The organism is Salinicola aestuarinus (assembly GCF_003206645.1).
In the GTDB taxonomy this organism is placed as follows: Bacteria; Pseudomonadota; Gammaproteobacteria; order Pseudomonadales; family Halomonadaceae; genus Salinicola; species Salinicola aestuarinus.
The window spans coordinates 287,704-330,694 of record NZ_PZJP01000006.1; the positions used below are offsets into that span (position 1 = coordinate 287,704).

Below are 42,991 nucleotides of genomic sequence, written 5' to 3' on the forward strand. Positions count from 1 at the left end.
GGGGGTATCGCTGGGGGTGTCGTTGGAGCTATCGATAAGGGCGTGCTGCAGCGCGAGAATGCGTGCCGCCATACCCAGGTCTTCGGGACGGGTGATCTTGAGGTTGTCGCGGCTGCCCTGCACCAGCCGGGGCGCCAGCCCCATCGCCTCGATCGCGGAGGCTTCGTCGGTTACCGCCGTGCCAGTAGCGAGAGCGGCATCCAGCGCCTGACGCAGCAGATCGAAACGAAAAGCCTGCGGCGTCAGCGCGTGCCAGAGCCCTTCGCGGGGCTCGGTATGGCTGACGCGACCGCGCGCATCGGCGCGTTTCATGGTGTCGGCAGCGGGGACGGCAAGCAGCGCACCGATCGCTTCGTGCTCCAGCGCTTCGCGCAGAGCCGCTAGATCCTCGAGGGGAACGCAGGGACGCGCGGCATCGTGAACCAGCACCCAGTCATCGTCGACGGCCTCCTCGGCCAACGACGAAAGCCCCCGGCGCACGCTGTCGGCCCGCTCGCCGCCGCCATCCACACGCTGCCAGCGAGTGAAGGGGACGTCATCAGGCGCGAAATGCGCATCTTCCGGGTCGAGACACAGCCGGAGTGTCGCCTCGGGAAAGGCGAGATGAAGGCGTTCGAGGGTGCGGGCGAGCACGCTGCGCCCCTCGAGCGAGAGATACTGTTTGGGACGGTCGGCTTGCATGCGAGTGCCACGACCGGCGGCGGGAACGATCAGCCAGAGCGTCATGGCTGCACCACGCCGGTCCGGGCGGCCGGGCCGGCATCGACATCGACGTCCGGCACCCAGTAAAAATGCTCATCCTGACGCACCATGCCAAGATCGCTGCGGGCGCGCTCTTCGATCGCGTCGAGACCGTTTTTCAGGTCCACCACTTCCGCCGCGAGACGGTCATTGCGCGCCTTGAGCGTGTCGGTGGCACTTTCGAGCGTGTCGGCCCGGGCCTGAATGTCGTTGAATTCACGAACACCGCCCTCGCCGCCCCACAGCCGGTACTGCATCAGCCCCAGCATGACGGCCAGAACCAGAATGACCCATTTACCCATTGCACCCCATCCCGATCGACGATAATCCGTGAACTCACCTGCGACGGCGCCGGACGGCGCGGTCAGCGGGGGGCCACATTATGCCATCATCGTGACAGGCGGCCCACCGCCGGCCGCCGGACGCGGTCATCGGACAGTCGCGTCAGGCCGAACCGAAATAGCGCTCGCGCTCTTCGGCACCGATGCGGCTGAGATGGAGCTCGAAGGCATCGCGGCGGCGATCATCGAAGAAGTGCTTGAGCGTTCGCTCGATGGTGGGAAAGGCGAGCTCGTCCCAGGGGATCTCGCTCTCGGTGAAGAGTTCGACCTCCAGGCTCTCGGGGCCAGCGGCGTAGTCGCCTTCAAGCTCCCCGCGAAAGATCATGTAGACCTGATTGATGTGCGGCAAACTGATCAGCGTGTAGAGTGACGGCTCGATGACCGCTGCTCGGGCTTCCTCGCGGGTTTCACGCAGCGCGGCCTCTTCGACGGTCTCGCCGTTCTCCATGTAACCCGCCGGCAGCGTCCAGAAGCCCTTGCGCGGCGAGATGGCCCGACGACAGAGCAGAACCCGCTCGCCCGCGACCGGCAAGGTCCCGGCGACGATGCGCGGGTTCTGATAATGGATGGTGCCGCAGGCATCGCAGAGAAAGCGTGGACGGTCATCGTCCTCGGGAACGGCAAAACGCACGGCACTGCCGCAGTGGCTACAGTAATTCATCGGCGCCTCTTGAGTTCGGTGATGCCTTGCAAAGCCTGCCAGGCACCCATCGGAGGGGCCAGCCAAACAGGGGCAGCAACGCATGTTAGAGAATCTTCGCGAACGCCTGCAAGCGCATCGCCCCGCAAGACTCGACGACGCCTTCACCCAGGCCGCCGTGCTGCTGCCCATCGTCGACCGCCCCGTACCGACGCTGCTGTTCACCCGCCGCACCGCGCATCTCACACAGCATGCCGGCCAGGTGGCTTTCCCCGGTGGCAAACGCGAGGCGCAAGATACGGATCTACTGGCGACGGCGCTGCGCGAATCCCGTGAAGAGATCGCCCTGCAGGCGGCCAGCGTGGAGGTCATTGGTCGGCTGAGCGATGTCATGTCGCTACACGGCCTGCGAGTGACACCCTTCGTCGGCATCGTACCGCCGGATCTCCCGCTCGTCGCCGAGCCCGGGGAGATCGCTGCCCTATTCGAAGTGCCACTGACGCACTTCTTCGAGGATCGACGCACCCACACCGACGTGATCCCGATGGACGATGCGGATGTCTATGTTCCCAGCTACCGTGTCGATGATCACGTCATCTGGGGGCTTTCGGCGATGATGCTGGTAGAGCTGCTGGCCGTCGGCTTCGCCCAGCCCATCTCGATGACACATCCGCCAGCGCAGGGTGAACTGCACTATCATCCCCGCCGCCGGCGTGCTACCGCGCCCCTCTCGTCATCATCGCCACCGCACTGAGCCATTGCCCGACCCTCTCTGGAGCCGTTGCCATGACCGATACCGCCGATCGTCCGACTGCCGCCAACCCGGCGCCACCCACCGCGCTCTCGGCCTGCGACGTCAACCGGCTCCCGGCGTTGATCGACGGTCTGGTCGAGCACGGTTTCCACGTCGGCGAGCGGTTCGTCGACGCCGGCCTCTGTCAATCGCTGTTCAGCGAAATCGAGGCGCTCGAGGCGAACGATGCGCTGCAGGCGGCGGGCATCGGCCGCGGCGAGACGCATACGCTGCGTCGTGACATCCGCGGCGACGCCATTCGCTGGCTCGACCGAGAGAGCCTGGCGCAGCGGCGCTATCTCGAGCTGATGGGCGAGCTTCAGCGCGAGATCAACGCAGCGCTCTATCTGGGGCTGTTCGAGTTCGAGGCGCACTTCGCGCACTATCCCCCCGGCGCGTTCTACCGCAAGCATTTCGACAGCTTTCGCGGACGGGCCAACCGGGTCATCTCGACGGTGCTCTATCTGAACTCGGGATGGCCGGCAGACGCAGGCGGCGAGATGGCCCTGTTCGACGAGCATGACACCGAGCGCGAAGTGGGCCGCGTCATCCCCGAGGCAGGCACTTTCGTCTGCTTCCTGTCAGACCGCATTCCCCACGAGGTACTGCCCACCCAACGTTCGCGCACCAGCATCGCCGGCTGGTTTCGGCGCAACGCCTCGCTCAACAACACTCTCGATCCTGCGCGTTAGGCGCCCCGTCCCCTTTTGATCAGCTTGCGCTGGAGGGCGTCGCCGAGTCTGGCATCGCCGTTTCAACTTCCGGCACGACCTGCGACAGGTCTTCCTTGTGCTCGTGCTCAATCGCGCCCTGGACGAGCGCTTCGGTGACCATCAGCTCCGCCCCCATGACAGACTGTGGCGGATTGGAGTTGAACGGGGCGACAGGCGTCGGCGCCGGGCGCTGGCTACGTCGCCAGACAAAAAAGCTGCCCAGCCCGATCCCGAGTGAAGCCAGGCCAAGAAAGAACCCCGCATCGCCCACAAGGGCGATCAACGGCGTGATCAGCGGCGGACTCAAGGTCGCGCCCAGGGCGTTGATCAGCAGCAGCCCCTGACTCATGCGCACCAGCGCCCCTGCCGGTGCACGGTCAGCGGCGTGACTCACCGCCACCGGATAGATGGCAAAGACGCCCCCACCGAGCAAAAACAGGGCTACCGGTAGCAAGCCGGCCACCGCCGGCAGCAGCGCGATCGCCGCACAGATGGCGGTCATCGTCGCCGAAATGATGATCAGCACGATCTGGCGGTCATGACGGTCCGACCAGCGGCCAATGGGATACTGCAACAGCATGCCGCCGAGAATCAGCACCGCCATCATCTCGCCGATGTTCTGGACGTCGAGCCCACTCCGCTGCAGATAGAGGGGCAGCAGGCTGTAGACCGCAGAAATCACCAGCCCCGAGCCAAAGCAGCCCATCACCCCGGTCGGCGTCAGCGTGATCAGCCGCCAGGGTGACAGCGGTTCGGAGTGCTCCATCAGCGGTGAGACTCGCGGGATCATCCCCAGCGGCAGCACCGACAACGACGCCAGGATCGCCACGATCATGAACGGCTGACTGACGCCGGCGCCATCGGCAACGCCGAGTAGCAGCTGACCGACGACACCGGCGCCGTAAAGCGAAATCATGTAGAGCGCGAGCAGCCGGCCGCGAACGCGGGCATCGGCGGCGGTGAGCAGCCAGCTCTCGATGACCAGATAGACACCCAGCGTCGCCCACCCGCCGACCAGACGCAGCGTGAACCAGAGCCCCGCGTTGAGCCACAGCCCCTGCAGCAGCACCGTGACCGCGACGAGAGACGCGAAGCAGGCGTAGGCGCGGATGTGCCCGATGCGCAGTAGCAGCCGGTCATTGACCAGGGCTCCCACCGCCAGACCGATGTAGTACGCCGCCGAGACCCAGCCGATGGTGGTGGCCGACTCGCCCGCGGCGTCGAGCCGCAGCGTGATTAGCGAGGCGAGGAAACCGTTGCCGATCCCCAGAATGAACAAGCCAAGAAGCGGTGCCAGCGCCAGAGAGAGCAGCTGCCGAGACATAGGGCCGACGAACCTCGAATGGAGCCGCAGCGCCAGGGTCGCGGCGATGAAGCAAGACTAAGGAAGGGAACGCTCACCCGTTCGCGGATGAAAGCGAGCGTACTATACGGCCGCGCCTGATCGACAAGAAGAGGAATAACGGTGCAAAACGGCGCCATACCCGGGCTGATACGAGCGCCTCCCCATCGGCGGTGTCGTGTCAAGACGGCGCCTCTCCCGGCACAGGGACCCGGACTACCTCCAGTGCAGACTGTCGCTCCACGCGCTCTCCCCGCCCCGTCGATCCCGCCTCGGCGGTTTTTGCCGTCACAAGCGCGTATGCTTTAGCGGTTAGCAGGCTAGTTTTCAATCCCGAACCGCAGGCGCCATGAGCCAGACCATCGACAAGTCGTCCCAACCCTCCCCCTCCGATCGCCCAGCCACCGAGGCATCCGCCGAGACGGACGCGTTGCGGTCGGCTGACGTCGACAACGTGCCGGTCTATCGCCAGCCCGGCTTTGGCCCCTTCCTCGTCGCGCGCCTCGCGGCGGTCTTCGCCATGCAGATTCAGGCGATCGTTGTCGCCTGGCAGGTCTACGATCTCACCCGAGATCCGCTGACGCTCGGCTATGTCGGCCTCGCTCAGTTCCTGCCCATGGTGGTGCTGCTACTGCCCGCCGGCGATGTGGTCGACCGCTTCGATCGCAAGCGCATCCTGCAGCTGAGCTGGTTGGCCCAGGGACTCTGCAGTGCGGCGCTGATTGGACTGTCGCTCGCCTCTCCAACCAGCGCGCTGCCTTTCTACGCGGTGCTGGTGCTCTTCGGCGCCGCCCGTGCCTTCACCGGGCCGACGCTGCAGAGCCTGCTGCCGCAGATCGTTCCCAGGGCGCGCCTGGGCGAGGCGATCGCGCTCAACTCTTCGATCATGAAGATCGGGGTGATCGGCGGCCCCCTGCTGGGCGGGCTTCTCTATGCCCTCGGACCGGCGACGACCTACGGCGTGGTGCTCGGCTGTTTCCTGCTCGCCCAGCTCACCCTGTTCGGGGTGCCGGTACGCTACGCCTTCACACGAACCCACTCCGATGACACCGCCTGGCAGCGCTTCACCGCCGGCATTCATTACATTCGCACGCGCCCGGTGATTCTCGGTGTGATCTCGCTGGATCTGTTCGCCGTGCTCTTCGGCGGCATCATCGCCCTGCTGCCGGTGTATGCCCACGAGATCCTTCACGTCGGCCCGGAAGGGCTTGGCGCGCTGAGAAGCGCCGTCGCGATTGGCGCGCTGTTGATGGGCCTCTACCTGGGCGTTCGCGCCATCAAACGCCACGCCGGACTGGTCATGTTCGCCGCGGTCGCCGTGTTCGGGCTCGCCAATCTCGTCTTCGCCCTGTCGCACTGGTTCTGGCTATCGTTCGGCGCGTTACTGATCGCAGGCGCCGCGGACATGATCAGCGTCTACGTCCGGTTGACACTTCTGCAGCTCGCCACGCCCGACGAAATGCGGGGCCGGGTCAACGCCGTGAACATGCTGTTCATCGGCGCCTCGAACGAGCTCGGCGAGTTCGAATCCGGCGTTACCGCCGCCTGGTTCGGCACCGTGCCGGCGGCGGTGCTCGGTGCGGTAGGCACCCTCGGCGTGGTCGGGCTCTGGATGTGGGCCTTCCCGGTGCTGCGCCGCGCCGACCGGCTCGACGACGTCGAAGAAGCCTCGGTTCGCTGAGCGATCAACGCCGGCAAACCGGGCGGCACGAGCCGCCGTCTGGGCCGGGGCGTCATGCTTGCGCCCCAGGCCAGGCTCATCCTGCGTAGCAAAAGAACCATTCTTGTCCCCAGCGCCGCGGAGCGCCGAAGCTAGTCGGGTCATCGTGAGGCCGCCGAGTGCAGAAGACGGCCCGCGTTGCCTTTCGGCTCCATTGCTTTTGGCTCTCACCCTATCGGCCTTCGCTGTTACGGCCCTCTACGCAGACAAGCCCCATGATCCGATCCGCAGTCTCGTTCCCCAACGGCGACGGCGCGACGCGTCCCGACGCCCTGGATAGCGACGCCACCCGTGTCGCCGACGCCCCGGCCAACGATGGCGAACCCGCCTCGCCGCTGGCGTCACTCTACTGGCAGCGCTTTGACGTGGCGTTCGACTACCCGGTGGCCTTCACCCGCGAGCTGCTGGCGACGGACAACTCGCTGCTCGTCGATGTCATCGCGCGTCGCGAGCCCGCCCGACGTCACCGCTGCCTGATCTACATCGACGCCAACGTCGCCCTGACCTGGCCCGACCTCAATGCGCGGCTGGTCGCCTACTTCGCCGCCCACGCGGAGCGTCTGCAGCTGCTCGGCTCGCCGGTGGTGCTGCCCGGCGGCGAGGTGATCAAACGCGACATCAATGTCGTCCAGCGCGTACTCGACGATGTGCAGCGCCACGGCGTCGACCGCCAATCCTTCGTCATCGCCATCGGCGGCGGCGCCCTTCTTGACGCCGTGGGGCTTGCTGCAGGTGTCGCCCACCGCGGGGTGCGCCTGGTCCGTCTGCCCACCACGGTGCTGTCGCAGAACGACAGCGGCGTCGGGGTCAAGAACGCGATCAACTTTCGCAACAGCAAGAACTTCATCGGCACCTTCGCTCCCCCTTGGGCAGTACTCAACGACTTCGACTTCCTGAGCACGCTACCGCGCCGCGATCGACTGGCGGGGCTCTCGGAAGCGATCAAGGTCGCGCTGATCCGCGATGCATCGTTTTTCGACTGGCTCGAAGTCCACGCCGACCGCCTGGCCATCTTCGATGCCGAGGCGGAGGAGGCGATGATCCGGCGTAGCGCCGCGCTGCACCTGCAGCAGATCGGACGCGGAGGCGACCCCTTCGAACTCGGCTCGGCGCGACCGCTGGACTACGGCCACTGGTCGGCGCACAAGCTCGAAACACTCACCCACAACGCCGTCAGTCACGGTGATGCGGTGGCGATCGGCATCGCCCTCGATGCCCGCTATGCCGTACTCGCCGGGTTACTCCCCGCGGGTGTCGAGTGCCGGCTCGTCTGGCTACTCAAGCGGCTCGGCCTGCCGCTCTTCCATCCCCAGCTGCTCGAACTCGACGACGACGGTCGCCCTGCCCTGCTGAAGGGGCTTCGCGAATTCCGCGAACATCTCGGCGGGGACATGAGCGTGACGATGCTGGCGGCCGTTGGCCGCGGGGTCGAGGTCGATCACGTCGATGAGGCCCTGGTCATCGATGCCATCGAATGGCTGCAACAGGAGGCCCGCTGTCATGCACCTCGGTAACGATCTGGGTCAACTGACCTACTGTCTCAACATTCACCCCACGCAGACCTGGGGAGCGGTGCGCGAGGCGCTGCTCGGCCCGCTCAAGCGAGTGCATCAGGCCGTCGCCCCGGAGGCCCCTTTTGGCGTTGGCCTGCGCCTCTCGGCACAGGCCCTGGAGGAGCTTCGCGATCCCGACGCGCGAGCCGAACTGAAGGCCATCATGACGCGCGAGAACTACCGCCTCGTCAGCATGAACGGCTTCCCCTTCGGCCCCTTTCACGGCGTGCCGGTCAAGCAGGCGGTCTATCAGCCGGACTGGAAACGGCGGGCGCGACTCGACTACACCTGCTGGCTGGCGGATCTGATGGTCGAGCTCGCCGCCCCGGGAGACACGCTGAGCCTGAGCACCGTCCCCGGCACCTTTCGCCCCCTCGGCGTGGGCAGTGAAGCCCCGATGGCGGAGAACCTTATCAAGGCAGTGGCACACTGCGTGTGGCTCGCCCACGAAACCGACGTCGTCATCGCGCTTGCGCTGGAGCCGGAACCGCACTGTTTTCTGGAGACGATCGAGGACACGCTCGCGTTCTTCAAGACCTACCTTTTTAGCGACCAAGCCGCCGAGACACTCGCCGCGCTCACCGGACTCTCCGTTTTCGAGGCCACCGCGGCACTGCCACGACATCTGGGCCTCTGCTACGACGTCTGCCACGCCGCCGTGGAATATGAAGACCCCGCCGGCTCGCTCGTCGCCCTGCAGGAGGCCGGCATCCCCATTCACAAACTGCAGCTGAGCACAGCGCTGCGGGTGCCCTCGTTGGACGCTGCCGCCCGAGAGCGCCTCGCCGAGTTCTGCGAACCGACCTACCTGCACCAAGTGGTCGCGAAGACGCCAAACGGGCTTGCACGCTACGCCGATCTGCCCGAGGCGCTCGAGGACCCCGAACGCCAGGACGGCGAGGAGTGGCGAGTGCACTTCCATGTGCCGATCTTCGTCGCTGAGATTCCGCCGTTCGGGACCACCCGTGATTTTCTCAGCGAGATTCTGGCGCTGCACCGTGCCCGACCGATCTCGCAACACCTGGAAGTGGAGACCTATACATGGCAGGCACTACCGGAGAGGCTGCGCGACACCTCAGTGGAGATGGCAGTGGCACGAGAGCTGAACTGGGTGCGCAAGCAGCTCGGCGTTCACGCCGGCGAAGCCCTCGCGTCTGGCTAACGCTGGGGCGCGTCTCCAATCTGCCCACGGTCTGGAGTAACGTCCTCGTAGGCGGGGTTCTGGCCGGCGGTGGCCTCGCCGTGCCGACGCCTGGATCGACTGTCGCGCTGGCGACCGCTCTGGCCGCGCTCACGCTCTTCTATCTTGGCGGCATGTATCTCAACGATGCCTGCGACGCGATCATCGACGCCCGCGAGCGTACCGACCGTCCGATCCCCCGCGGCGAGGTGTCGCGGCGCACGGTCACCCAGCTCGCGATACTGATGCTCAGCCTCGGCGCAGCGCTGCTCTTCGCCATATCCCTCCCGGCGGGTCTGGCGGGGCTCGCGCTCGTCGCCACCGTGGTGGCTTACGATCTCTGGCACAAGCGCATCACATGGGCGCCGCTGCTGATGGGTGGCTGCCGCCTGCTCACTTATGTTGCCGCCGCCCTGGCACTGACCGTCGGGGTACTGGGGCACGAGTCGGCGCTGCTGGGCTGGGGCGCCCTGGGGCTGTTCTGCCACGTGGTCGGACTCACCTACGCTGCGCGTCAGGAAGCTTACGACCGGTTAGGTGCTGCCTGGCCGCTGCTGGTGCTGGCGGTGCCTGCGGTCGTCGGGCTCGCCTTCGTACTGGCATCACCGGAAACGTCACCCCTGGCACTGGGGCTCTGGCTCGGGTATCTCGTCTGGGGCGGGCGTTGTCTGCTCTGGCTTCGCCGCCGAGCGAGCGGTGACGTCCCGCGAGCGGTAGTGGGTCTGATCGCGGCGATCTCGCTTTATGATGCCACGCTCATGGCCGCGCTCGGTGCGCCCGTCATGGCACTGCTGGCACTGCTCGCCTTTGGCGCGACGCTCGCGCTGCAACGCCTCGCCGCGGGCACCTGAACCACCGACGCCGTGAACGCCAGGCGCCTGGCGTTCGACTCAGCGTGATGTGGCCGATGAGTCCTCTGCACCGCGCGCCTCGGCGGTGGCACGACGTGACGCGGTTGCGCTGCCACCCTGGCCATCGCCGGCGTCGCCTTGAAAGATGTGCGCGAGCACCAGCGCCTTGAAATCGGTCGCTGCGATGGCTCCCTCGGGTAACAGATCCGCCTGAGACGAGATCACCAGCGGCCCCGCTTCGGGGTCGTCGGTGACGCGACCGTGGGCGCCTTTCACCAACGACGTGTCTTTGAGCGAGATGACATCGAGCAGCTGACGCATGCCCAGCTTGCGCTTGGCGAGCCGCCAGCCCGCCGACAGTCTGGGTGATCTCAGCGCCGGGTCAAAGAAGAGCTCCACCGGGTCGTAACCGGGCTTGCGATGAATGTCGACGGTACGGGCATAGTCCGGCGCCCGCGCGTCGTCGAGCCAGTAGTAGTAGCTGAACCAGCGATCCGCCGCGCTGATCGCCACCAGCTCTCCGGCATTGGCGTGGTCGAGGCCGTGGGCACGTTTCTCTGCCTCTCCCCAGACCGACTCGACCCCGTCGAGCCCCTCGAGCAGCGCGCGCACGCTCGACACGTCTGCGGGGTCGCGCACGTAGACATGGGCGACTTGGTGGTCGGCGACCGCGAAAGCGCGCGAGGCCCCCGGATCGAGCTGTTCGCGGCCGCGCTCATCGCGCACCGCGACCAGATTGGCCTCGCGCAGGGCACGATTGATAGGCACCGCGTCCTTCACCGGGGTGATGCCGTACTCGGAGACAACGATCACACGGCGCCCGTCGCGCTCGGCACCGCCGATCAGCTCGCCGCAGAGCGCGTCGACGTCGCGCAGGTCGCGCTGCAGTGCGGGGTGGTCCGTGTCCGGCCCCAGCCGTTGCAGGTTGTAGTCCAGATGCGGCAGATAGGTGAGTGTCAGCGTCGGATCGCGCGTCGTCATGACGTGCCGGGTCGCATCGCTGATCCAGCGGCTGGAGTCGATGCTGGCCATCGGCCCCCAGAAACTGAACAGCGGGAACGTGCCGAGCTCGGCGTCGAGTTCATCGTGGAGTTCGGGCGGGTGGGTGTAGTGATCCGGCAGCTTGCGCCCGTCGGCGGGGTACATCGGGCGCGGCGTGGCACTCCAGTCGGCGCTGGCGTACATGTTGTACCACCAGAAGAGCTTGGCGCAGGTGAAGTCCGGATTGCGCTGTCTCCCCGTCTCCCAAATCTTTTCGCCGGCAATCAACCGGTTGGACTGCCGCCAGAGCCAGATTTCGCTGAGATCGCGGAAATACCAGCCATTGGCAACGGCGCCGTGCTCGCCCGGGGCGAGCCCTGTGAGAAGCGTCATCTGGGCGCTGCAGGTGACCGCCGGCGTGACCGTCTGAAGGGGGCGCATGGCACCTCGTTCGGCCAGACGCCGGAGATTCGGCGTGTGCTCGCCGACCAGTGACGGCGTGAGCCCCACCACGAGAATGACCAGGGTATTGTGCATAGCGAGCGTGCCCGGTGAAGAGAGTTCCCCATCGCCATGGCGCACCGGTCGTCGAAGCGTGATGCGTTGGCTAGGCCTTATCACTGCTGAGTAACAGGGGGAGGGGGCGGAGGCAATCGCGGTCGCTTTTCGCCCTCGAATTTCAGTCGGTTCAATGACGGCGCTCAGCGTTGTCTGCAGGCGCAGCGTGAAAAAGATGGTCGCCACCGTGCCGCACGAGGACAAAACTGCCCCAACATTTCGTCAGGCAATTCATCTTGGGCGCGTCACTACCGCTCGCTACAGTGAGATTCAGTCAATCCACGAAGGTGGCGTGCCCCCAATGGATACCCCCCTGACATTACTGCGCACCTGGGTCGTCCGTCAGGCCGGCGATCAGGCAGCGTGGTTCGAGTCTCAGGTCGACGCCTTGAGCGCCATCGACGACACGCAGCAGCTACATCGGTTTCTCGGCCTGGCGCCGCGGCGCCTCGGCCGAGCGGATCTGGCACTGTCCCTGGACGACGTGGTCCTGGCGCAGGCGGCCCACGCCGGCTGGAATCCGCGAGGCTGGAGCCTCGACGGTGCCGCACGGGTCGCCGCGCTGATCGCCTTCGATGCCGGCAACCCGGAGCGTGGGGTGGCCTTCCAGACACGCTTCCACGACTTGGTCCGCACGGCGGATGCCCGCGAGCTGGTCGCGCTCTATCGCGGCCTGGCGCTCTATCCCAATCCGGACTCACTCGACGCCGACGTCGGCGAGGGCCTTCGATCCAACATGCGGGCGGTGTTCGAATCGATCGTGCACGCCAACCCCTATCCCTACGCGCACTTCGATACGCACCGTTTCAACCACATGGTGCTCAAGGCGCTGTTCGTCGGCAGCACGCTGGCGCCGATCGTCGGCTTTGACGAGCGCACCAATCCCGAGCTCGCCGGCATTCTGCTCGACTACGCCGATGAACGCCGCGCGGCGGGGCGACCGATATCGCCGGAGCTATGGCGCGGCATCGCCCCGTTTATTGACGTACTCGACGCCTATCCGGCGCTGGCGCGGGTACTCAAGGGCTCGCCCCGCGAACGCGCGGCAGCGACCCTTGCACTGCGACAGATCGACAGCCCGGACGCCCGCCGGCTGCTGACGTCGGTACCGGAGCTGGCCGACCTGGCCGCTGTCGGCGCGCTCCACTGGAACAACCTGCACCGTTATGAGGCCGCTTGAGATGTACATCGATCCCCATGCTCACATGGTCTCCCGGACCACCGACGACTACGAAGCGATGGCCGCCTCCGGCGTCGTGGCACTTGTCGAACCGGCGTTCTGGGTCGGCCAGCCACGCACCTTCGTCGGCACCTACGTCGATTACCTGTCGTCGCTGGTGGGATGGGAGCGGTTTCGTGCCGGCCAGTTCGGCATTCGCCACTACTGCACCGTGGGCCTCAACTCGAAGGAAGCCAACAACGAAGCGCTGGCCGAGGGCGTCATGGAGTGGCTACCCCGCTTCGCCATGAAGGAGGGCGTCGTCGCCATCGGCGAGATCGGTTACGACGAGCAGACCCCGCTGGAGGACAAGTACTTTCGCGCCCAGCTCGCCCTCGCCGTGGAACTCTCGCTGCCGGTCATGGTGCACACGCCGCATCGGGACAAGAAACGGGGCACTTCACGGTCGATGGACGTCTGCGAGGAGATGGGACTCGATCCTTCCTGGGTGGTGATTGACCACAACAATGAGGAGACCGTGCGCGAGACGCTCGATCGCGGCTACTACGCCGGATTCTCGATCTACCCGTCGACCAAGATGGGCAACGCGCGGATGGTCGAGCTACTCGCCCAGTACGGCGGCGAGCGCATCATCGTCGACAGTGCCTGCGACTGGGGCATCTCGGACTGCCTGGGCGTCGCCAAGACGGCACACCTCGCGCTGGCCCGGGGAATCGATCCGGAGGTCGTGCGCCAGGTGACCTACGCCAATGCGCTCGCCGTCTACGGCAAGAGCGGTCAGATGAACGAGGCCGACTGGCTGGATCCACCGGCGGTGGATCAGCGCACGCTGTTCGCCGGCAACTCGATCCTCCGCGGTGGGCGAGAACCCCGGATCGACGCCGCCCCTGCGCGTCGCGACGATCTCATCATCGAGTGACATCCAGGCCCTGAAACCGCCCTCTCACACCGCCCATCGGCGCTTCTCGCTCCGGTCCGGGCTGGCACGCGACGGCCTGCGACGGCAGAATGCAGGCAGCGATCGATAGACCGACGAGAGGAACCGATGTCATCACACGCCGACGAGCAGGCGACGCCCGACGACGCCACGTTCAGCCGTCACCGCGTCGCCGAGTCCAACACTCAGGCCCGACAGCCCGACACCACGCTGGCGCTGATCGTCTATGCCCTGCTGCTGGGCGTCTTCATCACCGGCATCACACCGGTAATCGGTGCGGTCATCGCCTATGTCTACCGCGGGAATGGACCGCGCTGGCTGGACGAACATTACCGGTATCATATCCGCACGTTCTGGATTGGCCTGCTCTACGCCGTCATTAGCTGGGTACTGGCCTTTGTACTGGTCGGCTTCCTACTGATGGCACTGCAGGCGGTGTGGCTCATCGTGCGCTGCGTCAAAGGGTTCAAGGCGCTCAACGAGCGGCGTGCACCGGACAACGTCGACAGCTGGCTATGGTAATGCTCCCCCTGTCGCTTGCCGGCGCCGCCCGGCCCGTTTCCTTCACTCGCCAAAACGCGAGACCGGCATGACTCAAGCCTTTCAAGCCCGTGCCATTCACGCGCTCTGGCGTGTTCTCGCCCGTTGCCGTCCGGCCACGACGTGGAAGCTGGCCGGCCTGCTCGGTCGGGGGCTCTATGCCTTTTCCCAACGAGAGCGCCACGTCACGCGTCGCAATCTCGAGGTCGCCTTCCCCGAGGACGACGACGATCGCCGGCGTCAGCGGGTGAAGAGCAGCCTTCGCCACTCCACGGCAACGATGCTCGAGCTCGGCTTTGCCTGGATTGGCGACCCCAGACGCGTCGAGGCGTCGATCGTCGAGGTCCATGGCCGCGAACTACTCGACGACGCCCGAGCGCAGAACCGGGGTGTGATCGTGCTGGCACCGCACTTCGGTAACTGGGAAGTGCTCAACTTCTGGCTCTCGAGCCACTTCCCGTTCACCGCCATGTACGAGCCGCCCAAGATGGCGCCTCTCGACCCCGTCATCCGCACGGGGCGAGAACGCATGGGCGCCGAACTGGTGCCGACCAACGCCCGTGGCGTCGCCGCACTGCTCAAGGCACTCAAGCGCGCCGAGGCCGTGGGCATCCTGCCGGACCAGGAACCGGACTGGGGCAGCGGCGTATTCGCCGACTTCTTCGGCCGCCCTGCCTACACCGCGACCCTGCTCCCCAAGCTGGTGGCCCGAACCCAGGCCCGTGTGGTCACCGGCGTGGCCAAGCGCCGTCCCGGCGGCGACGGCTTCGAGATTCACTTCCTCGCCGCCGACGAACGGGTCTATGCCGGCGACGAGACCGATTCCGCCGCGGGCGTCAACGCCTGCGTGGAGTCCGCTGTCGCGCTCGATCCGGTGCAGTATCAGTGGGAGTACAAACGCTGGAAGAAAACCGAGCAGGAAGCCCGCAAGGAGCCCGGCTACCGCCAGTATCGGCTCTACACCAAGCGCTGATCGGCCGAGCATCGGTCGAGGAGAGAGGGCGCGGCGTCCGGCCTCTGGCGACGCGTACCCATGGTGTCCTCGGCCGCTGACGCCCCCGGCCCGACGGCCGCACAGCACAACGAAAGACCGTGACCACGCTCGATTATGCATCGACGGGCATCACGGTTACCCCAAGGATCTACGTCAACGCCTCCCAAGCTTTTCCGGAAACGTCATGCTGGACACATTGAAAGACCTCTTTCGCCCGCGCTTTCTCTCGGGCCACACACTGGACCGAGATCGCTACTGGCTCGCCTGCTATCTGCTCATCAGCATTCAGATACTGAACGCGGTGATCAATCAGCAGCATCAACTGCTCTGGCAACAGGCGAACTTCCACATCGCGGACAGCGCCATCGTGCCCTGGCTTTTCTATTTCAGTGCCGGTTTTTCGATCGACGTGCTCCTGCTGGCGCTGCACGTCACGACGGGGATGAATGCCTTTGGCCGGCCTAAGGGCGCCATTGCCGGCGTGGGCACCTACTCGCTCGGTGCGGCGCTCGGCGTCGGTCAGCGAATGACCGATGACTATTATTCGATGAGCTTCATGAGCATCGTGCCGTTTGTGCTTCTTGCACTGATTGGCGTAATCGCCCTGTTCGCGGCGGCAAAACTGGCCACGCTTCATCAACGCGAACCGACGCACTCGCTCCTGCGTCGTCGCGAAGATCGTCCAGCGCACGAGCAACTCGATTGTCTCGGCTTCTTCTATCGCTATCTCAGCCTCGCGTTCAAGCTGTCGCTGGCGACCGGCGTCGTTGCCGGTATCATGCTTTGGAAGCTCGAGTCGATGGATCGGATCAGCATGTTTTCTTACCGCGAGGCGGAATCGATCATGCAGATCGGCGGGTTCATTCTCGTCATCGTGTCCCTGGTCGGTTTGGTTTGCATGTGGAAACTGGTCAGCCTGCGGCTTCGCTCGATCCACGAGAGCGACAGAGCGCTTCCGGTCGCGGCCATTGCCACGGTTGTCATCACCGGAGCAACGGTCTTTTTCGCCTGGGGCGGCTTTTACGGCTCGGCATGGATCTTTCTCGTCGTCAAAACGCTCTTCTTACTGATGCTGATGGCGGGCGGCGTCGCACAGGTTTATCTCGTGACCGCCCCGTCGCGCCTGACTACGGCTACCCCAGCGCACGCTGCGGAACCCACCGCTGAGACGAGCGCACAAGGCGCTTGACGTCGGCGCGCCGTCCCGGGAGACGACTAGTGTGACAGAGCGGGCGACGACTCTCCGTCGTCCGCTCTTCATGCTCACCCCGTGTCGATTGCCGTTCTCTGTCGGCGTCTGTCAGGCTCGCAAGCGACGACGGATCGAGCGCTAGGCATCTAGCCCGCCGAAGCGCCCTGCTTGATAGTCGGCGATCGCCTCACCGATCTCTTCCCGGGTATTCATGACGAAGGGGCCGTGGGACGCCACCGGCTCGCCGATGACATCGCCATGGCCAAACAGCAGCCGGGCATCGCGCGTCGCGGTGAGCTCGACGCGATCAGCGTCGCGATCGAGCTCGACGAGATGCCGGGCGGCAGCGGTATCGCCCGCCACGTCGATCTCACCCGAGACGACATAGAGGAAGACCTGACGTCCCGATGCGACCGGCAGCGTGATTTGACTGCCAGCGGCGAGCTCGAGCGTCGACATGAAAAGCCCCGTCGAGGAGGTGATCGGCCCGGTCTCGCCTTCGAACTCCCCGGCGATCAGGGCCAGCTCGGCGCCCTCATCCAGCGCCAAACGAGGGATCGATTCGCGCTGCAGGCCAACGTAGCGCGGCTCGCTCATCTTCAGGCTCGCCGGCAGATTGACCCACAGCTGCAGAATCTCCAGTGGCCCCCCGTCGCGCAGGAACTCGGGTGGCGAGACCTCGGCATGGACGATGCCGCGGCCAGCGGTCATCCACTGCACGCCACCTTCGTGGATCACGCTCTGGTGATCGGCACTGTCGGCGTGGGCGAGCGAGCCCTCCAGAATGAAGGTGACCGTCTCGAATCCGCGGTGGGGATGCGGGCCGAAAGGCAGCCCGCGATTGCCGGCCGGGTAGGTCTGCGGACCGTGGTGGTTGAGAAACAGAAACGGATCGAGCTGATCCAGCCCGGGGCCGGGCAGCGGGCGCCGGGTGGTGAGATCGCCGATGTCGTCGCGATGCGCCGCGTGCTGGGCGACAACACGCCGTGAGGTCGGTGTCGGCATGGTCTTATCCTTTAGCCACATGAACGGTGCTGCCAGTCTAGGGCAACTCATCAGCGATAAAAGCGAACGAATTGCGCCGATCCATTGCAGTCAGTCGATTTATCGATAGCGCTAGGCGCTCGACGAGGCGGCGGATGGGGGATTATCGCCAGTCGTTGCCAGAATGGCCTCTTCGATCAGCGCCACCAGCGGCGACTGCGCCGGTGAGAGCCGGGAAATTAGCACCAGCTCGCGATAGAAGGTTCGCTCGCCAAGGCTCAGCACGCGAACCGCGGACGACTGTCGCTGCCACATACCGGTCAACGGAATCAGCGCCACGCCGAGCCCCGACTCCACGACTCGGGCGATGGCATCGATTTCGTCGAGCTCGAGGCGGACCCTAGGCTCGAGGCGCGCCCGCTCGAGAAAGCGCACCACCTGGCGACCACCGAAGGAACCGCGGTCATAGCGCACCAGCGGGTGAGCGGCGAGCAGTGCCTCGACGCTCTCCTCGTCGGTATCCGGTGGCGCGATCATGACGAAGGGCTCGCGGGCAATGATCCGCGTATGCAGATTCGGCGGCAGCGCGAACGGCGGCTGCACGATCAGCGCCATGTCCAGATCGCCCTTGTCGACCTGATCGAGCAGCGACAGCGAGACCCCGGGGACGACCCGTGTCATGACGTCGGGGGCATTCTGGTCGAGGGCATGAAGAATCATGGGCAACATGCCGCTCTGAACGCTGGCGATGGCGCCGAGATGCCACTCGCCGGAGAGCTGGGGAGACTCCGGGCGACGGATACGCTCCGCAAGCTCCTGCATCTCCCGCGCCTGCGGCAATAGACGACGCCCGGCGGCATTGAGCCGAACCGCGCGGCCGGTCCGCTCGAACAGCGACTCTCCCAGCTCGCTCTCCAGATTGCGGATCTGCGCACTGACCGCCGACTGGGTCAGGCCCACCGCTTCCCCGGCCGCGGAGAAGGTGCCGTGCTGTACGACGGCGAGGAATATTCTAAGTGCACGGAGCATGACAAGAGCCTTCGGCGATGAATCCACTTTTTTCGATGTCAGACAGCAAAAATCAGCGTTTCCCATCGAATTAATTCGCCATCAGAATACGCTAACACGCTCAACGTCGAGGAGACATTCATGGCACTTTCACCATTTCACCTGGCCATTCCGGTTCACGATCTGCCCGCCGCCCGCCGATTCTACGGCGAGACGTTCGGTCTGAGCGAAGGCCGCTCCAGCGAACAATGGGTCGACTTCGATTTCTACGGTCATCAGCTGGTGATCCACGAGCACCCCAAGACCCCGGCACAAGAGAATGCGCACACCAACTCCGTGGATGGTCATGACGTACCGGTCCCGCATTTCGGTATCGTGCTGAGCTGGCCGGAGTGGGAAGCGCTCGCCGAGCGCCTGCGGGGCTTTGACACGGAATTCGTGATCGAGCCCTATGTCCGCTTCAAGGGTGAGCCCGGTGAGCAGGCCACGATGTTCCTGCTCGACCCCTGCGGCAATGCGCTGGAGTTCAAGGCGTTCAAAGACATGGGCCAGCTCTTCGCGAAGTAAGAAAGAGAAGCGAGGGCTGACGGGGTGGCCATGACCCGGCGTTAAGGCCCCGCCAACGCGAGAGCCGCCGATCTTCGGATCGGCGGCTTTCTTGTGCCAGGCGCCTGCCCTTGGTTAGCCAAGACGCCGCAGATGCAGTCCGCCTATCGCCAGCGCCAGCAGCAGCAGGCCGGCGATGAAACCCGCCACACCGTTCCAGCCGGCCCAGTACCAGAAGGCACCGCCGAGCGTGCCGGCGACGCTCGAGCCCAGGTAGTAGCTGAACAGATAGAGCGACGATGCCTGGCCTCGCGCCTGCGTGGCCCGCTGCCCGACCCAGCCGCTGGCCAGCGAGTGGGCGGCGAAGAAGCCGAAGGTGAAGATCAGGATGCCGATCATGATCAGGCCGATCGGCGAGAACAGCGTAATGGCCAGGCCCACCAGCATCATCACCACGAACAGCCAGAAGATACGTTCGCGCCCGAGCCGGTCCGCCAGCGAACCCGCCCAGGCCGAGCTGTAGGTGCCGGAGAGATAAGCGATGGACAAAACGCCCACCACCGCCTGGCTGACATTGTAGGGCTCGGCCAGCAACCGATAGGCGATGTAGTTGTAGAGCGTGACGAATCCCCCCATCAGCAGAAACGCCTCGAGGAAAAGGAAAGGCAGGCCGCGATCGCGAAAATGCAGGGTGAAGCCGGCGAAGACGTTGCGCCAGTTGAGCGGGCGCGGGGTGAAGTGGCGTGACGGCGGCAGCCAGCGCATGAACAGAAACGCCGCGAGCAGCGAGACCACCCCGATCGTCGCCAGCGTCCAGCGCCAGGGGACGAAGTCGACCATCACCCCACTGATCAGCCGGCCGCTCATGCCGCCGATGGAGCTGCCGCTGATGTAGAGCCCCATCGAGAACCCGATAAAGCGCGGATGAATCTCCTCGTTGAGATAGGTCATCGCCACGGCGCAGAGTCCGGAAAGCGAGAGCCCGACCAGTGCTCGCATGATCAGGATACCGGTCCAGCTCGACATGACGGCCGCCAGTAGACTGAAGACGGCCGCGGCGAGCAGTGCCACGGTCATCACCGACTTGCGCCCCAGCGCATCGGAAATCGGCCCGGTCACCAGCAGGCCCAGCGCCAGCATCCCGGTCGCCACCGAGAGCGACAGACTGCTGGTGGCGGCATCGATGTCGAACGCCTCGGAGAGGATCGGCATGATCGGCTGCACGCAGTAGAGCAGCACGAAGGTCGAGAAGGCACCGAGAAAGAGCGCCAGCATGGTCGGCACATAGCCCGGCTTTCCGCGCTCGATGTAGCGCGTGTCGGTATCGCCGGTGCCGGTGTTGGCCTTGGCTGGCGGGGGCGAATGGCCAGTCGCGACGGCGCGCGCGCCTGGCGGCAAGGTATTGGACGATGTCGTACGACGGGGCAACCCAATTCTCCCGGTGACAGGAGACGGCGAACGCAAAGGGCGCGCCATCTCGGGGCAGAGTCTCTTGAAGCGGTGCCGGATAGGGTACGCAGGAAGAATGCACGCTTCTAATATATTATTCGTCGCTATTGATAGCTTTGGCGACTCGATTCATGGAACTACGTTACCTGCGCTACTTCGTGGCCGTGGCAGAAGAGCTGCACTTCGGCCGTGCCGCCCAGCGCCTCGGCATCTCGCAGCCCCCGCTCAGCCAGCAGATCCGAGCGCTGGAGGCGGAGCTGGGAACGCCGCTGTTTCTGCGCACCAACCGTCGCGTCGAGCTGACCGACGCGGGCCGACTCTTTCTGGGCGAAGCGCGAGAGATCCTGGCCCGCACCGAGCGGGCGTCGCGCCGCGTCTCCCGACTGGGTCGCGGCGAGACCGGCCAATTGCGGATCGGCTTTACCACCTCCGTGCCATTGACCGCGACGCTGCCGCGAGCGCTGATGCGCTATCGCCAGCGGTTTCCCGAGGTCGAGCTGCGCATGCACGAGCTCAACAGCCAGCGCCAGATCGCCCCGCTGCTGGAGAACGAGCTGGATATCGGCATCATGCGGCCGGCGACACTGCCCGAGTCGCTGGAGGCCTTTACGCTCATTCGCGAGCCGCTGGTTGCTGTGGTCAATGCGCAGGACCCGCTCGGCCAGGACGACACCCCGTTGACGCTGGCCGCGCTCGCCGACCAGCCCTTCGTCTACTTCTCCCCGGCGGCGGGGACCGGGCTGCTGGAGCAGTTCCAGGTACTGTTCGCCAGCCGCGGGCTGACGCCTCAAGTCGTGCAGGAGGTCGGCGGCCCCAACACCATCATCAGCCTCGTCGCCAGCGGCCTTGGCGTCTCGCTGTTGCCGGCCTCCTTCCGCCATATTCAGATCGACAACGTGCGCTATCGGCCGATCAGCGATACCGATGCGGTGTCAGAGGTGTGGCTGACGCATGCGCGACGCCAGCTTTCGCCCCAGGCCACGCATTTCATCGACGAGGTCAAGGCCGTCATCGCCGGCAGCGATACGCTTCACGCTCGTCCCTGAAACGGCTTGACCCGCCCCGGGACCGTGGCAAACACTGACTGCGGCAATTGATTGCCAGCTTGACGGGGTGCCGGTGATATCCGGCTGAGATGACGCAGGGCGAACCCTACAGGGAAGGCCGAGCGTGGATCCCGCCGAACCTGATCCGGCTAATGCGCTGCTCTACCAAGACAGCGCGGGTACCGGCGTAGGGATCAAGCGATGGCCCCGGCTGATGCTCACGCCGCCCTGGTGCGCCATTTCTTCGCTCTTCTCGCCTGCCTCCGGATCGCCAACCCGCGGAGGCTTTATGGGCTACTGCTTTACCGATCTCACCCACGCCTGCCAGAAAGACTGGCGCGCCTACATCCAGCACGATTTCGTCCGCCAGCTGGGCAACGCCACGCTGCCGGAGGCGTCGTTTCGTCACTACCTGAAGCAGGACTATCTGTTTCTGATTCATTTTGCCCGGGCCTTCGCGCTCGCCGCCTACAAGAGTCCGACGCTTGCCGACCTGCGCCAGGCCCACGAAGGCATGAAAGCCATCGTCGACGTGGAGCTGGGGCTGCACGTGGGCTTCTGTCGCGAGTGGGGAATCACGGAGGCTGACCTCGCCGAGCTTCCCGAAGCCCGGGCGACGATGGCCTACACGCGCTACGTGCTGGATACCGGTAGCCGGGGGGATCTACTGGACCTGCACGTCGCGCTCGCTCCCTGCCTCGTCGGCTACGGCGAGATCGCCAACTGGCTGAACGCGCAGTCGTTCACGCAACGCGGTGCGGACAATCCGTTCGAGGCGTGGATCGGCATGTACGAAAGTGACGAATTTCAGGCGGCCATGCACGCCGAGCTCGAGTGGCTCAACGCTCGCCTGGCCGAGGTTACCCCGAGGCGCTTCACGGAACTGGCCGGAATATTTCGCGATGCCACCCGTCTGGAGATCGACTTCTGGCAGATGGGGCTGAACCTGAGCGAGTGATTCACCCACGGCGACCAACCGACAGCGAGTTGAAAGTCGCGGCGGCGCGTCACCGACCCGGGCGACGCGCCTTGCGGATTAGAGCTCGCCCAGGGCTTCCATCCGATGAAGCTCCTGAAGCGGTGGGATGGTGTCGAACATCTGCTGGTCGAGCAGCTCCCAGACGATACCCACGGTCGGCTTGTGCGGCGCGCTGACCTCGAGCGTACGGGTCGGCGTAAAGATCACGTCCGACACCGTATCGAACACTTCCGGACGCAACGTCTCAACCAGCACCTGACAGTCGTGAACCAGTGCCGCGGAGGGCGTATCGACGTCGATGTTGCCAATGCGAAAGAGCATTCCCCATTCGGCATCGAAGAAACCGTGTCCCTTGCCGAAGCGAATGCCCGCCTCGTTGATGGCGCCCGTGCCGGTGACCATGAAATCGGTTTTCGGCATCTGGCGAATCTCGGCCAGGGTCACCGCCCGGCCCATGCGCTCCATGCCATCCAGCGTGGCGGCGTAGAGGTACATATCCTCGGGAATCTCGGCAGGATCGAGCAGCCAGAAACCGCGTTTGATCGAGTAGGTGGTCATCAGCACCCGCTTGCCATCCTGCAGCGCCCGGTGACGCAGCTCTTCCAGACAGTTGTCCGGCGTGATGAAAATGATCTCCGCGGTCTGGTAGAAGCGATGGGCGACCAGTCGCTCGGTCGCCGCCTCACGCTGCTGAAAGTCGGCGATGAACTCCCCGAAATCGAAATGAAACCGGCTGTCGGGGAAAGCGACCTTGCGCAGGTCGCTGAACACGCGCTGACGCACGTCGGATTTGTGACTCATGGCAACCTCGAGTTCAATCAATTAGGCCCTGACGGCAGTCACGCCGCCGGGGCCATCCAATAAGAAAAAGCGGGATTCAGGAGCAGTCGGATAGGTCGAATTATCGCGCCGGCGCCATGGCATAGCGCTTCAGCACCCAACGCTCGACGAACGTCACCGCCAGGTAGAGCAACACCGACACCAGGACTGCGGCCACGACCACCGCCCAGACCAGGCCGAAGTCGAGCGACCCGCGCGCCACATTGAGCAGGTTGCCGACGCCGGTACCGGTCGCCAGCCACTCGGCGATCATCACGCCGAGAAACGCTCTGGGCGCCACCAGGCGCGCCGCGGCGCAGAGATACGGCAGACTCCAGGGCAGCGATACCAGGCGAATCTCGCGCCAGCGCGAGCCACCGAGCACGCGCACGCCATCGCGGACTGCCGATGGCACCAGCGCTATGCCTTTTGCCAAGGTGACGTAAGCCGGAAAGAAGGTGACGGAGATGGTAATCGCGAGGATCGTCGCGCCATCACGGCCGAAGATCAGCACGATCAGCGGCGTCAGTGCGACCAGCGGCATGGATTGCGTCACCAGCGATAGCGGCATCAATACCCGCCCGAGCATCGGGCTCAGCGTCCCGGCAATCGCCAGCAGCAGCGCAAAGGCGAGCCCCACCAGCATGCCGACAAGACACCAGGGTACGGTCTGGGCGAGCGCACTCCCGACAACGACGATCAGACTCTCGGGGCGCATCGTCGAGAACAGCTCGGCGACCAGTTCCGGTGGTGAGCGCAGCACGAAGGACGAGACGCCGACGCGTTCAAGGCCCCATACCGCGACCCACCACAGCAGCACCGGCAGCAGCATCGAGATCACCAGGCAAAGTACCCGACTCCCGCGCGACATCGAGACGTTATCGCCACCACCAACGCTCTCCTGCACCGGCGCCTGTCGCCCGACCCAGAGCCTTGCGAGCAGCAGAATCGCCAGGTAGAAGCCGGCGCTGATCGCCGTTGCCATCAGTCCGATGCCCCATAGCCGCTGCGGATCGCCGCGACCGAGCGAGCCGATCAGGTAATGACCGAGCCCGGCCCCGGAACCGCTGCCGAACTCTGCCAGCAATGACCCCAGCACGGCGTTGGGGGCGGCAATCTGCAGTCCGGCGAGCAGCGTCGGCACCGCATGACGTAGACGCACCGAGCGAAGTGTCGCCAGGCGCCCGCCGCCGTATAGGCGGACCAGATCCAGCAGACGTGAATCGACCCGGGTCAGGCCGAGCACGGTTGCGACCATCGTCGGGTAATAGGTCGACAGGGCCGCCAGTACGATACGCGGGGCGTCACCGTCGAAGGCGATCACCAGAATCGGCGTCAGGGCAATCGGCGGCATCGCGAACAGCGTCACGTTGACCCCGCTTAACAGTCGCTCCGCCGGTCGCCAGCTGGCCATCAATAGCCCGGCCATCACGGCGACGACGTTACCGATCACAAAGCCGATCAGTGACGTGCGGACCGTCGCCCAGATATGGGCCGGATAGTCGGACCAGTCGATGATGAGCTGACCGATGATGCCGCTCAGGCTGGGCAGCGCACCGCCGGCGACCCACTGCTGGCGACCGGCGACTTCCCATAGCGCCAGCAGCGCCAACCAGGCAAGCCCCACCCTGACCTGCTTGGCATGACGCGCTGATGGCCAACGTCTCCCGGGCAAGTGGCTCGACGCCGCCCGGCTCGGTTCACGCTCAGCCATCACTGCGTGCGCCTCCGACCCGCGAAGCGGTCTGGCCGGACGTGGCACCGTCGAACATCAGCGCCAGCATCTCCGCTTCCAGTTCCCGGCACTCGGCACTGGCCAGCAGCGACAGCGGTCGTTCCCGCGGGAAGGGAATATCGACCACGCGTGCGATGCGGCCCGGCCGGCCACTCATGACCACCACCTTGTCCGCCAGGAATATCGCCTCGTCGACGCTGTGGGTCACCATCGCGGTCGTCACCGGGCGTTGCAGCCAAAGTCGCTGCAACTCCTCGTTCATGCTCCGCCGCAGAATCTGGTCAAGCGCACCGAAGGGCTCGTCGAGCAGCAGGAGCTGTGGCTGACTCACCAGTGCCCGCGCGATCGCCACGCGCTGGCGCATGCCCCCGGAGAGCTGCGACGGTAGCGCTTGCTCGAAGCCCTCGAGCCCTACCAGAGCAATCATCTCCTGCACGCGGTCACGATCTGCGGGCGTGATGTGACCGATCACATCGAACGGAAAGCGCACATTCGACTCGACGCTTCGCCAGGGCAGTAGCGACGCTTCCTGAAAGGCGATCCCCAGCGCACCTCGTCGCTGCAGCGTCTGCGGGGACTCACCCCCGACGCGGAGTTCCCCGCTGCTGGGCTGATCGAGTCCCGCCAGCATCCTCAGCAGGGTCGACTTGCCGCAGCCCGAGGGGCCGATCAGTGCGATGAAACTGCCCGCAGGCACATCGAGAGAGATATCGTCGAGCGCCAGTAGCGAGCGCCCTTCGACATCGAAACGACGGCTGACGTGATCGATCTGCAGACCGCCGGATGTCACGACTCGAGCTCCGCCAGCAGCGACGTGTCAAAGTGCTCGCTCGAGGCGTCGATCCCGATGCGGCCGAGCGCCTCGACGCAGCGCGCGATATCGTCATCGGCCATCGAGAAGATGCCGTTGGGCGACTCGATCAGCGGCTGCTGCGCCTGGTTGAAGAAGATTTCATTGTCGATGGCGCGACCGTTACCGGCAAAGAAGCTGTCGGCGAACAGCGGCGGATAATGGGTCGGATCCCGGAAGTTCTCTTCCCATCCGCGACGGCTGGCGCGCAGCCAGGCCAGCAGATCTTCCCGCCGGGTTTCCAGCATCTGGCGAGTGACGACGAGCGTGTCGTTGAACACCGGAAAGCCATGATCGTGGAGCAGGAAGCTGACCGCCTGCTCGCCATGCATCTGGATCGTGTAGGGCACATTGGTGACGAAATCGAGCGAAGCATCGATCTCGCCCTTCAGCAACGGCGTGGGGTCATAGGCATAAGGAACGATGCGCACGTCGTCGGTGGACATGTCGTTGGCCTCCAGCATGGCCTCCACGGCCAGACGGTTGACCGGCGGCACCGCCAGCACCTTGCCCGCGAGATCCTCGGGCTTCTGGATCGGATTGCTCGCCAGACTGACGATGCCGGCGGGACTCTTCTGGTACTGGGCACCAATGATCACCAGCGGCGCACCCTGCTGCGTCACCGCCTTGAGCGTGCTCTCGACGGTGGTCAGCGCGACAGCCGCGCGATTGGAGAGCAGTGCTCCCTCCGGGATCACGTCCGGGCCCCCGGGACGATAATCCAGCGCCAGCCCCGCGTCGGCATAATAGCCGTTGCGCTGCGCCACGAAGTAACCGCTGAACTCGGCATCGTTGACCCAGGATGCCTGCATGGCGAACGGTGTGCCCTGCCCGTCCTGACCCATCGACAGGGCCGGCCAGCCCAGCGCGCCGGCCATGACGCCGGAACCCGTCATCTGTAGGAAACGCCGTCTGCTGAGCGTCATCGTTGGATCCTCACTGATTGTTTCTTGGTATTAACGCCAGAGCGTTCGGAAGAATGGGGTTACGCCAACCCCAGTGCCCGCTGCCATTCGCGCAGAGGCGGCATGGCATCGATGCGAGCCTGATCCAGGCGTCGCCAGTCAATGCGTAAGGGGCGGGGCGTTTCGCGGACGATCTCGAGTGTGCGCGTCTGCGTCGCGATGGCATCCAGCACGACATCGCGTTCGCTGGGAAAAAGCTCTTCCTCGACCACCTGCACGTCATGCACCAGCGTCCAGATGGGCGTGGCATCGTCGACGAGCCCCAGCTCGGCGAACAGCAACCACTCGAGGTCGAGGAAGCCATGGCCGCGGCCGAAACGCACGCCTTGTGTGGTCACCGCGGAGGCGCCGGTCACGATGGCGTCGAAGCGCCCCATCGCGCTCAGCGCTTCCAACGTCAACGGCTGACCGAAGTGTTCGAGGCCATCCAGCCAGGCCGCGAAACGTGCCTCGGATCGCGGCACCGACCCCGGCTTGATCCAGAAAAAGCCACGGGACATGCCGTGGGTCGAGACCACGACACTGACATCGGTCTCGATCAGGTGCTGGCGCAGCTTGCAAAGGCTGTTATCGGGCGTGACGAAGACGTGCCGGGCGCCCGCGAAGCTCGTGTCATCGAGACAACGCTGCGTGGCGACATCCGACCCGATGAAGTCGGGAATGAACTCCGCAAAGCGCATGTGAAAACGAGAGTCGGGAATCGCCACGGCCTGAAGTTGGCTCCAGATCCGTTCGCGAAGTGCGCGCTTGGCCAGCACTCGAGCGTCCTCAGGTTGTATTTGGAACTTCATGTTTCATAATAATGCTAACTTGAAACCCAAGTTTCCAAAAGATCGCGTCGTAAAAAAACGCTAGGCTCGTCGTCGCGTGGCCGACCCTGACCCGACGATCCGCGCCGAGACGGCTAGCGAGAGGCGGCTGACCGTCGAATCGCCACGCGTGATACCTGTACTGCCCTGAAGACGGACACGGAAATGTCAACGAGATTGGTCCTGGCCATCCAGGAACATTACGAGCGCCTCTCTCCTAGTGAGCGCAAGCTGGCAACGCTGCTGCTGGACCGAATCGACGATATGCTCGCCTACTCAGCCAAGGAGATGGCCGACATGGCTGGCGTGTCCAAGGCCACCGCGGCTCGCCTGTTCAGAAGCCTCGGCTACCGTGACTTCAATGAAGTGCGGCTGCAGGCGCGAGAGGAGCGCAATCGTACCCAGCCCTTTCGCAACGCCCCCTCGACCGCTCAGACGCCATCGCCGGCGCGAGGGCTGACCGTCTCGACCCACCTCCAGATGGAAACGGACAGCCTGGCCCGCACCTTTGAAGTCACACGTAACGACACGCTGTCGAAGGCCGCCGAGACGCTCGCCACGGCGCCCCGCGTCTGGTTGCTCGGTCAGGGGCTGGATCAGGGTTTGACCTACTACCTACGCCCGCTGCTGAGTCGTATGCGCACCGATGTCTTTTGCCTGGGCGCGCAAAGCGGGCTGTGGGCAGAGGAGCTGGCGATGCCCTCCCCGCGTGATGTCATCCTGATGGTGCTGTCACAGCACCGCGCGCCGATTCTCGAACGCATGATCGAGCAGCTAACGCTGTCACGGGTACAGATCATCTCGGTAGTGGACGTTCGCAACACGGCCTGGGCCAAACGCTTTTCACAGAGCGTGCTTTCCTGCTACAGCACCGGCGGTCCTTACGGCTACTCGGCCATGAGTCTCGTCAGCATGCTGCATCTGCTCGCTCATGCCACGGCGGAACAGCTCGGTGACCGCGCCCTGCAGCGCACCCATCTGATCGACGATATTGCCGAGGAGCTGGATCAGGACTAGCGACTCCCGGGGTCGGGCAGTCAGTTGCCACGGGCCGGTTTGGCCGCGCGTGGCTAAGGGCGGTGATCAGCGGGGAAAATAGCCAGGGGACAAGGGACAAGCGAAACCCCAAATGGGTAGGCGCAAACGACAACGGCCCCGACGCGATGTCGGGGCCGTCCTCCTGCTGATAGCGCGGCAAGCTTGTGTTGCCGGCTTAAGAGATGCTGCGAATCACTTGCTGTTCTTCGCGGCGTCTTTCAGGTCGCCTTTGGCATTTTTGACGTCACCCTTGGACTGCTGGGCTTTGCCCTTGCCTTCGAGTTCGCTGTCTTTGGTCGCTTTGCCGGCGGCTTCCTTTGCCTTGCCCGCAACCTTGTCGACCGTGCCTTCGGCTTTATCGGATTTCGAATTCTGTGTCATGTTACTACCTCGCAGACGTAGGACTTCCTTTTCGCGTCGCGACCGTGAGGTCGGTGACGAGGCGCAACGAACCTGTCGTTACGCACCCTTCAGCATAGCTGCTCACACACAGATGCAAGTGCAGAATGCGTAACTTTTTCCTGTCCGGGCAACGGCTCAGCCGCGCGAAGTGACTTCCAGCAGGTGGTAACCGAACTGTGTCTTGACCGGACCCTGGACCTGGTTGAGCTCGCCATTGAACACGACCTCGTCGAACTCCTTGACCATCTGACCGCGACCGAAAGTCCCGAGATCGCCGCCCTGGCGGCCGGAGGGGCAGTTGGAGTGCTGACGTGCGACTTCGGCGAAATCGCTACCGTTTTCGATCTGCTGCTTGAGTTCGAGACACTGCTGTTCGCTATCCACGAGAATGTGGCGGGCGCTGGCCTGGGTCATGATCGACTCCTGAAAAGATGGCGTAAAAGCCACGGGTGAAAGAGCGCATATTCTACGTCAGGCAAGGGTCGGGGCAAGTCAGACCGCCAGCGCCGAGACCAACGTCGCAGACACGATTCGGCGACGTCGACGCTGGCCGGTACCGACGCGCCCCCGGCGCCTAGCTGCCGAACCGCGTTTCCAAATAGCGGTTGATGTCCGCCGATTCATACATCCACTCGGCGCCGCGATCCCCGTGGTCGATCCGTAGACACGGCACCATGGTGCGTCCGCCGCCGGCCATCAGCGCGTCGCGATGTGCCGGATCGCGCTGGATATCGCGTTTTTCGATGGGCAGCGCCAGCCGCTCGATCTGCTGGCGGACACGAACGCAGAACGGGCAGCGCTCGAAGTGGTAAAGCGCGAGTGCTTCGACCTCATGATCGATTTCTGCCTGTCGTTCGGGCGTGCGTTGGATCGCCTGAGGCATGTTGTGTCACCACCGTTGACGTTGAATGAATTGCGGGCGTAGCGAGAAGACCAGGCCAGCGAGAGGCAACGTGCTCAGACAAGACCTGGCGCTTGCTTACTCGGCGTCAATCTCATCTGCCGAGCCCGCACGTTGCTGCGCCGACTGATCGATGTTGGCGGCGTCCTCGTCATTGATCAAGACCGGCACCAGTACCGGAACCGCCGGCGGCAGCGAAAACGACGTCGGCGTGAGACCAGTGACCGGCCCCGGCCGATAGTCCTGCTCCGGTGTCAGCGGCGGCAGGCGGTAATCGTCGGAAACCGTAGGGCGTGACTCTCTCGCATCGCTCGGCAGCATCATCGTTGCCTGCACCAGTGGCGTGCCGAACGCCTGGCGAAACTCACGCGGCGAGAGCCGACCACTGCCGTCGAGATCGAGCGTATGCCAGTTTCCCCCGAGGCCGAGCGGCTCGAGTTCCGTCGGCGAGAGATAGCCGTCTGCGTCCCGATCGGCCGCGCTGAACGTGGCATTCGCACTGATTTCGACCGGTCGCTCGCTGCTCGGGCGCTCAACCACGACGTCGCGATCCGTCGACTGACCGGCACAGCCGGCCAGGAGCAGCGCCATCGGTAGCAGCGGCCAGCCGGACCCTCGGCCCTGGCGGGCCGACGCGCGTTGTCGTTCGTCACTCATCGTCGCTTCCTCACTACTTTCTGTACCGATAGCGCCACGCGCAGCTTAGCGCCGCGGATCGCGCAGTGTCTTGTTCTCGAGGCGCTGCTGCCAATCCTGCCATAGGCTCAACCGGCTGGCGTCGCCCACCTGCCTGCCCGCGTCATCCAGCTTGCTGATCCAGAGATGGCTGCCATTGAAACTGTAGATCGGCGTCAGGTCGCGTCGGCTACTGGCGGGCTCGAGCGTCTTCACGATGTTATCCAGCACCACCGGCTGAGCGCCCGGAGACGGCGTCCATGTCACCACCATGTGGAACTGGTCGAACGGAATGTACTTGACGTAGTGCAGTCTCAGCGCATCGTCCGGCACGCCGAGCTGGAGTAGCGTCAAGTACTTCGCCATGGCGAAATCTTCGCAATCGCCCGCCCCGACGCCAAGGAACTCCAGGGGTGTCGCCCAGTAGTCTTCGACGTGCCAGATATCGATATCGTCGACGAAACGGAGCTGGTTGAAGAAGGCATTGACGCCGGCGAGCTGAACCTCGACCGGTTGCCCGCGCATCTGCTCGACGAGCTTCGGCCACTGCTGAATCCGCTGCCAGCCCGCCTCGCCATAGGTCGATACCGCCGCCGACCGCGATGGCAGCTCCGGCGCGGAGACGGCACCGATCGCGCCGAAAGGCCCTCCGGCGAGGCCGAGAGCGCCGAGTAGACAACACACGGCCGCCCGCCGCCGCCAGCGACGCCCGAGCGCCGCAGCGGTTGGGAGATTCATGGCGCCCCGTGACGTCGCGCGGGGGGAAGGACGGAATCCGCTCGCGTCGGACGACTGCATGCCGGGCTGACAGGCGTCACCCTCACGACTCGGCCGTCAGCGGCGCGATCGGTGCCAGGTAGCCCTGATAGCCATCCGCGCCTACCGCGGCCATCCGCTCACGCTGAGCGTTGGACTCGACGCGCGTCACGATAACCCGGGATCCCACCTGATGGGCCGCCATGCAGAGGCTGCGCAAAAACTCGGCGTCGACCTCGTCGCGGGCGAAGAAGCCCTGATCGATCTTGAGATAGTCCGGCCGCAACCGCGCCAGATACGCCATCGCCTGCAGGTTGCGGGCGAACCGGTCGACGCCGCAGCGCATGCCGAGTCGATGACCGAGGCGGAAAAGCGCCTGCACGGTGTCGATATGTTCGAGGGCGACCTCCTCGCTGACCTCGATGTCCAGTTTCGCCGTCAGCGTGGGATGCATCTCGAACCAGTCGGTGAGTGCTCTGAACGTCTCCGCGTCGGCCAGTGAATCCGCCGTCAGATTGATCGCGAGTCGGCCCTGCCAGCGGATGCGCTTGTCGGCCAGGCTCTTCAGCACCGCCAGGTCGAGCCTCGCGCCCATCCGGAAGTGGTTGATCACGGGCAGGAAGCGATAGGCCGGATGGACCTCATCGCCCTCCCGCAGCCGAACGAACACCTCTCGGTGCAGCTCGCTCTCGTCGGCGAGCAGCACCGGCTGGGCGACCAGACTCAGGTCTCTCGCCTCCAGCGCCTGGTCGATGACCTGGCGCCACGCCTGTCGCCCTCTCACCGCGAGTGCATTCTCCGGGCTCACCACTACCCAGCGTTGACGCAGCTCGATCGCTTCGCGCAGTGCACTGTCGGCCCGCGCCAGCAAGCCCTCTCGATTCATGCCGGTATCGCGTAGCACCACACCCGCCCGGGTGTGCTCGACACGGCTCTCCGACAGCGGGTTGGCGTCCACGCTGTCGTCAATGCGATCCAGCATCTCTCCCAGCCAGCGCTCGCGAGCGGCATCGTCGACGTCCGGCAGCAGTAGCGCAAACTCTTCCGCCGATAGCCTCGCGGCCTGCACCTCCTGGCCGCCGATCCTGGCCACCTTCAATACGCCACCGATGGCCCGGATGGCCTGATCGCGGGCCTCGAAGCCGTCCTGGCGGTAGAGCACCTGAAGGTGGTCGATTCGTAGAATGGCCAGCGCCCCGCCCACCGGGGCCGCCAACCACTCGTCGAGCACCCGGGCGAGATAGGCGCGGTTACCAAGCTGGGACACCGCGTCCTGCTCGGTGAGACGCTGGAGCCGCACCACCTGCTCTGCCTGCTGGTCGAACTGCGCGTTGAGGCGCGCGCCGAGCAGGTTGACCGATTCGGTAATGCCCTGCAGCTCACGAACGCGACTGGCCGGCAGTGGCTCGTCAAAGCCGTCGATCTGCATGTCGGATAGCCGAGTCGAGAGCCTGTTGAGGGGCCCCAGCAGGCGTTTCACACCCACCGCGCAGAGCACCAAAACGATCAGCATGCCAACCGCCAGCCACAGCAGCAGCGTCAGCGCCAGCGACCAGAGCTGGTCGTAGGCCTCAGCACTGTCGGACTCCACAATGATGGTACCGAGCGCCGACCAGCCGCCGCTGATCTCACGCTCGCTGTCGGTATCCGGCAACGCGATCATTTGCTGGAACCAGCCCGGCGTGTCGCTGTCTCGGGGATTGGCGACCACCAGAGGCGTGTCGCGGCCCACGGCATCGAGCTGGAGGCGGCGCACGCTGCCACCGTCACTCACCGCCCGCATCAGCGTCTCGGCGCTGGTCCAGTCGCCGATCTCGACAAACGGCACCAGCGACAGGCTCAGCGCCTGGGCCAGATTATCGACGGTGACCTGCTGGCGCTCCGCCAGCGAGTCTCGAGTTTGATGCACTTCGATACCGAAGATGCCCGCTGAAAAAAGCAGCAGCAGGCCCAGCATGATCGCAACCGATCGGCGAAACAGACTCATGGGACGGTCTCCGTTTAGCCGCGCGGGCGGTCGTTGGCCGCCGGCAGGGGTGGGTAACGATCGCCGGGCTCTCCCGCGAGCGCCACGTTGACCTCGAGGGTATCGAGTAACTGCCCGGTGGCCGACAGCAGCCGGTAGTTGGCCCGGCGCAGCGCGAATTCCGCCTGGACCTCTGACTGCTGGGCATCGAACAGCTCGGTCTCGCTATCGAGCATGTCGAGTAGGGTGCGGCGACCGATGTCGAACTGTTTGCGATAGTTGACCCGCGTCTGCTGAGTCGCATCGACGTACTGCGACAGGTAGCCGATCTGACTGCGAACGTAGTCGCGCGCGTTCCAGGCCAGGCGCAACTCGTCACGGATCTCGCGCAGCGAGCGGTCGCTGTCATAGCGGACCGCCCGCAGTGACTCTTCTCGAGCGCGCATCTCGGCCACGTCGATGCCGCCTCGGTAGAGGTTCCAAGACATCACCAGGTCGGCGTTCCAGTCGTCGGCCTGGTTACCCTCGAAGTCATAGTCGCGGCTCGCCAAACGGCTCGCCTCGGCCCGAAACGTCGGCAGAAAATCGCCGCGTTCGGCGGCGACCTCGTGCCGGGCTGCGGCAATGGAATAGGATGCCGAGATCACCAGGGGGTTCTGCGCCGTGGCCATGGCCATCGCGGCATCGAAATCGGCGGGTACCGCAGACATGTCGACGTCACCCGGCAGGGTGAGATCTCGCGGGCGCGCGCCCACGTAGCGCACGAAGCTCGAGATCGAGTCGTCGAGGTTATTGCGCGCCGCGATCAGACTGGCCTGCGCCTGCGCCATGCGCCCCTCGACCTGCGTGGTGTCGGTGGTGGTACCGACGCCGAGATCGCTACGCCGACGAATGTCGGCAGCAATTCGCTGATGGGTCTCGACGTTGCGCTCGGCGAGTTCGAGCAGGCGCTGACGCAGCAGTACGTCGAGGTAGCTTTCGACGGTGACGAGGCCGACCTGGTTGGCGGCGGCGGCAACCTGCCAGCGCTGATAGTCACTTTCGGCGTCGGCCTGACGGATGCGCTCGAGCGTGGTGTTGCCATCCCAGATCAGCTGAGAGAGCGTGATCTGCGCGCGTCGATAGTCATGCGGTTCGCTGCTCTGCCGGATGCCGTCGTTTTCGGTCTCGTTCTCGCCGTAGCCCACCCGCGTCTCGACATCGACCGACGGCAGATAGGCACCGCGCTCGGCTCGCGCCTGTTCGAGATTCTGCTGATAGCGCGCCATTTCGGTGCGCGTGGTGGGGTACTCCATGACGGCCCGCGTGACCGCATCGGCCAGCGTCTGCGCCTGCGCGCTACCGGCCAGCGCCGCCAGACCCGCTCCCAGAATCCACTGTCTCATAGTGCCGCCTTCTCTCTCATTGCTCTGCCTCTCGCGCCGCTGCGCGGCATGGCCTGATCTGCTCATCGCTCGCGCATCGCCGACTGCTGAGCGCGCAGAATCGGCTTGAGCAGATACTGCAAGATAGTTTGCTCGCCGGTGATGACATCGACGGTGGCCTGCATGCCGGGAATGATCGTCAATTCGTCGTCATTGGGCCCGAGATGGTTGCTGTCGGTCCGTACGGTCACCTCGTAATAGGTGTTTCCCTTCTCATCCTCTTCGGTGTCGGGGCTGACGCGCAGCACCTCACCGCGAAGACCGCCGTAGATGGTGAAGTCGAAGGCGGAGAGTTTCACCGTCGCCGGCTGCCCGGAATGGATGAACCCCACGTCCCGCGGGGCGATGCGCGCCTCGACCAGGAGCTTGTCCTCGATCGGCACGATTTGCATCAGGCTTTCGCCCGGGTCGATGACGCCGCCAATGGTAGTGACGTTGATCGACTGCACGCTGCCGCGCACGGGCGAGGTGATGAGCGTTCGGTCGACGCGATCCTGCAGACTCACGCGCCCTTGCTGGAGGCTGTCGAGCTTGCTGCGCGCCTCGCTCAGGCCATCCGCCGCCCGGGAGGAGAACTGGGCCGCGACATCGCGGCGGCGACTGATTGCCTCCTGCAGCTCCGACTGCTTGGAGGGAATCGAGAGCTGGGCGGATTCGAGCTGCCCCCGCTGATCGTTGACCTCACGCTGCAGGTTGATCAGATCCACCTGGGAGACTATCCCTTCATCGACCAGCGGGGCCGTAATTCCGAGCTGCTGACGCGATAGCTGATAGCTTCGCGATAGCGACGCCACGCGAGCGCGAATCTCATCAAGCTCCTGCTGACGCTGCTGTACCTGCGCGCTGGCCTGATCAATCTGCGAACGCAGACCGCTAAGACGCGCGTTGTAGGCATTCTGCACGGCAGAAAAGACATTCTGACTCTGCTCGCGGAAGTCCTCGCTGAGCGGCAGCGGCTGAGTGGAGACGAGCACCTGGGCGCGCCAGTCGTCGGCATCGGGATTCAGCGCTACCGAGGCCAGCTCGGCCTGATACTGCGCCACCGACGCCTGCAGGCCGGTCAGGGTGGAGTTACGCTCCGCCAGATCCGAGGTGGCCCGCGTGGGGTCGATACGCGCCAGCGGCTGGCCAGCCTCGACAATGTCCCCTTCGCTGACCGAGATCTCGCGTACGATGCCACCCTCCAGATTCTGTATGGTCTGGAGGCGAGACGAGGGGACGACCTGCCCCATGCCGCGGGTGACCACCTCGACGCTCGACACCCCCGCCCAGACCAGAAACGCGATCAGCATGGCGAGCACCACCCAGATCAAAATTCGCGAACGCCAGGGTGTCGCCTGCAGCGTCGCGGCGCTGGCGTCATCGGCGAGTTCCAGCTCCTGGGACGAGGGACGGGGCCACTTGCGCGGGTTATCCGCCATGACGCGCCTCCTGCGACGCGGTCGCGGGCGGCTCGGGGTCCGTGGGCGCCTGCACACGGCCCTCGTTGAGCGCCTTGAGCACCGTCTGCTTGGGCCCATCGGCGATGAGTCGGCCGGCGTCGAGCACGATCACCCGGTCCGCCACCTCGAGCATCGAACTCTTGTGGGTCACCAGTACCATCGTCTGGCTGCGCGGCATGTCGCGCAGCGTGCGACGCAGCAGCGCCTCCGCCCGGTTGTCCATGTGCGAGCCGGGCTCGTCGAGCAGCAGCAGCGACGGATGCGTGAGGATCGCCCGCGCCAGCAGTACGGACTGACGCTGACCACTGGAGAGCAGCCGGCCGCCCTCACCCACTTGACGGTCGAGCCCGTCCGGATCGCGTCGGGTGAACTCGCTCACTCCGCTGACGTCGGCGGCACGCTGAATCGCCTCCTCGGCGGCGTAGGGTTGCCCCAGAATAATATTGTCACGGATCGAGCCGAAAAAGAGCGCACTGTCCTGTCCCGCAAAACCGATGTGCCGCCGCACGTCGGCCGGATGGATCTGATTGATATCCAGCCCGTCGATGCGAACGCTGCCATCGGAGGCGCGGTAGAGTCCGCTCATCAAGCGCTGCACCGTGCTCTTGCCCGCCCCCATGCGGCCGATGATCGCGACACGCTCACCGGGTTCGATGCTAAAGGAGACATCGCTCAGCACGGCCGGCGACTGATCGCCGTAGCGGAAGTCGACGTGATCGAACTCGATGCGCATGCTGAGTCGGTCGCGATGGACGTAGTTCTTGTTCTCTTCGACCTCGTCCGGCAGCTGCATGATGTGATCGATCGCGGCCATGGCACTGCGGGTCTGGCCGAACCGCGTGATCAGCAGCGCCGTCTGCGCCAGCGGCTGCAGGGCCCGCCCGGTGAGCATGACCCCCGCAATCAGGCCGCCCATCGAGAGCTGCGCCTGGCCGATCAGGTAGACCCCCACCACGACCAGCGCCACCGTCGAGATCTGGTTGACCGACATCGTCAGCGACGACACGGATGTCGAGAGATTCCGGCTTCTGACTCCCCACTTGGCGATCTCGCCGACCGCTCGTTCATAGCGCCGCTGCGTTTCTCCCTGCGCGTTGGCGAGCTTGATGCTCTCCAGGCCAGCAACGCTCTCTACCAGTCGGGCGTGCTTTTCAGTGGCGAGTCTTGAGCCGAGTTCGATCGACTGCTTGAGCGGCCACTGGATAGCGATGGCGTAGCCGATGAGCACGACCAGCGCGACGATCGGCACGATGACCAGTGGTCCGCCGATGATCCAGACGACGACCAGAAACAGCAGCGCAAAGGGTAGATCCACCAGCGTGGTCATGGTCATCGAGGTGAAGAAGTCCCGAACCGAGTCGAACTCCTGCAGGTTCTTGACGAAGGCGCCGACCGAGACCGGTCGCGCGTCCATGCGCAGGTTCATCACCTTGGCGAAGATCTTTGCCGACAGCAGGATCTCCGATTTCTTGCCGGCGGTATCCAGAAACCAGGCGCGTAACTGACGCATCAGCAGGTCGAAGCCAATGATGATCGCCATGCCGGTGGCCAGCACCCAAAGCGTATCGAACGCCTGGTTGGGAACCACCTTGTCGTAGACGTTCATGGTGAACAGGGGGGCCGCGACGGCGAACAGGTTGAGCAGCAGCGAGGCGAGCAACACGTCACGATAGATCGGCGTCGAGAGCTTGAGCGTCGACCAGAACCAGTGCCCCTCGGCCAGTTTGACCGTCTCCGGCGCGCGGGCATCGAATCGGTGCTCGCGGCGGACGTAGGCGATTTGACCGGTGGCCTGTTCACACAGGGACTCCATGGCCACCGTCTCGGTGCCGTCCGCCTCCGGCAGGTAGACCGTCGCCTCCTTGCGCTCGGGGTCACGTTCGAGCATGACCACCGCACGCCGCTCCTTGAGCACGACGATGCACGGCAGCAGGATGTCGGCCACGCGATCCGGACGCTGACTGACGAGCTTGGCCGAGAGGCCGGCGCGCGCGGCGGCACGGGGCAACAGCGACAGCGTCAGGCGCCCCTCGTCCAGCGGCAGGCCCGCGCTGATCACGTCCGGGGTTCGCGGGGTGCCGTGATGCCGGGCGAGAAAGACCAAAGACCCCAGAATCGGGTCCGCCTCCTTCTCGCCGATCGGTTCGGGGCGAAGCGGTGTCGGTTCTTCAGCCAAACCTGCAGTCTCCTGTCTTGCGACGGCCGTCCCTAGCCGTCGAAGTTCGTCTTGAGGTTGCCGTTATCCAGCAGTGTCTTGATGATCTCGGCATCGGAGCCGCCAAGTGTGGTCATGTCCATGTTGCTGAACACGACCTTCTGGGTGACGGCGCCATCCGGCCCGTCGGTCTTGATCTCCAACGTCGAACCGTTGCCGCTAGCCTCGCCCGGCGCCCCTGCCGCTTCGCCCTTGACGAAGTGCAGCGAGGCACTGAGATCCTGCTCCTGACCGCCCCCCAGGTCCAACATATCGGACAGGTCGAGCACGTCGCCGCCTCTGCCCGCGGTGAAGTCGGTCACTCGGTCGATCGCGGGGGCGTTGGCCTTTCCCTGATCGCCACGCATCCAGGCGAAGGTGTCGGTACCTGCGCCTCCGGTGAGGATGTCGTCACCCGCGCCGCCCTCGAGTCGGTCGTTGCCGGTGCCGCCTTCCAGAATGTCGTTCCCCGCCCCACCGTAGAGGCGATCATTACCCGAATCACCGAGTAGAACATCGTCGCCGGCACCGCCGCGCAGCAGGTCATTGCCTTCGCCACCGGTCAGGATGTCGTTACCTTTCCCGCCGATCAGGACATCGTCACCCTTGCCCCCATTTAGCCTCGTTGCCGTGTCGTTGGCGATCAGTGTGTCATCGTTATTCGTCCCATTGAGGGTCTGGCCTCGCGAATAGTCGACGGTCACCGCAGCGGTATCCGCGTTGCCGTCACTGTCCGTGAGCGTATAGCTGGAGGTCAATGTTGGCGAACGATCCGCCGCGTTCGCGTAGCCGAGTTTCATCGACAGATCATAGTTTTCCGCGCCGAACCCCAGCAGGCCATCTCTGACGTTGTGGACCTGGATGACGTAATCCTGACTGCCGCCACTGTTATTGGTAAACGTGCCACCATTGGCGAGCCCGCTGTCGTTGCCTCCCTCCGCTCTGTAGGACAGCGCGACGCCTGCAGCAGCGGTCGTGGACAGGGTTAGCGACTCGCCAGCGCGCAGCGACACTCGCATGGTATCGGTGGCGTTACTACCGAATCCGAAGAGCAAATTCCCCCCCGCCAGATAGCCCCGCACGACCGTTGCCGCCGAGTTGGCCGTCTGCCCCGCGGTCGAGAAGCTACCTCGATCGAGAGTGAAGGAATCGACGTTGCGTTTGTCTTGCGTCTGCATGGACGCGGCTGTGAAGTCGGATGCGCGATCCTTCCAGCCCGTCGTCAGGGTCAAGCCTTGGGTGGTTGCCGTCGTCCCCGCCTTGACCGTGTCATTGGCGAGCAGCACGTCGGCACCAATGGTCAGACTGGGGCTCAGAATATTGGTGATGATGTGGTCATCACTCGCCACTGTCACCCCGCTCTTGACGGCGATATTCATGACGCCATTGGCGGTATCCCCATCAGCGTCACTCAAGGTGTAGCGAATGGGGTCGGTGCCGTAGCTGCCGGGCTTCGCGATATAGCGATAGCTGCCATCATCCATGTCCATGACGAGCTTGCCGCCCAGCGCCGTGGTCAGGCTCAGGGAGTGCGTGGCGTTGTCGACGGTGAACACAGCCGCGCTCGACGACGCGGTAATGGCACCGCTGCTCTCGTCGTAGCGGTATGTGACGCCATCGACGATCAGACTCTGCACATAGCCGCCGTCGCCGCCGAAGGAAGAGAAACCATGGGCGGCACCATCCAACAGCCCATCCTGCAGCAGGGGCATTTTGACCGTGCTGTTGACAACCTCTGACAGCGCACCAAAGTCCTTGATCACGATGGCATCGGTGTTGTCGCCGGTGCGGCCGTCATAGGCAATCGGGTTGAGATAGGCCTCGTTGACGTCACCGCCCATGCCCAGCGCCAACGAGTCGATCCCGTTCGCATGGAGGAACGACTGCCATGCTGCGGCTTCGTTGGCATCGATGCCATCGCCAAGCGCAGCGGACGTCGCCGCGCCATCATTGAACACGTAGTGGCCGTTACCCACCGGCGTGTAGACGTCCGGGTAACGACTGGAGAGCGTCGGCGCACCGTCGGAGAAGAAGTACGACACGTTCTGTACGTCACCGGTGAGCTTACCGTCGCCGTTCCAGGCGGCCTGGGCGTTGCTCAGGGCGTAGTCGTAATTGGTGCCACCATTCGCCTGGAGTGCGTCCACGGCCTTGAGAGCCTCTGGCACCGTCATCCAGTGTTTGGGCGAGTTATCGAGTTGATCGGAGAATGGCGCCAGCGCCACCTTGACGTTGCCGATGTCATCGTAGCGGCCGAGCATGTCGCGGATCGAGTGCTGCAGTACCTGCAAACGGGACTGCTCGACGCCATCGACGGTGACTTTCTCGTTCATGCTACCGGAGGTATCAAGGATCAGTAGCACATTGGTACTGATCGCGCCTTGAACGAACGTCAAATCGTGGGTCTGGGCAACCGGCGAATCGTCCTCGACGGTCACACCAATCGTTGAACTCGCCGTCAGCGTGCCATCGCTGACCTTGACGCCAAGATCGAATCTCAGCGTGTCCTCGCCGCTCTTCGGATGATCGATGCCGGCTTTCAGCGTGATCTGATAGTCGCCGTTGGCATCGATGGTGGCGCGAATGATCTCCTTGGTGCCGACCGAACCGACCAGCGTGCCGCTGTCGCTGCCAGTCCAGGTAATCGCCTCGCCACCTGAGGTCAAGGCTGCCGTCGGCGCCGTCAGCGTGTAGTCAAGTTGATCACCATCCACATCGCTGGCAACGATGCGGCCGCTGGCGGTCGCCGAGTCGGTCGTATCCGACGTGCCCTGCGTGTCCGGGACTCCTCCCGGCAGCCCCTCTTCGGAGACGGTGACGGTAGCACCCTGACCGGCGATCACGGGGGCATCGTTGATCGCATGGACGGTCACCGGGATCGTCACGCTGGTCGTCGCGGTATCGCCATTGCTCGCCTCGATCGACGTGACCGACACGCTCAGGTTGATCGTCCCATTGTCATTCGCCGCCGGTTTGAGCGTCAGCGAGTTGAGGTTCCAGCCGTTCAGGTCGACGCTGGCACTGACGTTGCTGCCGACGACGGTGTGGCTACCGTCGCTCAGCGTAGCCCCCGCGGGAAGACCGCTCAGCCGGATTGCGCCGAGCGTCTCCGAGCCGTCGGTATCCGTCAACGCCGTGGCGATTCGGGAGAGATGAATGACAGAGTCTTCATCTCCTTCGTTCATCGCATAGCGCTGGTAATAGCCATTACCCTGGCCGTCGCTGCCGAGCAGCCCCGAGTGATTGACGTTGGCGGCATCCAGCGCGCTGACGTCCTGCATCAGCACGAAGTTACTCGTATTCAGCGCAACCGCATTGCCCCCGTCGACGCCGACGTCGAGCGAGTAATTTCCCCGCCCCGCTTGGTTGTGATGATAGAGATCGAGGGTGTAGTAACCGCTGGCGGCGGGCTGGTAGCTACCGGCATACTGGCCCGCACTGCCGCCCCAGGTTCCCTCACCGACCACATCACCGCCGACGAGGACCCGAATGCTGTCGTCGCCTCTGCCACTGAACGCGTAGGTCTTTCCCGCTTCCAGATAGACCAGGCCCGAGACATGCGTCCCGGTACCGGCGGCCACGTTGCTGTTGGCAGCGCCGGTGGTATTGCCGCTGCTGACGGGCGCGCCAGCGCCATCGATAGTCGCCTGCAAAGTGGCCGGGTCGGCACCGTTGCCGTTGTTCCCCAGCGTATTGATCGAGAACGTCTCACGCAGTAGCCCGGCGCCCGACGCGGTGTTCCCGCCCAGCGTGATCGACGGCGCATCGGCGACCGCCGTAACGTTGATGGTGGCTGTCGCCGGCGTCGGATCCCTGCTGCCATCGTTATCGACTGCCGCGTACTTGAGCGTGGTCGTGCCGGCCCAGTCGCTCGTGGGCTTGAAATAGACCGTGGCGTCACTGCCACTCGCGGCGACGGCGTCGCCCGCCGACAAGGTCTGTGTGCCCGCGGCGTCACGATAGAACGTGCCGTTGCCACCCAGACTCTCGATCTCGAAGCTGGCAACGTTACCGTCCGCATCACTCCCGGAGAGACCGACCGCGATCAGCGGTGACGGGTCTTCCCCGCCTGTGACGCTGACGTCCCGCGTCTCGGGAAGTTCATTGGTGCCGACGATCGTCACGGAGACGGTTTTGGTAGTGCCGTCTCGCGTGGCGACGGTGAAGTTCTCGACCTTGGTTTCACCGGCTGTCAGGTACTGCACCGCACTGTTTGCGACACTGTAATTCCACTCGCCGGTGGCGTTGATCGTCAGCGAGCCCAGCGTTCCGCTCGCCGCGGTACCCGGACCAGCCTCGAAGCCGGACTGACCGGCATCCGGGTCGACGGCCGTCAATATGCCGGAGGAGACCAGCGTGCCCGCTGGGGTAACGTTGACGTCTTCGGTGACGCTCCCCGTGAACACACCCGTGATGGTGGGTGCACTCTCCGTGCCGGTCACGGTAATCGTGACCGTCTTCGGGTCGCTCGCAGCCCCCCTGTCATCGATGGCGGTGTAACTAAAGCTCACGTCGCGGCTGTCACCAGCCGGCAGGCTGTCGAAGTCGCTGCCCGGCGTAAAGGTATAGGAGCCGTCGGCGTTGAAGCTCAACGATCCATTGCCCTGACCCACGCTACTGTCGAGCTGATAGTTCTCGATCGTGCCATCGACGTCTGTCGCCGCCGGCACTTGGCCGGTCAGCACGGCGTTCTCTTCCGTGGTCTGGGTATCGGCCACGGCCACCGGGGCATCGATGGTCCCGGTGA

Annotated in this window: 38 protein-coding genes and 1 riboswitch (1 of these 39 cut by a window edge); of the genes, 15 read left to right on the top strand and 23 right to left on the bottom strand. The window is 64.8% G+C overall.

Translation table 11 applies throughout. From position 1 onward, the window contains the following. The 3 genes from ispD to DOM41_RS11035 form a co-directional block, all read right to left on the bottom strand. Nucleotides 1-726: the 5' portion of a 2-C-methyl-D-erythritol 4-phosphate cytidylyltransferase gene (ispD, locus tag DOM41_RS11025; RefSeq protein ID WP_110686907.1), read on the bottom strand. Its footprint begins 24 nt before the window's first position; only the first 726 of its 750 coding nucleotides appear in the window; it begins with the start codon at nt 724-726; the stop codon falls past the left edge of the window. Continuing rightward, nucleotides 723-1,043: a cell division protein FtsB gene (ftsB, locus tag DOM41_RS11030; protein WP_110686908.1), complete on the bottom strand. Its 321-nt coding sequence runs from the start codon at nt 1,041-1,043 to the stop codon at nt 723-725. The genes ispD and ftsB overlap by 4 nt, the downstream gene beginning before the upstream one ends. Before the next feature lie 142 nt (nt 1,044-1,185). Beyond that, a complete protein-coding gene (locus DOM41_RS11035; RefSeq protein WP_110686909.1) occupies nt 1,186-1,743 on the bottom strand; it encodes an NUDIX hydrolase in 558 nt (185 codons plus the stop codon). Between the two features lie 82 nt (nt 1,744-1,825). Between DOM41_RS11035 and DOM41_RS11040 the strand changes: the two genes are divergently transcribed. Together DOM41_RS11040 and DOM41_RS11045 are read left to right on the top strand one after the other, a co-directional pair. Next, a complete protein-coding gene (locus DOM41_RS11040) occupies nt 1,826-2,476 on the top strand; it encodes a CoA pyrophosphatase (protein ID WP_110686910.1) in 651 nt (216 codons plus the stop codon). Between the two features lie 32 nt (nt 2,477-2,508). Continuing rightward, nucleotides 2,509-3,207, top strand: coding sequence for a 2OG-Fe(II) oxygenase (locus DOM41_RS11045; protein WP_110686911.1), 699 nt, complete (start codon nt 2,509-2,511; stop codon nt 3,205-3,207). 19 nt (nt 3,208-3,226) lie between these two features. Here the strand turns inward: DOM41_RS11045 and DOM41_RS11050 are convergent, their stop codons facing one another. Then, nucleotides 3,227-4,552, bottom strand: a complete 1,326-nt coding sequence (locus tag DOM41_RS11050; protein ID WP_110686912.1) for an MFS transporter — start codon at nt 4,550-4,552, stop codon at nt 3,227-3,229. 367 nt (nt 4,553-4,919) lie between these two features. On the opposite strand from DOM41_RS11050, the gene DOM41_RS11055 reads away from it, so the two are divergent. The 4 genes from DOM41_RS11055 to DOM41_RS11070 all read left to right on the top strand — a co-directional run bounded on the left by DOM41_RS11055 (nt 4,920) and on the right by DOM41_RS11070 (nt 9,874). Next, nucleotides 4,920-6,251: an MFS transporter gene (locus tag DOM41_RS11055; protein WP_110686913.1), complete on the top strand. Its 1,332-nt coding sequence runs from the start codon at nt 4,920-4,922 to the stop codon at nt 6,249-6,251. Between the two features lie 254 nt (nt 6,252-6,505). After that, nucleotides 6,506-7,804, top strand: a complete 1,299-nt coding sequence (locus tag DOM41_RS11060; protein WP_110686914.1) for a 3-dehydroquinate synthase — start codon at nt 6,506-6,508, stop codon at nt 7,802-7,804. After that, on the top strand, nt 7,791-9,005 hold the full coding sequence (eboE, locus tag DOM41_RS11065) for a metabolite traffic protein EboE (RefSeq protein WP_110686915.1): 1,215 nt from the start codon (nt 7,791-7,793) through the stop codon (nt 9,003-9,005). The genes DOM41_RS11060 and eboE overlap by 14 nt, the downstream gene beginning before the upstream one ends. Nucleotides 9,006-9,064: 59 nt before the next feature. Then, complete coding sequence (locus DOM41_RS11070; RefSeq protein WP_280951223.1) at nt 9,065-9,874, top strand: UbiA family prenyltransferase; 810 nt, start codon at nt 9,065-9,067, stop codon at nt 9,872-9,874. A gap of 39 nt (nt 9,875-9,913) precedes the next feature. Here DOM41_RS11070 and DOM41_RS11075 read toward each other — a convergent pair whose 3' ends face one another. Then, a complete protein-coding gene (locus DOM41_RS11075) occupies nt 9,914-11,392 on the bottom strand; it encodes an alkaline phosphatase family protein (protein ID WP_110686916.1) in 1,479 nt (492 codons plus the stop codon). Nucleotides 11,393-11,714: 322 nt separating this feature from the next. On the opposite strand from DOM41_RS11075, the gene DOM41_RS11080 reads away from it, so the two are divergent. The 5 genes from DOM41_RS11080 (at nt 11,715) to DOM41_RS11100 (ending at nt 16,253) form a co-directional block, all read left to right on the top strand. Next, nucleotides 11,715-12,593, top strand: a complete 879-nt coding sequence (locus tag DOM41_RS11080; protein ID WP_110686917.1) for an EboA domain-containing protein — start codon at nt 11,715-11,717, stop codon at nt 12,591-12,593. A 1-nt stretch (nt 12,594) separates the two neighbouring features. Further along, nucleotides 12,595-13,512 (top strand): TatD family hydrolase, encoded by a 918-nt coding sequence (locus tag DOM41_RS11085; RefSeq protein ID WP_110686918.1) that lies wholly within the window; start codon nt 12,595-12,597, stop codon nt 13,510-13,512. A 126-nt stretch (nt 13,513-13,638) separates the two neighbouring features. After that, nucleotides 13,639-14,052 (top strand): DUF4870 family protein, encoded by a 414-nt coding sequence (locus tag DOM41_RS11090; RefSeq protein WP_157956911.1) that lies wholly within the window; start codon nt 13,639-13,641, stop codon nt 14,050-14,052. Nucleotides 14,053-14,119: 67 nt separating this feature from the next. Next, the gene (locus tag DOM41_RS11095; RefSeq protein WP_110686919.1) at nt 14,120-15,043 is read left to right on the top strand and encodes a lysophospholipid acyltransferase family protein; all 924 of its coding nucleotides are present in this window, start codon (nt 14,120-14,122) and stop codon (nt 15,041-15,043) included. A gap of 322 nt (nt 15,044-15,365) precedes the next feature. Next, on the top strand, nt 15,366-16,253 hold the full coding sequence (locus DOM41_RS11100) for a hypothetical protein (RefSeq protein ID WP_157956912.1): 888 nt from the start codon (nt 15,366-15,368) through the stop codon (nt 16,251-16,253). A 141-nt stretch (nt 16,254-16,394) separates the two neighbouring features. On the opposite strand, the gene DOM41_RS11105 is transcribed toward DOM41_RS11100, so the two are convergent. Together DOM41_RS11105 and DOM41_RS11110 are read right to left on the bottom strand one after the other, a co-directional pair. Next, nucleotides 16,395-17,261 (bottom strand): pirin family protein, encoded by an 867-nt coding sequence (locus DOM41_RS11105; RefSeq protein ID WP_110686921.1) that lies wholly within the window; start codon nt 17,259-17,261, stop codon nt 16,395-16,397. Nucleotides 17,262-17,372: 111 nt separating this feature from the next. Beyond that, nucleotides 17,373-18,269, bottom strand: a complete 897-nt coding sequence (locus tag DOM41_RS11110) for a LysR family transcriptional regulator (RefSeq protein ID WP_110686922.1) — start codon at nt 18,267-18,269, stop codon at nt 17,373-17,375. Nucleotides 18,270-18,389: 120 nt separating this feature from the next. Here DOM41_RS11110 and DOM41_RS11115 point away from each other — a divergent pair, with 120 nt between their 5' ends. Continuing rightward, entirely contained in the window at nt 18,390-18,815 is a 426-nt protein-coding gene (locus tag DOM41_RS11115) for a VOC family protein (protein ID WP_110686923.1), read from the top strand. 114 nt (nt 18,816-18,929) lie between these two features. Here the strand turns inward: DOM41_RS11115 and DOM41_RS11120 are convergent, their stop codons facing one another. Beyond that, nucleotides 18,930-20,222 carry an MFS transporter gene (locus DOM41_RS11120; protein ID WP_245391814.1) on the bottom strand — a complete coding sequence of 431 codons (1,293 nt, stop codon included), beginning with the start codon at nt 20,220-20,222 and terminating at the stop codon, nt 18,930-18,932. Between the two features lie 152 nt (nt 20,223-20,374). On the opposite strand from DOM41_RS11120, the gene DOM41_RS11125 reads away from it, so the two are divergent. Beyond that, nucleotides 20,375-21,289 carry a LysR substrate-binding domain-containing protein gene (locus DOM41_RS11125; RefSeq protein ID WP_110686925.1) on the top strand — a complete coding sequence of 305 codons (915 nt, stop codon included), beginning with the start codon at nt 20,375-20,377 and terminating at the stop codon, nt 21,287-21,289. Nucleotides 21,290-21,342: 53 nt separating this feature from the next. After that, nucleotides 21,343-21,500: riboswitch (TPP riboswitch) on the top strand. Between the two features lie 78 nt (nt 21,501-21,578). Beyond that, entirely contained in the window at nt 21,579-22,247 is a 669-nt protein-coding gene (gene tenA / locus DOM41_RS11130; protein WP_110686926.1) for a thiaminase II, read from the top strand. A 78-nt stretch (nt 22,248-22,325) separates the two neighbouring features. Here the strand turns inward: tenA and DOM41_RS11135 are convergent, their stop codons facing one another. The 5 genes from DOM41_RS11135 to DOM41_RS11155 all read right to left on the bottom strand — a co-directional run bounded on the left by DOM41_RS11135 (nt 22,326) and on the right by DOM41_RS11155 (nt 27,395). Then, nucleotides 22,326-23,069: a 5-formyltetrahydrofolate cyclo-ligase gene (locus DOM41_RS11135; RefSeq protein ID WP_110686927.1), complete on the bottom strand. Its 744-nt coding sequence runs from the start codon at nt 23,067-23,069 to the stop codon at nt 22,326-22,328. Nucleotides 23,070-23,169: 100 nt separating this feature from the next. Then, the gene (locus DOM41_RS11140) at nt 23,170-24,762 is read right to left on the bottom strand and encodes an ABC transporter permease (protein ID WP_223160976.1); all 1,593 of its coding nucleotides are present in this window, start codon (nt 24,760-24,762) and stop codon (nt 23,170-23,172) included. A gap of 31 nt (nt 24,763-24,793) precedes the next feature. After that, nucleotides 24,794-25,612 (bottom strand): ABC transporter ATP-binding protein, encoded by an 819-nt coding sequence (locus tag DOM41_RS11145; protein WP_110686929.1) that lies wholly within the window; start codon nt 25,610-25,612, stop codon nt 24,794-24,796. Beyond that, nucleotides 25,609-26,598, bottom strand: coding sequence for an ABC transporter substrate-binding protein (locus tag DOM41_RS11150; RefSeq protein WP_110686930.1), 990 nt, complete (start codon nt 26,596-26,598; stop codon nt 25,609-25,611). Before DOM41_RS11150 ends, DOM41_RS11145 begins: the two co-directional genes overlap by 4 nt. 59 nt (nt 26,599-26,657) lie before the next feature. Further along, nucleotides 26,658-27,395, bottom strand: coding sequence for a 5-formyltetrahydrofolate cyclo-ligase (locus tag DOM41_RS11155; protein ID WP_110686931.1), 738 nt, complete (start codon nt 27,393-27,395; stop codon nt 26,658-26,660). 216 nt (nt 27,396-27,611) lie between these two features. Between DOM41_RS11155 and DOM41_RS11160 the strand changes: the two genes are divergently transcribed. Continuing rightward, a complete protein-coding gene (locus DOM41_RS11160; protein ID WP_110686932.1) occupies nt 27,612-28,463 on the top strand; it encodes a MurR/RpiR family transcriptional regulator in 852 nt (283 codons plus the stop codon). Nucleotides 28,464-28,676: 213 nt separating this feature from the next. Here the strand turns inward: DOM41_RS11160 and DOM41_RS11165 are convergent, their stop codons facing one another. From DOM41_RS11165 to DOM41_RS11210, 10 genes are all read right to left on the bottom strand, one after another. Beyond that, on the bottom strand, nt 28,677-28,865 hold the full coding sequence (locus tag DOM41_RS11165; RefSeq protein WP_110686933.1) for a CsbD family protein: 189 nt from the start codon (nt 28,863-28,865) through the stop codon (nt 28,677-28,679). Nucleotides 28,866-29,021: 156 nt separating this feature from the next. Further along, nucleotides 29,022-29,300, bottom strand: a complete 279-nt coding sequence (locus tag DOM41_RS11170; RefSeq protein ID WP_110686934.1) for a peptidylprolyl isomerase — start codon at nt 29,298-29,300, stop codon at nt 29,022-29,024. A 160-nt stretch (nt 29,301-29,460) separates the two neighbouring features. Beyond that, entirely contained in the window at nt 29,461-29,769 is a 309-nt protein-coding gene (locus DOM41_RS11175) for a glutaredoxin family protein (protein ID WP_110686935.1), read from the bottom strand. 96 nt (nt 29,770-29,865) lie between these two features. Then, complete coding sequence (locus DOM41_RS11180) at nt 29,866-30,444, bottom strand: EF-hand domain-containing protein (RefSeq protein ID WP_110686936.1); 579 nt, start codon at nt 30,442-30,444, stop codon at nt 29,866-29,868. Nucleotides 30,445-30,489: 45 nt separating this feature from the next. Further along, nucleotides 30,490-31,200 carry a transglutaminase-like cysteine peptidase gene (locus DOM41_RS11185; protein WP_223160977.1) on the bottom strand — a complete coding sequence of 237 codons (711 nt, stop codon included), beginning with the start codon at nt 31,198-31,200 and terminating at the stop codon, nt 30,490-30,492. Nucleotides 31,201-31,282: 82 nt separating this feature from the next. Then, nucleotides 31,283-33,205, bottom strand: coding sequence for a bifunctional diguanylate cyclase/phosphodiesterase (locus DOM41_RS11190; protein WP_110686937.1), 1,923 nt, complete (start codon nt 33,203-33,205; stop codon nt 31,283-31,285). 14 nt (nt 33,206-33,219) lie between these two features. Next, the gene (locus DOM41_RS11195) at nt 33,220-34,569 is read right to left on the bottom strand and encodes a TolC family outer membrane protein (protein WP_157956913.1); all 1,350 of its coding nucleotides are present in this window, start codon (nt 34,567-34,569) and stop codon (nt 33,220-33,222) included. 62 nt (nt 34,570-34,631) lie between these two features. After that, the gene (locus DOM41_RS11200) at nt 34,632-36,029 is read right to left on the bottom strand and encodes an HlyD family type I secretion periplasmic adaptor subunit (protein ID WP_157956914.1); all 1,398 of its coding nucleotides are present in this window, start codon (nt 36,027-36,029) and stop codon (nt 34,632-34,634) included. Further along, nucleotides 36,019-38,226, bottom strand: a complete 2,208-nt coding sequence (locus DOM41_RS11205) for a type I secretion system permease/ATPase (protein ID WP_223160978.1) — start codon at nt 38,224-38,226, stop codon at nt 36,019-36,021. The genes DOM41_RS11200 and DOM41_RS11205 overlap by 11 nt, the downstream gene beginning before the upstream one ends. A gap of 32 nt (nt 38,227-38,258) precedes the next feature. After that, the coding region (locus DOM41_RS11210) for a VCBS domain-containing protein (RefSeq protein WP_157956915.1) at nt 38,259-42,991 on the bottom strand (4,733 nt) is incomplete at its 5' end.

What these genes read in the sequence shown, in the direction of transcription:
- ftsB (WP_110686908.1), bottom strand. Translation starts at nt 1,043, where the DNA reads ATGGGTAAATGGGTCATTCTGGTTCTGGCCGTCATGCTGGGGCTGATG.
- DOM41_RS11035 (WP_110686909.1), bottom strand. Translation starts at nt 1,743, where the DNA reads ATGAATTACTGTAGCCACTGCGGCAGTGCCGTGCGTTTTGCCGTTCCC.
- DOM41_RS11040 (WP_110686910.1), top strand. Translation starts at nt 1,826, where the DNA reads ATGTTAGAGAATCTTCGCGAACGCCTGCAAGCGCATCGCCCCGCAAGA.
- DOM41_RS11045 (WP_110686911.1), top strand. Translation starts at nt 2,509, where the DNA reads ATGACCGATACCGCCGATCGTCCGACTGCCGCCAACCCGGCGCCACCC.
- DOM41_RS11050 (WP_110686912.1), bottom strand. Translation starts at nt 4,552, where the DNA reads ATGTCTCGGCAGCTGCTCTCTCTGGCGCTGGCACCGCTTCTTGGCTTG.
- DOM41_RS11055 (WP_110686913.1), top strand. Translation starts at nt 4,920, where the DNA reads ATGAGCCAGACCATCGACAAGTCGTCCCAACCCTCCCCCTCCGATCGC.
- DOM41_RS11060 (WP_110686914.1), top strand. Translation starts at nt 6,506, where the DNA reads ATGATCCGATCCGCAGTCTCGTTCCCCAACGGCGACGGCGCGACGCGT.
- eboE (WP_110686915.1), top strand. Translation starts at nt 7,791, where the DNA reads ATGCACCTCGGTAACGATCTGGGTCAACTGACCTACTGTCTCAACATT.
- DOM41_RS11075 (WP_110686916.1), bottom strand. Translation starts at nt 11,392, where the DNA reads ATGCACAATACCCTGGTCATTCTCGTGGTGGGGCTCACGCCGTCACTG.
- DOM41_RS11080 (WP_110686917.1), top strand. Translation starts at nt 11,715, where the DNA reads ATGGATACCCCCCTGACATTACTGCGCACCTGGGTCGTCCGTCAGGCC.
- DOM41_RS11085 (WP_110686918.1), top strand. Translation starts at nt 12,595, where the DNA reads ATGTACATCGATCCCCATGCTCACATGGTCTCCCGGACCACCGACGAC.
- DOM41_RS11090 (WP_157956911.1), top strand. Translation starts at nt 13,639, where the DNA reads ATGTCATCACACGCCGACGAGCAGGCGACGCCCGACGACGCCACGTTC.
- DOM41_RS11095 (WP_110686919.1), top strand. Translation starts at nt 14,120, where the DNA reads ATGACTCAAGCCTTTCAAGCCCGTGCCATTCACGCGCTCTGGCGTGTT.
- DOM41_RS11105 (WP_110686921.1), bottom strand. Translation starts at nt 17,261, where the DNA reads ATGCCGACACCGACCTCACGGCGTGTTGTCGCCCAGCACGCGGCGCAT.
- DOM41_RS11110 (WP_110686922.1), bottom strand. Translation starts at nt 18,269, where the DNA reads ATGCTCCGTGCACTTAGAATATTCCTCGCCGTCGTACAGCACGGCACC.
- DOM41_RS11115 (WP_110686923.1), top strand. Translation starts at nt 18,390, where the DNA reads ATGGCACTTTCACCATTTCACCTGGCCATTCCGGTTCACGATCTGCCC.
- DOM41_RS11125 (WP_110686925.1), top strand. Translation starts at nt 20,375, where the DNA reads ATGGAACTACGTTACCTGCGCTACTTCGTGGCCGTGGCAGAAGAGCTG.
- tenA (WP_110686926.1), top strand. Translation starts at nt 21,579, where the DNA reads ATGGGCTACTGCTTTACCGATCTCACCCACGCCTGCCAGAAAGACTGG.
- DOM41_RS11135 (WP_110686927.1), bottom strand. Translation starts at nt 23,069, where the DNA reads ATGAGTCACAAATCCGACGTGCGTCAGCGCGTGTTCAGCGACCTGCGC.
- DOM41_RS11150 (WP_110686930.1), bottom strand. Translation starts at nt 26,598, where the DNA reads ATGACGCTCAGCAGACGGCGTTTCCTACAGATGACGGGTTCCGGCGTC.
- DOM41_RS11160 (WP_110686932.1), top strand. Translation starts at nt 27,612, where the DNA reads ATGTCAACGAGATTGGTCCTGGCCATCCAGGAACATTACGAGCGCCTC.
- DOM41_RS11165 (WP_110686933.1), bottom strand. Translation starts at nt 28,865, where the DNA reads ATGACACAGAATTCGAAATCCGATAAAGCCGAAGGCACGGTCGACAAG.
- DOM41_RS11170 (WP_110686934.1), bottom strand. Translation starts at nt 29,300, where the DNA reads ATGACCCAGGCCAGCGCCCGCCACATTCTCGTGGATAGCGAACAGCAG.
- DOM41_RS11175 (WP_110686935.1), bottom strand. Translation starts at nt 29,769, where the DNA reads ATGCCTCAGGCGATCCAACGCACGCCCGAACGACAGGCAGAAATCGAT.
- DOM41_RS11180 (WP_110686936.1), bottom strand. Translation starts at nt 30,444, where the DNA reads ATGAGTGACGAACGACAACGCGCGTCGGCCCGCCAGGGCCGAGGGTCC.
- DOM41_RS11185 (WP_223160977.1), bottom strand. Translation starts at nt 31,200, where the DNA reads ATGAATCTCCCAACCGCTGCGGCGCTCGGGCGTCGCTGGCGGCGGCGG.
- DOM41_RS11190 (WP_110686937.1), bottom strand. Translation starts at nt 33,205, where the DNA reads ATGAGTCTGTTTCGCCGATCGGTTGCGATCATGCTGGGCCTGCTGCTG.
- DOM41_RS11195 (WP_157956913.1), bottom strand. Translation starts at nt 34,569, where the DNA reads ATGAGACAGTGGATTCTGGGAGCGGGTCTGGCGGCGCTGGCCGGTAGC.
- DOM41_RS11200 (WP_157956914.1), bottom strand. Translation starts at nt 36,029, where the DNA reads ATGGCGGATAACCCGCGCAAGTGGCCCCGTCCCTCGTCCCAGGAGCTG.